This is a genomic window from Salegentibacter sp. UBA1130 (assembly GCF_002311535.1).
GTDB classification, from domain to species: domain Bacteria; phylum Bacteroidota; class Bacteroidia; order Flavobacteriales; family Flavobacteriaceae; genus Salegentibacter; species Salegentibacter agarivorans.
In genome coordinates this window covers 57672-102793 of record NZ_DCAP01000036.1, presented here as the reverse complement: position 1 = coordinate 102793, position 45122 = coordinate 57672, and the positions used below count along the sequence as shown (strand labels likewise).

The 45122-nt window shown below is 35.9% G+C and carries 43 protein-coding genes (1 of these 43 only partly in view); 13 read left to right on the top strand and 30 right to left on the bottom strand.

Annotated features, from left to right (window positions below):
* Positions 1–186: 186 nt before the first annotated feature.
* From B4F31_RS14890 to B4F31_RS14880, 3 genes are all read left to right on the top strand, one after another.
* The gene (locus B4F31_RS14890; RefSeq protein WP_075326785.1) at positions 187–927 is read left to right on the top strand and encodes an NYN domain-containing protein; all 741 of its coding nucleotides are present in this window, start codon (positions 187–189) and stop codon (positions 925–927) included.
* Between the two features lie 79 nt (positions 928–1006).
* Positions 1007–1405 (top strand): GlcG/HbpS family heme-binding protein, encoded by a 399-nt coding sequence (locus tag B4F31_RS14885; RefSeq protein WP_286761661.1) that lies wholly within the window; start codon positions 1007–1009, stop codon positions 1403–1405.
* Between the two features lie 155 nt (positions 1406–1560).
* A complete protein-coding gene (locus tag B4F31_RS14880) occupies positions 1561–2019 on the top strand; it encodes a VOC family protein (protein ID WP_286761660.1) in 459 nt (152 codons plus the stop codon).
* A gap of 55 nt (positions 2020–2074) precedes the next feature.
* On the opposite strand, the gene hisIE is transcribed toward B4F31_RS14880, so the two are convergent.
* From hisIE to B4F31_RS14780, 20 genes are all read right to left on the bottom strand, one after another.
* Positions 2075–2713 carry a bifunctional phosphoribosyl-AMP cyclohydrolase/phosphoribosyl-ATP diphosphatase HisIE gene (gene hisIE, locus B4F31_RS14875; RefSeq protein ID WP_286761659.1) on the bottom strand — a complete coding sequence of 213 codons (639 nt, stop codon included), beginning with the start codon at positions 2711–2713 and terminating at the stop codon, positions 2075–2077.
* A gap of 55 nt (positions 2714–2768) precedes the next feature.
* Positions 2769–3524, bottom strand: coding sequence for an imidazole glycerol phosphate synthase subunit HisF (gene hisF, locus B4F31_RS14870; RefSeq protein WP_286761658.1), 756 nt, complete (start codon positions 3522–3524; stop codon positions 2769–2771).
* 49 nt (positions 3525–3573) lie between these two features.
* Complete coding sequence (hisA, locus tag B4F31_RS14865) at positions 3574–4311, bottom strand: 1-(5-phosphoribosyl)-5-[(5-phosphoribosylamino)methylideneamino]imidazole-4-carboxamide isomerase (protein WP_286761657.1); 738 nt, start codon at positions 4309–4311, stop codon at positions 3574–3576.
* Between the two features lie 194 nt (positions 4312–4505).
* Positions 4506–5108 carry an imidazole glycerol phosphate synthase subunit HisH gene (gene hisH, locus B4F31_RS14860; protein WP_286761663.1) on the bottom strand — a complete coding sequence of 201 codons (603 nt, stop codon included), beginning with the start codon at positions 5106–5108 and terminating at the stop codon, positions 4506–4508.
* A 113-nt stretch (positions 5109–5221) separates the two neighbouring features.
* On the bottom strand, positions 5222–6364 hold the full coding sequence (hisB, locus tag B4F31_RS14855; protein WP_286761656.1) for a bifunctional histidinol-phosphatase/imidazoleglycerol-phosphate dehydratase HisB: 1143 nt from the start codon (positions 6362–6364) through the stop codon (positions 5222–5224).
* A 126-nt stretch (positions 6365–6490) separates the two neighbouring features.
* Positions 6491–7537: a histidinol-phosphate transaminase gene (hisC, locus tag B4F31_RS14850; protein WP_286761655.1), complete on the bottom strand. Its 1047-nt coding sequence runs from the start codon at positions 7535–7537 to the stop codon at positions 6491–6493.
* A gap of 142 nt (positions 7538–7679) precedes the next feature.
* Entirely contained in the window at positions 7680–8963 is a 1284-nt protein-coding gene (gene hisD / locus B4F31_RS14845; RefSeq protein ID WP_286761654.1) for a histidinol dehydrogenase, read from the bottom strand.
* A 1-nt stretch (position 8964) separates the two neighbouring features.
* Positions 8965–9828, bottom strand: a complete 864-nt coding sequence (gene hisG, locus B4F31_RS14840) for an ATP phosphoribosyltransferase (RefSeq protein ID WP_286761653.1) — start codon at positions 9826–9828, stop codon at positions 8965–8967.
* Between the two features lie 373 nt (positions 9829–10201).
* The gene (locus B4F31_RS14835) at positions 10202–11500 is read right to left on the bottom strand and encodes a serine hydrolase domain-containing protein (protein WP_286761652.1); all 1299 of its coding nucleotides are present in this window, start codon (positions 11498–11500) and stop codon (positions 10202–10204) included.
* Positions 11501–11510: 10 nt separating this feature from the next.
* Positions 11511–12329, bottom strand: coding sequence for a prohibitin family protein (locus B4F31_RS14830; RefSeq protein WP_286761651.1), 819 nt, complete (start codon positions 12327–12329; stop codon positions 11511–11513).
* Positions 12330–12343: 14 nt separating this feature from the next.
* On the bottom strand, positions 12344–14377 hold the full coding sequence (locus B4F31_RS14825) for a VWA domain-containing protein (RefSeq protein WP_286761650.1): 2034 nt from the start codon (positions 14375–14377) through the stop codon (positions 12344–12346).
* A gap of 66 nt (positions 14378–14443) precedes the next feature.
* Entirely contained in the window at positions 14444–15190 is a 747-nt protein-coding gene (gene fabG, locus B4F31_RS14820; RefSeq protein ID WP_286761649.1) for a 3-oxoacyl-[acyl-carrier-protein] reductase, read from the bottom strand.
* Between the two features lie 132 nt (positions 15191–15322).
* Positions 15323–16198, bottom strand: coding sequence for a succinate--CoA ligase subunit alpha (gene sucD, locus B4F31_RS14815; protein ID WP_286761648.1), 876 nt, complete (start codon positions 16196–16198; stop codon positions 15323–15325).
* Between the two features lie 141 nt (positions 16199–16339).
* Positions 16340–16735, bottom strand: coding sequence for a hypothetical protein (locus B4F31_RS14810; RefSeq protein ID WP_075326770.1), 396 nt, complete (start codon positions 16733–16735; stop codon positions 16340–16342).
* 6 nt (positions 16736–16741) lie between these two features.
* Complete coding sequence (locus B4F31_RS14805; protein WP_286761647.1) at positions 16742–17671, bottom strand: UDP-3-O-(3-hydroxymyristoyl)glucosamine N-acyltransferase; 930 nt, start codon at positions 17669–17671, stop codon at positions 16742–16744.
* Positions 17672–17839: 168 nt separating this feature from the next.
* A complete protein-coding gene (efp, locus tag B4F31_RS14800) occupies positions 17840–18406 on the bottom strand; it encodes an elongation factor P (RefSeq protein ID WP_075326768.1) in 567 nt (188 codons plus the stop codon).
* Between the two features lie 9 nt (positions 18407–18415).
* Complete coding sequence (lpxA, locus tag B4F31_RS14795) at positions 18416–19201, bottom strand: acyl-ACP--UDP-N-acetylglucosamine O-acyltransferase (protein WP_075326767.1); 786 nt, start codon at positions 19199–19201, stop codon at positions 18416–18418.
* Between the two features lie 5 nt (positions 19202–19206).
* On the bottom strand, positions 19207–20607 hold the full coding sequence (locus B4F31_RS14790; RefSeq protein ID WP_286761646.1) for a bifunctional UDP-3-O-[3-hydroxymyristoyl] N-acetylglucosamine deacetylase/3-hydroxyacyl-ACP dehydratase: 1401 nt from the start codon (positions 20605–20607) through the stop codon (positions 19207–19209).
* Positions 20597–21625 carry a UDP-3-O-(3-hydroxymyristoyl)glucosamine N-acyltransferase gene (lpxD, locus tag B4F31_RS14785; protein ID WP_286761645.1) on the bottom strand — a complete coding sequence of 343 codons (1029 nt, stop codon included), beginning with the start codon at positions 21623–21625 and terminating at the stop codon, positions 20597–20599. Before lpxD ends, B4F31_RS14790 begins: the two co-directional genes overlap by 11 nt.
* Before the next feature lie 24 nt (positions 21626–21649).
* Complete coding sequence (locus tag B4F31_RS14780) at positions 21650–22879, bottom strand: HD domain-containing protein (protein WP_286761644.1); 1230 nt, start codon at positions 22877–22879, stop codon at positions 21650–21652.
* 186 nt (positions 22880–23065) lie between these two features.
* On the opposite strand from B4F31_RS14780, the gene B4F31_RS14775 reads away from it, so the two are divergent.
* The 6 genes from B4F31_RS14775 to B4F31_RS14750 all read left to right on the top strand — a co-directional run bounded on the left by B4F31_RS14775 (position 23066) and on the right by B4F31_RS14750 (position 27742).
* Positions 23066–24616, top strand: coding sequence for a bifunctional response regulator/alkaline phosphatase family protein (locus tag B4F31_RS14775; protein WP_286761643.1), 1551 nt, complete (start codon positions 23066–23068; stop codon positions 24614–24616).
* 85 nt (positions 24617–24701) lie between these two features.
* Complete coding sequence (tsaE, locus tag B4F31_RS14770) at positions 24702–25106, top strand: tRNA (adenosine(37)-N6)-threonylcarbamoyltransferase complex ATPase subunit type 1 TsaE (RefSeq protein WP_286761642.1); 405 nt, start codon at positions 24702–24704, stop codon at positions 25104–25106.
* Positions 25107–25387: 281 nt separating this feature from the next.
* Positions 25388–25534, top strand: coding sequence for a hypothetical protein (locus B4F31_RS14765; RefSeq protein ID WP_286761641.1), 147 nt, complete (start codon positions 25388–25390; stop codon positions 25532–25534).
* Positions 25497–26066, top strand: coding sequence for a hypothetical protein (locus B4F31_RS14760; RefSeq protein WP_286761640.1), 570 nt, complete (start codon positions 25497–25499; stop codon positions 26064–26066). The genes B4F31_RS14765 and B4F31_RS14760 overlap by 38 nt, the downstream gene beginning before the upstream one ends.
* A gap of 59 nt (positions 26067–26125) precedes the next feature.
* Complete coding sequence (locus B4F31_RS14755; RefSeq protein WP_286761639.1) at positions 26126–27325, top strand: alanine dehydrogenase; 1200 nt, start codon at positions 26126–26128, stop codon at positions 27323–27325.
* A 42-nt stretch (positions 27326–27367) separates the two neighbouring features.
* Positions 27368–27742: a hypothetical protein gene (locus tag B4F31_RS14750; protein WP_286761638.1), complete on the top strand. Its 375-nt coding sequence runs from the start codon at positions 27368–27370 to the stop codon at positions 27740–27742.
* Positions 27743–27824: 82 nt separating this feature from the next.
* Here B4F31_RS14750 and bcp read toward each other — a convergent pair whose 3' ends face one another.
* Positions 27825–28280: a thioredoxin-dependent thiol peroxidase gene (gene bcp / locus B4F31_RS14745; RefSeq protein WP_286761637.1), complete on the bottom strand. Its 456-nt coding sequence runs from the start codon at positions 28278–28280 to the stop codon at positions 27825–27827.
* A 118-nt stretch (positions 28281–28398) separates the two neighbouring features.
* Between bcp and B4F31_RS14740 the strand changes: the two genes are divergently transcribed.
* Positions 28399–29055 carry an endonuclease III domain-containing protein gene (locus tag B4F31_RS14740; protein WP_286761636.1) on the top strand — a complete coding sequence of 219 codons (657 nt, stop codon included), beginning with the start codon at positions 28399–28401 and terminating at the stop codon, positions 29053–29055.
* Between the two features lie 166 nt (positions 29056–29221).
* Here the strand turns inward: B4F31_RS14740 and B4F31_RS14735 are convergent, their stop codons facing one another.
* Both B4F31_RS14735 and B4F31_RS14730 read right to left on the bottom strand, forming a co-directional pair.
* On the bottom strand, positions 29222–29374 hold the full coding sequence (locus B4F31_RS14735) for a hypothetical protein (protein ID WP_286761635.1): 153 nt from the start codon (positions 29372–29374) through the stop codon (positions 29222–29224).
* A gap of 59 nt (positions 29375–29433) precedes the next feature.
* Entirely contained in the window at positions 29434–30018 is a 585-nt protein-coding gene (locus B4F31_RS14730; protein WP_075326756.1) for an RNA polymerase sigma factor, read from the bottom strand.
* A gap of 238 nt (positions 30019–30256) precedes the next feature.
* On the opposite strand from B4F31_RS14730, the gene uvrA reads away from it, so the two are divergent.
* Positions 30257–33043: an excinuclease ABC subunit UvrA gene (gene uvrA / locus B4F31_RS14725; protein WP_286761634.1), complete on the top strand. Its 2787-nt coding sequence runs from the start codon at positions 30257–30259 to the stop codon at positions 33041–33043.
* A 191-nt stretch (positions 33044–33234) separates the two neighbouring features.
* The gene (locus B4F31_RS14720; RefSeq protein ID WP_286761633.1) at positions 33235–34440 is read left to right on the top strand and encodes a hypothetical protein; all 1206 of its coding nucleotides are present in this window, start codon (positions 33235–33237) and stop codon (positions 34438–34440) included.
* Between the two features lie 81 nt (positions 34441–34521).
* Here B4F31_RS14720 and B4F31_RS14715 read toward each other — a convergent pair whose 3' ends face one another.
* The 4 genes from B4F31_RS14715 to B4F31_RS14700 form a co-directional block, all read right to left on the bottom strand.
* A complete protein-coding gene (locus B4F31_RS14715) occupies positions 34522–35985 on the bottom strand; it encodes a polysaccharide biosynthesis C-terminal domain-containing protein (RefSeq protein WP_286761632.1) in 1464 nt (487 codons plus the stop codon).
* 4 nt (positions 35986–35989) lie between these two features.
* Entirely contained in the window at positions 35990–37279 is a 1290-nt protein-coding gene (locus tag B4F31_RS14710; RefSeq protein ID WP_286761631.1) for a glycosyltransferase family 4 protein, read from the bottom strand.
* An 8-nt stretch (positions 37280–37287) separates the two neighbouring features.
* A complete protein-coding gene (locus B4F31_RS14705) occupies positions 37288–39705 on the bottom strand; it encodes a YfhO family protein (protein WP_286761630.1) in 2418 nt (805 codons plus the stop codon).
* Positions 39706–39784: 79 nt separating this feature from the next.
* Positions 39785–40060: a DUF4834 domain-containing protein gene (locus tag B4F31_RS14700; protein WP_286761629.1), complete on the bottom strand. Its 276-nt coding sequence runs from the start codon at positions 40058–40060 to the stop codon at positions 39785–39787.
* A gap of 106 nt (positions 40061–40166) precedes the next feature.
* On the opposite strand from B4F31_RS14700, the gene B4F31_RS14695 reads away from it, so the two are divergent.
* Positions 40167–41141, top strand: coding sequence for a transporter (locus B4F31_RS14695; RefSeq protein ID WP_286761628.1), 975 nt, complete (start codon positions 40167–40169; stop codon positions 41139–41141).
* 184 nt (positions 41142–41325) lie between these two features.
* On the opposite strand, the gene B4F31_RS14690 is transcribed toward B4F31_RS14695, so the two are convergent.
* The 3 genes from B4F31_RS14690 to B4F31_RS14680 form a co-directional block, all read right to left on the bottom strand.
* A complete protein-coding gene (locus tag B4F31_RS14690; RefSeq protein ID WP_286761627.1) occupies positions 41326–42591 on the bottom strand; it encodes an aminotransferase class I/II-fold pyridoxal phosphate-dependent enzyme in 1266 nt (421 codons plus the stop codon).
* Positions 42592–42737: 146 nt separating this feature from the next.
* Positions 42738–43778: a PLP-dependent cysteine synthase family protein gene (locus B4F31_RS14685; protein ID WP_075326747.1), complete on the bottom strand. Its 1041-nt coding sequence runs from the start codon at positions 43776–43778 to the stop codon at positions 42738–42740.
* Positions 43779–43865: 87 nt separating this feature from the next.
* Positions 43866–45122 carry the 3' portion of a S9 family peptidase gene (locus B4F31_RS14680; protein ID WP_286761626.1) on the bottom strand. Its footprint extends 804 nt past the window's final position, so 1257 of the gene's 2061 nt are visible here — the last part of the coding sequence; the start codon falls outside the window, past its right edge; it ends in the stop codon at positions 43866–43868.

Here is a 45122-nt window from a genome sequence, read left to right as displayed (position 1 = left end):
TACGCCATGCACGGCACACAATAAGGAAAAGACGGCGTACAGCCGTCTTTTCTATGCAAAAAAAGTATCTTTACTCGATAATCGAGATTAAATGCTCCCAAGCTTAACTCGAAATCAAATTATATTTTCCAATAATAATGCTGCGTGAGCTTGCTCCGGAGTAGTTTACTTTAAATAACAGATTCTATGGAAACCAACCTTGCGGTACTAATTGATGGTGATAATATACCATCTGCATATATTAAAGAAATGATGGAAGAGATTGCCAAATACGGCAATCCCACTATTAAAAGGATTTATGGTGACTGGACAAAACCCCATTTGGTAAAATGGAAAAATGTTTTGTTGGAAAACGCAATAAATCCTATTCAGCAATATGGTTACACCCAGGGGAAAAACGCGACAGATTCTGCAATGATCATAGACGCCATGGATATTTTGTATTCAGATAAAGTAGATGGTTTTTGCCTGGTTTCCAGCGATAGTGATTTCACAAGATTAGCTACAAGACTGCGTGAAGCAGGAAAAAATGTAATTGGAATTGGAGAAAAGAAAACCCCGGAACCATTTATTGTAGCTTGCGACCGCTTTATTTATATCGAAATTTTAAAGAGTTCTGATAAAGATAATGAGCAAGAAAGCGAAAAAGGTGGAAAAACTAGCAAAAAGAAAAATGTAGATAAAATTACTCCAAAAGTAGTAAGGCTTATTTCCCAGACAATTTCAGATGTTGCCGATGAAGACGGTTGGGCATTTCTGGGCGATGTAGGAAGTTTACTTCAGAAAAAACAACCTAATTTTGATTCGCGTAACTATGGCTTTCAGAAACTTACCCCTATGATTCATTCTATAGATAAATTTGAAATTGAATCACGTACCAATCAAAGCAGTAAATTCAAATTAATTTACGTGAGAAACAAAGATTAAATATTCGTTATATTCCTCTTAAAATCCATATATTCCGTTTTTGATTATATAATTTAGGACAAATTAAAAACCTTAAATTATGAATATCACTTTAGCACAAGCACAAAAAGTAATTGCTGCCGCCGATAAGAAATCGAAAGAATTAGATGTGAAAATGAATATTGCGGTAGTAGACTCGGGCGCAAACCTGACCGCTTTTGCCAGGATGGACGGCGCCTGGCTAGGCTCGGTAGATATTGCCATTAAAAAGGCTAAAACTGCCAGGTTTTTTGATATGAATACTGGAGAAATTGGAAAATTGTCACAACCCGGCGAAGCACTTTTCAATATTGAGCATTCCAACAACGGACTTATCACGTTTCCTGGTGGCGTGCCTTTAAGAAATAAAAGCGGTGAAATTATTGGAGCTGTAGGAGTTTCTGGAAGTTCTGTAGAAAACGATCACGCAGTTGCAAATTTTGCTGCGGAAAGCATTTAGAGTATTAAAATGGAAACTATTAGGTAATGGAAGTCCTATTTTTGGTTTCCATTACATCTTACTTATATATTTGTTTAGAGAATTTAAAATTGAGCTGACGGGCTAAGATTAATATTATTACTACAGCTAATACTGGCCTTAAACACTAAAACTATATGAAAAAATCATTGATTTTAATTTCCATATTCTTCATATTTATCACGCTTTCTACAAAAGCTCAGGAACTTAATTCTAAAATTACTATAGATCATATCGCAGTCTATGTTGTTGATCTTGATAAAAGCACCAATTTCTATGAAAACATCATTGGGTTGGAAAAAATACCCGAACCTTTTAAGGATGGTAAACATACCTGGTTTACTTTGGGGTCAAATGTTCAACTGCATTTAATTAAAGGTGCATCTACTTTTATTGAACCCGATAAAAATAGCCATCTTTCGCTGTCTGTTCCATCTGTTCCCGATTTTATTAAGGTTTTGGAAAGAAATAAAATACCTTATGAAAACTGGCTGGGAGAAAAACAAACGGTTACCAATCGTGTTGACGGAGTAAAACAAATTTATATCACCGACCCTGATGGAAACTGGTTAGAAATAAATGATGCAAAGAAATAATGCTGCATTTAGCAAACTAACAACAGTTCATTCAAATATACCTGGTTAAGTTTCTTTAATGTCTCTTTTCCAGAACTTCAACGATATCTTTTAAAGAATATCCCTTTGCTTTTAACAGAATTAAGTAATGAAAAAGTAAATCGGCGCTTTCGTTTAAGAATAAATCGGCGTTATCATCTTTAGCTTCAATAACCGTTTCTACAGCCTCCTCTCCTACTTTCTGGGCAATTTTATTCATTCCCGCATCAAAAAGCGAAACTACATAAGAGTTCTTATCCTCTCGTAATTCAGGCTCCACCTCGCTCATCCTTTTTCGTTTGGCGATTATTCCTTCCAATTGAGAAAGAAAACCGAAATTAGGCTCATTATCCTCTGCCCAGCAGGTATCTGTTCCTTTATGGCAGGTTGGACCTTCAGGCGTAACCGAAATTAGCAAGGTATCATTATCGCAATCATTTTTAATGTTGACTAGATGAAGGTAATTGCCGCTTTCTTCGCCTTTGGTCCATAAACGATTTTTAGTTCTACTGAAAAAAGTAACTTTCTTGGTTTCATTGGTTTTCAAAAATGCTTCCTCGTTCATATACCCCAACATAAGTACGTTCTTAGTTGATGCATCCTGAATTATCGCAGGAACAAGTCCGTCGTTATTTTTATTAAAATCTATATTCATCTTTATTTTTTTATACGTCATCCTGAATTTATTTCAGGATAAAAGATCTCTCTCTTCTTTTTTTTCTTACTCCAATTTACAGCCTAACTTCCACTCCGTTTCTACGAAGTTCTTCTTTTAAATCTTTAATTTCAATTTCTTTGAAATGAAAAACACTGGCTGCAAGTGCCGCATCAGCTTTTCCTTCAATAAAAGTATCGCAAAAATGCTGCATATTTCCGGCACCACCTGAGGCGATTATTGGAATATTTAATTCCGAAGATAAAACTGCCAGGGCTTCATTAGCAAAGCCTTCTTTAGTTCCATCATTATTCATAGAAGTAAATAAGATCTCACCGGCACCACGCTCTTCAACTTCTTTCGCCCATTGAAATAAATTGATATCAGTAGGCACTTTTCCCCCTACCAGGTGCACCAGCCATTCGCTGTTTACCTGCTTGGCATCTATCGCCACCGTTATACACTGACTCCCAAATTTAGCAGCGAGCTCGTTGATTAGACCAGGATTTTTTACCGCCGAAGAGTTTATAGAAACTTTATCTGCGCCATTTTTAAGTAAAATATCCACATCTTCCACCGATGAAATTCCACCACCAACCGTAAACGGAATGTTTACTTTTTCGGCAACCCGTCTAACCAAATTGGCCAGGGTTTTTCGCTTCTCTTCAGTAGCCGAGATATCCAGAAAAACCAATTCATCTGCACCAGATTTTGCATAGATCTCAGCCAATTCTACAGGATCACCGGCATCACGTAAATCTATAAAATTTACGCCCTTAACGGTTCTTCCGTCTTTAATATCCAGGCAGGGTATAATTCGTTTTGTAAGCATGTTAAAGGTTTTGTATTAAATAAACACTTTTTAATTCCCCCTTTGAGGGCTAGGGGGCTATTATAAATCTCTCTAATTCTTTCATTTTAATACGACCTTCATAAATCGCTTTTCCTATTATAGTGCCTTCGCAGCCAAGTTCAGCCAGTTCCGGTAACTCGCTAAAGGTAGAGATTCCACCCGAAGCTATAAGTTTTAGTTTTTTATTTTCTGATGAAGTTTCCTCAAGAATTCTGCGATACAGTTCAAAGGATGGACCTTCCAGCATCCCATCTTTAGAGATATCGGTGCAAATTACATAGTTTATTCCCTCATCCTGGTATTCCTGAATAAAAGGAATCAGTTCCTTATTAGATTCTTCCTGCCAGCCGCTAACTGCAATTTTTTCATTGTTGGCATCAGCACCCAGGATTATTTTATCTGAACCAAATTTCTGAATCCAGGATTTAAAAATATTAGGATCTTTAACCGCGATACTTCCACCGGTAATTTGATGTGCTCCACATTCAAAGGCAATTTGCAAATCTTTGTCGGTTTTTAATCCCCCACCAAAATCTATTTTTAAGCTGGTTTTTGAAGCGATCTCTTCCAGGATTTTATGGTTTACAATATTTTTTGATTTTGCACCATCTAAATCTACCAAATGCAAATACTGAATTCCGTGCGCCTCAAAATTTTTAGCTACTTCTAGCGGGTTCTCATTATAAATTTTCTTGGTATTATAGTCACCTTTGGAAAGGCGTACACATTTACCTTCAATTATATCTATAGCGGGAATTATTCTCATCTTTTAAGTAAAAAATTAAAATGTTACTTCTATATTTTTTTGCCACGAATGCACTAATGTTTTGTTTTATTATCAATTTTGCTTCTCTATGTCATTACGAGCGACAAAGGAGCGTGGTAATCTTTTGATAGAAATTTTCTGGTTGAACAGATTGCTTCAGTCGTGTCTCCATCGCAATGACGTAGTCTTTAAATCTACTTTATCGTGTTGGGTTGGGTCACTTTCAAAAAATTCTCCAGAATTTTCTCCCCCGCATCACTACTTTTCTCTGGATGAAATTGTACACCATAGAAATTATCTTTTTGAATAGCCGAAGTGTATTCTACTCCATACTCGGTTGAAGCTATGGTTTCTGCGCATTCCTTTACATAAAAACTATGTACTAAATACACGAATTCTCCTTCTGAAATCCCAGTAAATAAGTCTGATCTTAAATCATAAATTTTATTCCACCCAATTTGCGGAACTTTTAATTGGTTATCGAATTTCACCACATCAGCATGAAAAATTCCAAGTCCGTCTGTATCTCCTTCCTCGCAATAAGTACACATTAACTGCATTCCCAGGCAAATTCCTAAAACCGGCTGTTTTAAAGTAGGAATCACTTTATCTAAACCCGTAGACTTTAGCATTTTCATTGCGCTGCTGGCCTCGCCCACTCCTGGGAAAATTACTTTATCTGCTGACTTTATTTCTTCGGCATCACTGCTTAAAATAGCCTTATATCCAAGTCGCTTTATGGCAAATTTGATACTTTGAATATTACCCGCTCCGTAATCTATAATTACAATCTTCAAGCCCCTTCCGGCTCCCCCTAGGGGGGAGGGCTTTTTATTCATTTCATTCTCAATTTTCAAAATCTAAACATTTTTTAGTTCACATTATTCCCCCTTCGAGGGCTAGGGGGCTTTTAAAGCATTCCTTTAGTTGATGGAAGTATCATTTTTTCAGCATCACGTTTTACCGCTACTTTAATCGCTTTGGCAAAAGCTTTAAATATCGCTTCAATTTTATGATGTTCATTTTGTCCTTCAGCTTTTACATTTAGGTTGGCCTTAGCGCCATCGGTAAAAGATTTAAAGAAATGATAAAACATTTCAGTAGGCATTTTTCCAACCATCTCTCGTTTAAATTCGGTTTCCCAAACTATCCAGTTTCTGCCACCAAAATCTATGGCCACCTGGGCCAGGCAATCGTCCATAGGTAGGCAAAAACCGTATCGTTCTATTCCAAGTTTATTGCCCAAAGCTTTGCTAAAAACTTCTCCAAGTGCAATTGCCGTATCTTCTATAGTATGATGCTCATCAACTTCCAGATCTCCTTTAACTTTCACGGTAAGGTCCATTTGTCCGTGACGTGCAATCTGATCTAGCATATGGTCAAAAAATGCAATTCCGGTACTAATTTCAGATTTTCCGGTACCATCTAAATTTAGTTGAATAAAGATATCGGTTTCATTAGTTTTCCTTGAAATTTCAGCTGTTCTATCATTCAACTTTAAAAATTCATAAATCTCTTTCCAACTATCGGTTTTTAAAGCAATAGTTTCCTTAACTTTTTCCTGATCGTTTTTCACTTCGTCAGTTGCAAGATCTTCGTGAGTATCTATAAAAATGCCTTTACCTCCAAAATTATAAGCAAATTCAATATCTGTAAGTCGGTCGCCGACCATAAAAGAATTCTTTAGATCGTAGTTTTCTTCGTTATTTAGATATTTCTCCTCTAAAAGTCCGGTATTAGGCTTTCGGGTGGGAGAATTATCTTTTGCGAAAGTACGGTCCATTAAAACCTCTTTAAATTCCACTCCTTCATTTTTAAAGGTTTGCAGAATAAAATTTTGAATAGGCCAAAAGTCTTTTTCAGGATAGGCTTCTGTTCCCAGGCCATCTTGATTAGTCACCATTACCAATTCAAAATCCAGTTCTGTGGCAATTTTCTTTAAATAATATAAAGCTTCCGGATAAAATTCCAGCTTTTCAATACGGTCTACCTGGAAATCTTCCGGCTCGTGAATTAAAGTTCCATCACGATCTATAAATAATACTTTTTTCATAATCTATTTTTTCTACGATGGTCTAACCACCACGTCAAGCTGAACTTGTTTCAATTTATAATATGTTTTTATGCTAACAACTTAGATCCTGAAACAAGTTCAGGATGACGAAAACTAAACTTTTTATTATTCTATAATTTTTAAAGCATCTATCAGCTTTTTGTTCTCCTCTCCAGTTCCAACCGTTAAACGCAAGGTATTTTCACAAAGCGGTTGTGTAGTTCGGTTTCTAATTACTATACCTCTTTCTAATAACTGGTCATAACGTGTATTGGCGTCATCTACTTTTACTAATATAAAATTAGCATCAGATGGATATATTTTTTCAATAAAATTCACTTCAACTAAAGCTTCACTTAAACGAGCTCTTTCTTTAAGTAAATCAGATATTTCCGAATCCACTTTTTCTTTATTCAGTACACGATCTAAAGCTCTTAACTGAGTTAATTCATTTACATTGTAAGGTGGTTTTATTTTATTTAAAATCTCAATAATTTCTATGGAAGCATAGCAAATTCCCAATCTAATTCCCGCCATTCCATATGCTTTTGAAAGTGTTTGGGTGATAACCAAGTTTGGATATTGCTTCAGTTTATTTAACCAGCTTTCCTCAGTTGAAAAATCAATATAAGCTTCATCGATAATTACTAATCCCTTAAAATTCTCAAGAATATGAATGATCTTTTCTGCTGAAAATGAGTTTCCAGTGGGATTATTCGGGGAACATAAAAAGATCATTTTGGTATTTTGATCTACCGAATTCAGAATTTCTTCAGCATTAGGCTCGAAATCCAAATTCAGTAAAATTTCCCTATTCTCAATATTATTAATATTAGCCAACACTTTATACATTCCGTAAGTTGGTGGTAGGCTAATTATATTATCTTTTCCAGGTTCGCAAAATGCTCTAAACAAAAGATCCAGCACTTCATCGCTCCCATTTCCCAGTAAAATATGTTCCGTTGAAACATTTTTGATTTTTGCCAATTCAGCCTTTAAGCTTCGTTGTTGCGGATCTGGATAACGGTTTACCTCGGTTTGAAACGGATTTTCATTAGCATCCAGAAAAACCATTTCTGAGCCCGTAGACTGGTATTCGTCCCTGGCGGAGGAATAAGGTTTTAAACCGGCCACGTTTGGCCTTACCAGGTTATTTATATTGAATTTTTTCATTCTATTTAGAGTGCACTTAAAATTATTCTCTTCGTCACCCTGAACTTGTTTCAGAGTCTAATTTTTCTATAATTTACAATCTTAGATTCTGAAATAAATTCAGAATGACGTCTTAATAGGGTTTTCAATTAACTACATTTATTTATTTTAGCTTCTTTAATCGTAATGTCACCGCATTTTTATGCGCTTCCAAACCTTCGGCTTCAGCCATAAATTCTATGGCAGGACCAATTTTCTTAATTCCTTCTTCTGTTATTTTTTGAAAAGTCATACTCTTCATAAAACTATCAAGGTTTACGCCGCTGTATTGCTTAGCGTAGCCATTTGTTGGTAAAGTATGGTTGGTTCCTGAAGCATAGTCTCCCGCGCTTTCCGGGGTATAATTTCCTATAAAAACCGAACCTGCATTCTGAATTCCTTCAGTAAAAAAGGCCTCATCATCAGCACAAATAATAAAGTGTTCCGGCCCATATTCGTCAATTAACTCCAGTGCATCTTCTTTCTTTTCAACATAAATTAGCCTCGAGTGAGCTATAGCTTTTTCAGCAATACTTTTTCTGGGTAAAACTTCTAACTGACTTTCTACTTCTTTCTCTACCGCTTCAATTAGGTTTTTGGAAGTAGAAACAAGAATTACCTGGCTATCTGCTCCGTGCTCTGCCTGGCTTAAAAGATCTGAAGCAACAAAAGCAGCATTGGAAGAATCGTCTGCAAAAACTAATAATTCTGATGGCCCGGCAGGCATATCTATCGCCACATTATGGCGGGTTGCCAGTTGTTTGGCAACGGTAACAAATTGATTTCCGGGACCAAATATCTTATAAACTTTAGGAATACTTTCTGTCCCAAAGGTCATAGCCGCAATTGCCTGGATTCCCCCAACTTTATATATTTTGGTAACGCCACACAGTTCGGCGGTGTATAAAATGGCAGGATGCACATTTCCGTTCTTATCTGGCGGAGTACAAAGCACAATTTCCTTACAACCAGCAATATTTGCGGGTGCGGCTAACATTAAAATGGTAGAAAATAAAGGAGCGCTGCCACCGGGAATATACAACCCAACTTTTTGAATCGCCCTCTTTTCCTGCCAACATTTTACGCCGTTGGTAGTTTCAATTTCAATCCTATCGGTTTTCTGGGCGGTGTGAAATTTTTCAATATTACTTTTTGCCAATTTTATGGCTTCTTTCAATTCCTTGGAAACCTCATTTGCAGCAGCACTTACTTCTTTATCTGTAACCTGAGTATTTGCGAGGTTTATGCCGTCAAAAAGTTCGGTATATTTTGAAACCGCGGCGTCCCCTTTTGTTTTAACTTCAGCAAAAACCTGGTTTACCGTTTCTTCAATATCTTCTACGGTTTGGGTGGGCCTTTTTAAAATTTCAGGCCACTCAGCTTTAGTAGGATTAAAAAACTTTTTCATCTTAAAGTACCATTTTTTCGATTGGCGCTACTAAAATACCTTCGGCACCATTTTGTTTTAATTCATCTATAACTTCCCAGAAGCGCTCTTCATTAATTACGGTATGTATAGAACTCCAACCTTCTTCAGCAAGTGGTAAAACAGTTGGGCTGCGCATTCCAGGCAGTAATTTGATAATGTTCTCTAAATTCTCATTTGGCGCATTTAAAAGTATATATTTAGAAGTCCGCGCATTTAAAACAGATTTCAACCTGAATTGTAATTTCTCTAAGATATGTTGACGAGCTTCAGAAATTTTTGGAGAGATAGCAAGAACAGCTTCACTCTTCAGCATTACTTCTACCTCTTTTAGCCCGTTTTTGAAAAGCGTGCTTCCGCTGGAAACAATATCACAAATACCATCTGCAAGCCCAATATTTGGAGCTATTTCTACTGAACCATTAATAATATGCAATTCGGCTGTAATTCCTTTTTTCTCCAGAAATTCGTTTACGGTATTAGGATAAGAAGTGGCTATTTTTTTACCATCAAGGTCTTCTATTCCGGCATATTTCATAGATTTTGGTACAGCGAGAGAAACACGACATTTTGAAAAGCCAAGTTTTTCGCCCTGGATAATATCTTTACCCTTTTCAATTAAAACATTCTCCCCAATAATTGCTGCATCTACAACACCATCTCTTAAATATTGAGGAATATCACCGTTTCTAAGATACATTACTTCCAAAGGAAAGTTACGAGACGAAGCTTTGAGTTGTTCTTTTCCATTATCTATAGAAATGCCTGCATCCTTTAAAATTTTAAGGGAATCTTCGTTTAATCTCCCTGATTTTTGAATAGCTATTCTTAATTTTTCCTGGCTCATTTTTTTAATTTTTCTTTTTAATTTTTGGTTGGTGTTTATAAAATAAAAAAACCCGTTTGAATAGCTCAAACGGGTTTTAAATATGCTGAAATCACAACACACCAAATTTACCTCGCCTGAGCGCAGTAGTAAATATGATGGTGATCTAATTGAAAATTCTTCATTGTGATTACAAATCTAAATATAAATTTTAAACTGCAAAACAGCTTTCTTGTTTTTTATGAATTGTTTTACTCGATAATCTATATTTAAATGCTCCGAGGCCTGTTAGATCTAAATTACTCATTTTACTATTTCGGAATAATACTTGAGATAATTTTCTGAAAATCTGTTGAAGTTTGCATTTGCAGTAAAATTCAATTGATTCTATATACTAATCATCTATGGCACTAAAAATCATTTGCCGGAATTTCCAGCCGGTTTCATCACCGGTATTTCCTTGAGTTTGCTTCAACAAAACACCAATTATTTGCTCTTCGGGATCGGCGAAATACTGGGTATTGAAATAACCACCCCAATCAAAAGTACCGGCACTACCCTGCCCTCCTGCAATTTCTCCTTTTTTGCTAACTACGCCAAAGGCAATACCATAGTACTGATTTGGAAAATTAAATTTTTCTCCTGTTTGATTTCCCATTATGATATCTACCGTTTTTCGACTTAATAAGCGAGTACCATTATATTCACCTCCATTTAGATACATTTGAAGGAATTTAGCATAATCTTCTGCGGTACCCGATAGCCCGGCTCCTCCTGAAAAAAATGTCCCATCTTCTGTTAGCGGATAATTGGTATTATAAAATGTATTCGGAAAGTTTTCCCATTTTCCATCTTTTTTATGCTGTACAGTCACTAACCGATCTTTTTTCGATGAAGGTTGATAGAACCTGGTGTCATCCATTTGCAGAGGATCGAAAATTCTTTCTTTCAGAAATTCATCAAAACCCTGTCCTGAAATTACTTCTATAAAATAACCCAGTACATCTAAACCTAAACTATAAGTGAATTTTTCACCGGGTTCGTGATGTAAAGGTAAAACAGCCAATTTTTTTACATTTTCTCCAATCCTTACTTCTTCTTCAGTGAACAATTCGGTAATTCCAGCCTTTGCATAAATCTTTTTAATACGCTCGTCACTGTCTATTGCTCCATAACCAAGTCCGGAAGTATGTGTTAGCAAATGCCGAATAGTTATTTCATTCTCAGCTGGCGTAGAAGTAAAACTACTATCAACTTCATTAAAATTCTTTAGAATTTTGGGATCTTTAAATTCAGGGATATACTTTGAAATAGGATCGTCTAAACGGAACTTCCCTTCTTCCCAAAGCATCATCACGGCAGTTGCAGTAATCGCTTTTGTTTGAGAAGCCAACCTAAAAATAGCGTCCTTTTCAAGCTCTTTACCTGAAGCATTTGCATCTCCAAATGCTTCGTGAAAAACAATTTTGCCGTCGCGAGCTATTAAAGCTACCGCTCCGGGAATTTGGTTATCTTCAATTGCCGATTTTAGCATTGCTTCAATCTTCTGTATCCTTTCTGAAGACATTCCAACTTCTTCGGGAGCAGCTGTTTCAAGTGTTCCCGAATTATTTAAAGAACTGGTTTGTGCAGAAAGAGCAAGGCTTCCTATAAAAATAGAAAGCCTTGCGATATTTAAGAAAATAGATCTCATCTTTAATAGTTTAATTTGAGCCACCTAAAATTAAAGGCAATCCGCCTTCACCTGAACCTATAACAACCGTTTTAGCGTTGCTGGATTTTGAAAGTTCTAATGTTGCCTGAATTCCTTTTTCCTTTAGGATATTAGGAGTTAAAGATGCATTCAAAATTTCGTTTGCACGAGCTTTACCTTCGGCATCAATACGCTGGCGTTCGGCTTCCTGAGTAGCTTTTGTCAACCTAAACTCATACTCCAAAGATTCCTGCTCCTGGCGTAATTTACGCTCAATTGCATCTTTAATGTTTGGAGGTAATGAAACATCTCTTACAAGAACCTCATTCACCTGAACGTATTGGTCTTTAAGTAAAATTTGAGTTTCTTCTAAAATTTCTTTTTGAATTGCTTCCCTTTTACTGGCATATAATTGTTCCGGGTTATATCTTCCAACAACCGATCTTGCGGCCGATCTTACTGCGGGTTGCAGCAAACGCCGAATATATTCTTCACCTTTTTCACGATGTAAGCTTCCCAGGTTCTCATAAGAAGGTTGGAACCAGGTAGAAGCATCAATATCAATTTGAAGTCCGTTAGAACTTAAAACCTGCATTTTCTCCTCCAGGGATTGTTGCCTCACTTCATAAACAAAAACTTTATTCCAGGGCGCTACAATATGAAAACCTTCATTTAAAGGAGGCTCATCGGTAACTACACCGTCATCAAAAGTTTTATAAAGAACGCCAGCCTGACCGGAACCAATGGTTACTGTAGACTTTGCAACAAAAATTATTAAAAGTACGATTCCTATAATAATAGGAATTCCGAGTTTGGGTAATCTTTCCATCTATATAATTGTATTTAAATTAATCCTTTGTATTTTCTGAAAAACCATTCTGCGGCGAGTATCAAAACAAGCAGAAATAGAAGGTAATACCAGTCTACCAAAGGTACAATTTTTTGACTGCTTTTCTGAACAGGTTTGTATTTATCGTTGCTTAAAAGTACATTGCTTATTTCCTGAAGTTCATCTTTGTAATAAACCCTGGTTCCAGAATTTTCTGCAAGGGCCTTCATCGCAATTTTATTAGCTGAAATAAACTGCTGCTCAATATTGTAGGCAATTACTTCAAAGCTACCTGAACGGGATATTTGCGATGTTGTTTCGGTAATTGTAAAATCATAATTTCCGGCCGGTAAATTGCCTAAATCTACCTCGTAACCGTTGTTTCTTAGAACTAATTGAGATTCTAGATTCTCTACAGCATTTTCTGCGGAAATCACCAGGTTCGCGTTAGGATCAAACTGATAATTTTGATCGAAGAAATTAGCGGTTATTGTTACAGCTTCATTTTCGTAATAAAATGAATTATAATCTATAGTCAATCGTTCTCGTTGCTGTGCTGAAGCAATATTCTGAACCAACTTACCAATAAAATTATCAAATTTCTCGAAAGATTTATTTTCTAAAAAGGTATTAGAACGCCATCTCCAGAGATTTTCTCCAAAAATAAAGGCATTTTTATTTTGGCCTTTTCCGGCAATAGCGATTAAAGGCTGTGAAGTTTCTACATTTTCAATTTTCTGAAAATAAATGCTTTCAAAACTATTATTTTGAATATTGATATTTCCAAACTTATCTTCCAGTGGAGGAAATTCTGAAAACCCGGTTTCTTCAAACTGAAATTGATTAAAATTGGAATTTTTTACAGCAAAAATTTCCTGTGACTGATTAGTAAAATCTTTTGTTACAAAATCCTGAATTCTATTAAGAAAATTCCAATCGGTTTGAGTTCCAGTAACCAGTAGGTAATTTTGATTATTCTCTCTTAAATCTTCAAAAATAGTGGCAAAACCTGAAGTTGGCTGGTACAATATAACTAGCTGATAATCTTCTAAATTTGATAAATTATCCTGAAGATATTTTATATCAAGTTGTCGTTGTTTATTTGTTTCAATAGACTTTTTAAAAGCTCCTAAATCGGGGTGTGGCGCGGCACTTATTAACAGAATTTTACTGCGTTCGTCAATAACTTCAACGGCAAACTTTTTAGAATTGTTTGCTTTGTTTTTTTCATTTTCTAACGGAATAATTTCGGCTTCATAAGAAAGAACACCAAGCCTTGAAGCCGGAAGCTCAACACGAATTACAGCCGAATTGTTAACTGAAGTAAGAGAAATTTCTTCTGAAAAAATTATGTTTTCCCCAGATTTAATTACGAATTCTGAATCTATCTGCTCTTCGCCTGAATAGGAAATAAAAGCTTCAACGGGAAAGCGATTATTTAAAAAAGCGTAGGTATTTACATTAAATTGAGTTAATTCTAAATCTGAATAATGTGTGGTATCACCTACTACTATGGGATAAATTTCCTGGTTATTTCCTGGTTTGAAATAACGAAAATCCTTTCCGGCACTTTGATTTCCATCGGAAATAAGCAATACTGCGGTAGGTTTTTTTCGGGATAATTCTTTTAGTGATTCCAGCGCAGCGTTAATATTGGTTTGAGGTGTTTTAAATTGTGGCTTGTTAGAATTTGATAAATCATCATTACCAAAATTATACTGAGTCAACTCAAATCGTTCCTGAAGTGCTTTATTCGACCTTAACTTTTCTAAAATTTTATGTACTGTATCTTCCTGCTCTAAATGCGCAATAGATCCAGAATCATCTACAGCCAGAATTAAATTCGGTTTTTCGAGTTCGTAAGTTATGGAGGAAATTTTAGGATTAATAAGTAGCAAAAGAAGTATAAAGACTGAGAAAAATCGTAGAGCAAACAGAATGTAAATTTCCCTTCTTTTATTTTTATTCTTAAAGAGATACTGAAAAAAAGCAAACCCCAGCGCAGTAATTATGGCCAGGGCTATGAGTATGATGTTGCTTATATTCATTTATGGGAAATAGAGTTAAAAGGTAATGGTAAAACTTTTAACTAATAACTATTCACTTTTATCTAATTAGGTGTGCATTCCGCCGTCAACGTGAAGTACCTGGCCAGTGATATAAGAACTAAGATCACTACCAAGGAAAACACAGGCATTTGCAATATCTTCGGGAGCACCACCACGTTTTAACGGGATAGCTTGTCTCCAGCCGTCAACAACTTTTTCGTCCAGTTTCTCAGTCATTTCGGTTTCTATAAAGCCGGGAGCGATCACGTTAGTTCTAATATTTCTGGAACCAAGTTCCTGCGCCATAGATTTAGAAAAACCTATAATTCCGGCTTTTGAAGCTGCGTAATTTGCCTGCCCAGCATTACCAGTTACTCCAACTACCGAACTCATATTAATAATGCTTCCCTTGCGTTGTTTCAGCATAGTGCGCTGTACAGCTTTGGTCATATTAAAGACAGATTTCAGGTTGACTTCAATCACCTTATCGAAATCTTCTTCGCTCATTCGCATTAACAAATTGTCTTTGGTGATTCCGGCATTATTAACCACAATATCTATATCTCCAAAATCGGCAGCTACATCCTTTACCAATTGCTCTGCTTCCTTAAAACTTGCAGCATTAGACTGGTAAGCTTTAGCTTTTACTCCAAGTTCACTTAACTCATCGGCTAGTGCATTTGCAGATTCGGCCGAAGAATTATAGGTAAAAGCTACATTTGCACCGTGTTGAGCAAATACTTCTGCAATACCTTTCCCTATTCCGCGACTACCACCGGTTATTATGGCATTTTTTCCTTCTAATAATTTCATATTTATAAAAAGATTGGTGTTTATTTAATAGTTTCAAATATAGCAAAAGCTGAAGGCAAGAAATAAAAAATCCTCCTGTATTTAGCCATTATACCAAATAAGGAGGATTTTAATATAGTTTTAAGCCAGATATTATCCTTTCATAACTTCGGCTACTTTTTTTCCAATTTCAGCTGGAGAATCAACAACGTGAATTCCATTTTCCTTTAGAATAGCTTTTTTGGCTTGAGCGGTATCTTCGCTGCCACCTACAATTGCTCCTGCGTGCCCCATTGTACGGCCTGCTGGTGCAGTTTCTCCGGCGATAAAGCCTACAACCGGTTTTCTGTTTCCATTTTCTTTAATCCACTTAGCCGCATCTGCTTCTAATTGACCTCCAATTTCACCAATCATTACGATGCATTCGGTTTCTTCGTCGTTCATCAATAATTCTACGGCTTCTTTAGTAGTGGTTCCAATAATTGGATCTCCACCAATACCAATTGCAGTGGTAATTCCAAGACCTTGTTTTACAACCTGATCTGCTGCTTCGTAAGTTAAAGTACCAGACTTAGATACAATTCCTACTTTTCCTTTTTTGAAAACAAAACCTGGCATAATCCCAACTTTTGCTTCTCCCGGAGTTATTACACCCGGACAGTTAGGACCTACCAAGCGGCAATCTTTATCCTGAATATAATCGTAAGCCTTTACCATGTCGGCAACTGGAATACCTTCTGTAATTGTAATAATTACTTTAATACCAGCATCTGCAGCTTCCATAATTGCATCTGCAGCGAAAGATGGTGGTACAAAGATTATTGAAACATCTGCCTCTGTTTTTTCAACAGCCTCAGAAACTGTATTAAAAACCGGTTTATTAAGGTGCTTTTGACCTCCTTTACCGGGAGTTACACCTCCAACAACATTGGTTCCGTATTCTATCATTTGTTCAGCGTGAAAAGTACCTTCGCTACCGGTAAATCCCTGAACTATTATTTTTGAATTTTTATTGACTAAAACGCTCATAAATTTTTTGATTTTTGCGATTACAAAAGTAGGTTTTTAAATATAAAACCTAAAGTTTTTTGGTGGTTTATTGGGCTTGTACTCTTAAAATTGAATTAAAGTTTTAACTCAAAATCTTTAATTAATGCGAATCTTTAAAATTTAAGACCAGGGACTTTCATCTATCTCTTCTCCAAGTTGCGAGATTTGTACCCCTTTAAAAAGTTTATTGTCTTTTAATTCCCAAATGGCCATAAAATGCGCAAGTGGCATTTCTTCATCGGGATTTTCTATGGTTTTTACGTGATAAGTAAACTGAATAGCGATTTGATGATCTTCTTCTACTGTTTTTTCAACTTCAGCTTTAAGCGATTCGTAGTTTTTAGACATATCATTTCTAATGGAAAGAATCTCATCAAAATTCAGCTTTTTAAGTCCGGTAGTACCATACCAAGTGAGATTTACATTGGGATGCAAATAATTGTCTAATGTTCCTTTTTCGTCTTTAAATAAGGAGGTATAAAAATTCTCAACAATCTCTTTACTTTTTAAGCCCATAGTCTTTTACTTTAATTTTTCCAGCAATTTAGGTAATTGCCTTAAGAGCGCCAACTCTTTTAATTTTGCCCGGGATTCCATTGCCGGGTTTCCTGTATAAATTTTATTAGCCTTTGTAGATTTCGTGATTCCGGCCTGGCCCATAAGAATTCCGCCTTTTTCTACGGTTATCCCGCTACGCATCCCAACCTGGCCCCAAACAGTAACTTCGTCTTCAATAGTTACAGCACCGGCTATGCCTACCTGGCTGGCAATAAGACATTTTCTTCCAATTACGGTATCGTGACCAACCTGGATTAAATTATCCAGTTTAGTTCCTTCTTTAATCGTAGTATCTCCCGTAACTCCTTTATCTATAGTGCAATTTGCGCCAATTTCTACATTATCTTCTATAACCACACGTCCGCCAGATCTTAATTTATCAAAACCTTCTGGCCGGGTTTTGTAATAGAAAGCATCACCACCCAAAACAGTACCGGAATGTATAATTACATTGTTCCCGATAACCGCATTATCATATATAGTTACGTTGGAATGAATTAAGCAATTACTGCCAATTTTCACATTATTTCCAATAAAAGTATTTGGTTGAATATGCGTGCCCTCCCCTATTTGAGCTGAATCTGAAATAGATTTTTTAGATTTCTGAAAGGGTTTAAAATATTGGGTAAGCTTATTAAAATCTGAAAAAGGATCTTCTGAAATAAGCAAAGCTTTACCTTCAGGACAATCGACTTTTTTATTGATTAAAATTACGGTCGCAGCCGAATTTAAAGCTTTATCGTAATATTTTGGATGATCTACAAAAACAATATCACCGGGTGTTACCACGTGAATTTCATTCATACCCAAAACCGGAAAATTGGCATCCCCAATGTATTGAGCATCAATAATAGTGGCAATTTGTTGCAGCGTATGTTCTTGTGGAAATTTCATATTGATTAATGTTAACTATAGAAAAAGATTAAAAATCCTGTAACGTCAAGCTGAACTTATTTCAGCTTCTAACATTAATATAATTTTTATTCTTAGATCCTGAAATATCCCGAAACTTCGGGACAGGATAACGATCTTGTAAATTTTCAATCCTTAATTCTGAAAGAACTACTCTTTAATTCTTTCTTTGTAAGTACCCTTTTCGGTTTCAATTTTAATTTTGTCGCCTTCATTAATAAACAAAGGAACGTTTACTTCAGCGCCGGTTTCAACAGTTGCCGGCTTTGTAGCGTTTGTAGCTGTATTACCTTTAACCCCAGGCTCAGTGTGTGATACTTCTAACACAACGCTGGCAGGCATTTCTACTGAAAGAGGAGCGTTATCTTCGGTATTGATTATAACTGTAACCACTTCACCTTCCTTTAAAAGTTTTGGCTGATCTAAAGCTTGCTCTACAAGACGAATTTGGGTGTAATCTTCAACATTCATAAAATGATAAAATTCACCATCATTATATAAATACTGAAACTTATGGGTCTCTACACGGACATCTTCAATTTTATGACCGGCAGAAAATGTGTTTTCTATAACTTTCCCTGTGGTTACGCTTTTAAGTTTAGTTCTTACAAAAGCAGGTCCTTTTCCAGGTTTTACGTGTAAAAATTCAGTTATCTTATAAATATCGTGGTTGTAACGAATACATAATCCGTTTCTAATATCGCTTGTACTAGCCATTCTTTTGTTTTAATTAGAGCTAAAGTATCCTTTCATGATACCTCGCTGTGAGTTTTTAATAAATTCTAAAATTTCGTCTCTTTCTGCAGTTGCTTGCATTTCAGCTTCAATTATAGCAACAGCCTGGGAGTTGTTATAGTTTTTCTGATATAAAATTCTATAAATATCCTGTATTTCACGAATTTTTTCGGTAGTATATCCTCTTCGGCGTAAGCCAATAGAATTAATTCCAACATAAGAAAGTGGTTCTCTTCCCGCTTTTACAAACGGTGGTACATCTTTTCTAACCAAAGACCCACCCGTTACAAAGGCATGCCTCCCAATACTACAAAACTGCTGAATTGCCGCCATTCCCGCAAGAATCACGTAATCTCCAACATTTATATGTCCGGCAAGGGTACTGTTATTAGAGAAAATACAATTATCCCCTACAATACAATCGTGTGCAATATGGCAATAAGCCATAATCCAGCAATTTTTCCCTATTACCGTTTTCATTCGGTCTGTAGTACCACGATTAATAGTTACACATTCCCTAATGGTTGTGTTATCTCCAATAACCGTAATGGTATCTTCGTCGTCAAACTTTTTATCCTGCGGAATAGCAGAAATAACGGCTCCCGGAAAAATACTGCAATTCTTTCCAATACGGGCACCTTCCATTATAGTTACGTTAGATCCTATCCAGGTTCCTTCACCAATTACCACATTATTATGAATAGTGGTAAAAGGTTCTATCACTACATTTTTAGCAATTTTGGCTCCCGGATGTACGTAAGCTAAAGGCTGGTTCATATTTTTTATTTTGATTTTACAATTTGCGCCATTAGTACAGCCTCGGTAGCTAATTTTCCATTCACATAAGCATAGCCCTGCATTTGGCAAATTCCGCGGCGTATAGGCGCAAGTAATTCTAATTTAAATATTAAAGTATCGCCAGGTACTACCTGTTGTTTAAATCTTACATTATCTATTTTCATAAAATAAGTAAGATAATTTTCTGGATCTGGCACCGATTTTAAAGCAAGAATACCTCCGGTTTGAGCCATAGCTTCTACCTGAAGTACGCCCGGCATCACCGGTTTTCCCGGAAAATGACCTACAAAAAAAGGCTCGTTCATGGTTACATTCTTTAAACCAATCACACAGCTATCTGTACAGCTATAAATTTTATCTACCAGGAGAAATGGAGAGCGATGTGGCAATATATCCATGATATCGGTAACATCCATTAATGGTTTTTGATCAAAATCTATTTTTGGAACATTATTGCGCTTTTCGGCTTTAATTATTTTAGCCAGTTTTTTAGCAAACTGGGTATTTACATAATGCCCAGGCTTGTTGGCAATAACTTTTCCGCGAATTCTGGTTCCTATTAAAGCAAGATCTCCCACCACATCTAAAAGTTTATGTCTTGCAGCTTCGTTAGGATAATGTAAGGTTAAATTATCCAGAATTCCATTTGGTTTAACCGAAATATTATCTCGATTAAAAGCAATGCGAAGTTTTTTAAAGGTTTCTTCGTTTATTTCTTTATCTACATAAACAATAGCATTGTTTAGATCGCCTCCTTTAATTAATCCGTGATCTAACAAAGCTTCAAGCTCGTGTAAAAAGCTAAAAGTTCGCGCATTTGCAATTTCATTCTTAAACTCAGAAAGGTGTGAAATAGTAGCATTTTGCGTACCCAAAACTTTTGTTTCAAAATCAACCATGGTGGTTACCTGGTATTCATCGGCGGGCATTACAATTATTTCGCTTCCACTTTCATCGTCGTGATAAGTTATTACTTCTTCCACTACAAATTCTTCACGCTCTGCTTCCTGTGCAACTACCCCGGCTTTTTCCAAAGCTTCAACAAAAAACTTTGAAGAACCATCCATTATTGGAGGTTCAGATGCATCTAATTCAATTACAATATTATCTATATCCATACCTACACAAGCGGCAAGCACGTGTTCTGATGTTTGGATTTTCACCCCTTTCTTTTCCAGGTTGGTACCTCTTTGGGTATTTACAACATAACTTACATCTGCTTCAATCTCGGGTTCTCCTTCAAGATCCATTCTTTTAAAAACATAACCGGTATTTTCTGCAGCAGGTTTAAAAGTCATTTTCACTTTCTGCCCGGTATGCAGCCCAACCCCTTCAAGAGAAATCTCTTTATCTATGGTGTGTTGTTTCGCCTGTTTATAAGCCATTTTTAATCTTTTTTTCTAATTGGTTAAGTGTATCTATGGTTTTAGGTAAGTTTTTAAAATGAACATAAGATTTGGCAAAATCTCCATAGCCAAAAGCGGGAGAACCCTGTAGCATTTCATCATCTTTCACATTTCGACCAATCCCGGATTGCGCCTGAATTTTCACCCTGTCTCCAATTTGTAAATGTCCTGCAATCCCGGCCTGTCCTCCAATTAGGCAATTTTTACCAATTTTAGTAGAACCTGCAATTCCCGCTTGTGCAGCGATAGCTGTGTTAGAGCCAATTTCAACATTATGTGCAATTTGAATTTGATTATCCAGTTTTACACCTTTTCTTATAATAGTAGAACCTAATGTGGCACGGTCTATTGTAGTACCAGCCCCAATATCTACATTATCTTCTATAATTACATTTCCAATTTGAGGAACTTTTGAATATATCCCATCTTCTCCAGGGCTAAATCCAAAACCATCTGCTCCCACTATCACGCCGCTGTGTAATACACAATTATTACCTATAATTGTTTCTGAATAAATTTTTACACCGGGAAAGATAATAACATCATCTGCTATCTTAACATTATCCCCAATATAAACATTAGGATAAATTTTTACGTTTTTACCAATTTTCACATTGTCACCAATATATGCGAAAGCACCCAAATAAAGATTTTCTCCAAACTCAGCTGAATCTGAAACAAAGCTGGGCTGTTCAATTCCTTGCTTGTTTAATTTTATCTGGTTGTAATATTCAAGTAATTTAGAGAATGCTTTGTAAGCATCTTTTACCTTTATTAAAGTGGTTGTAATTGGTTCTTCGGCTACAAAATCACTATTTACAATGGTTATAGACGCCTGGGTAGAATATATATAAGAAGTATATTTAGGATTACTTAAAAAGGTAAGGGAACCTTCCCCGCCTTCTTCAATTTTAGCTAATTCAGATACTTCGACCTCAGGATTGCCCTCAATTTTTCCGTCGAGAATCTCTGCTATTTGTGCTGCTGTAAATTTCATTCTGGCAAAAGTAAAAAAAAAGCGTTAATGTTTGGCCTTCGGGTAGCATATATAATACTTAACCACAGTTTTTGAAAGGGCTTTCAGGTTTAATTGGTCTGATGCTTTAGCTACATCGCTAATCTTCCCGTTTTTATGTAAAATATTAATATTATTATTTTCACTTTTATAAGCGGTGTTTGTCACTTCGCCACTAAACACAAAATAATCTGCTTCTTCTGCTGAAATATTCTCTTTTTCCTGCAGTGCTATGCGGCGTTTTTCGAGCTTTTCTACCGATGGTTTTTTCTTCTTGATCTTTACTTTCAGAAGATCCCTGTTTATAATCATATTACATAAATTACTCAGCACAAAATCGTGGTGATATTGCCATTCTTTCATTGCCGAAATAATATCGTAATCGTCTAAACGGGCAAAAACCGATAGTGTTTCAGAAGAAAAATTCTCTGGGCCTATCTTATTATAAAGAAAATACGAAAGTGCTTTACTGGCATTAAGCTTTTCACCTTTTTCCACTAATTCTTTAGCGCGCTTTAAGACTCTTATTAAAAGTTGCTCTGCTACCAAACTGGTTTTATGCAGATAAACCTGCCAGTACATTAGCCTTCTGGCAACAAGAAATTTTTCTACCGAATAAATTCCTTTTTCCTCAATCACCAAATCGTCATTTACCACATTTAACATGGTTATTAAACGTTCGCTATTTATGTTTCCTTCTGCGGCTCCGGTATAAAAACTATCTCGCTTTAAATAATCAAGCCTATCCATATCCAGCTGACTTGAAATTAACTGGTTTAAAAATCTTCGGTTATACGTTCCGCGGAAAATTTGAAGTGCCAGCGTTAAACTTTGGTTAAAGTCACGGTTCATTTCTTCCATAAAAAGCAAAGAAATACTTTCGTGATCTACGCCTTCTACAATGCTATGTTCCATTGCGTGAGAGAAAGGGCCGTGGCCAATATCGTGCAGTAAAATGGCAATTTGCAGAGCTTCTTCTTCGGCTTCAGAAATTATAACTCCTTTATGCCGAAGTATCTGCACTGCTTTTTGCATTAAATGCACACAGCCAATAGCATGATGAAAACGGGTATGATGCGCACCGGGATAAACCAAATAAGACATTCCCATTTGTGAAATTCTGCGTAAGCGCTGAAAGTAAGGATGCTCAATAATACTGAAGATTTGCTCACTCGGGATGGTAATAAATCCGTAAATTGGATCGTTTAATATTTTGAGTTTATTAGTTGAAGTCAAGCTTTGTAACGTATTAATTTAAAACAAAGATACATAGATAGACTTTGGAAGTTGAAAAACCAATTATTAAGTTATAAAAAACCTCAATTTTCAATAATCTAATAAGAATAATTAATTGAAAAACGACTTAAAGTCGAAAACACATAGAAGAAGAAAATCTCATTAAATGAGTAAAAAATATAAGATATGAATAAGATAAAAATACTTTGGGTAGATGATGAAATAGATTTACTGAAACCGCATATTTTGTTTCTGGAATCTAAGGATTATGAAGTGGTTACCAGCCAAAGTGGAACTGAAGCATTGGAGCAAATTGAAGAAGAAAGTTTTGATATAGTTTTTCTTGATGAAAATATGCCCGGACTTACCGGTCTGGAAACTCTTGCTGAGATAAAGGAGAAAAGAGAAAATCTTCCTATAGTAATGATCACTAAAAGTGAGGAAGAATATATTATGGAAGAAGCTATAGGCTCCAAAATAGCCGATTATCTTATAAAACCGGTAAATCCTAACCAGATATTACTTAGTATTAAAAAGAACCTGGATCACTCCCGACTTATTTCTGAAAAAACAACTTCAAATTACCAGCAGGAATTCAGGAAGATCGCAATGGATTTAAGCCAGGTAAATACTTTTGAAGAATGGGCAGAACTTTATCAAAAATTAATTTACTGGGAACTTCAACTCGAAGGTTTGGAAGACAGTGGAATGTTCGAAATTCTGGAATCACAGAAAAATGAAGCCAATACGCAGTTTTGTAAATTTATAGACAAGAATTATCCTTCCTGGTTTGAGAAAGGTGTAGAAGCGCCAATTATGTCACACACTATTTTTAAAGAAAAAGTAGTGCCCGAAATTAACGACAAGCAACCTACGCTACTTGTTGTGGTAGATAATTTAAGGTACGACCAGTGGAAAGCTTTAGAACCGGTTATTGCTAATTATTACAAGAAAGAAAAAGAAGAACCATATTACAGTATTTTACCCACAGCCACGCAATACGCACGTAATGCAATGTTTTCTGGTTTAATGCCAAGTGAAATGGAAAAGTTATTTCCGCAATACTGGAAAAACGATACCGAAGAAGGTGGGAAAAATAATCACGAAGCTGAGTTTTTAAACGAACAACTAAAAAGACTTGGCAAAAGCTTTAAAAGTGAATATCATAAAATCACCAGTTTAAAAGCAGGTAAGAAACTTGCAGAAAACTTTAAAACTCAAAAAGATAACGATCTTACTGTTGTAGTTTACAATTTTGTAGATATGCTTTCTCACTCAAAAACAGAGATGGAAGTGATTAAAGAATTGGCTTCTAACGATAAATCTTATAGATCTTTAACTTATAGCTGGTTTAAGAATTCCCCGTTATTAGATATTATTCAGCAAGCGCGACAACTTGGTTTTAAATTAATTCTTACCACAGACCACGGAACTATTAATGCTAAAAATCCTTCAAAAGTAATTGGAGATAAGAACACCAGTTTAAACCTTAGGTATAAAACGGGTAAAAGTCTAACTTATGAAGAAAAAGATGTATTGGCGGCTACAAACCCAAAGAGCATACATCTACCCAGTATTAATATGAGCAGTTCTTTTATTTTCGCAAAGGGAGATCTTTTCTTTGCTTATCCTAATAATTACAATCATTATGTAAGCTACTATAGAAACACCTATCAACATGGTGGTGTTTCCCTGGAGGAAATGATTATACCATTTGTAGTAATGGAGCCAAAATAGAGGATTAATCCCTGATTTCTAGCAGAATATAGGGTATATTAAATTATTCCCTATCTTTGTATTGCCCAAAATCTATATATTTAATATGCCGGTTACCTACAATTTAGCCCAAATTGATGAGGCTGTACATTACATAATAAAGAACGCTAAAAATAATGTTCTGTTATTTTATGGTGAAATGGGTGCCGGAAAAACAACCCTTATAAAAGCTTTAGTGAAAGCTTTAGGGAGTGAAGACAAAGTATCAAGCCCCACATTCTCATTAGTGAATGAGTACCATACTCCCCAAGAACCAATTTATCATTTTGATTTTTACAGACTTGAAGACCCCAATGAAGCCCTGGATATAGGTTTAGAAGAATATTTAAATTCACCTGGGTGGATTTTAATAGAATGGCCGCAAAAAATACAGGAATTCCTGGAGGAAAACTTTCAAAAAATTGAAATTTCCATACAGGGTGAAAACACAAGAATGTTAAACTTATGTTAATGAAAAGTTAAAGAAACTCTAACTGCATAAAATCTCCGGTGTTAGCACTTTAGAAGGTTTTGATAAACAGTATTAAACAGAAAACCAGAAAAATTAGAATATTTTCATATTTTTGGCTATTAAATTTTTAGCAGTGTAAAGTAAAAACTGCTAAAAAATAGCCATTTTTTTGCTTAAAAAAAGGCGCAAAAGTACGATTAATGTATTAATTTTTAGTGTTTTATAATTTTATAGGTTTGCTTCAGTAAACAAAACGAAACAACAATTTAAACTATAATATTATGAAACTTAAAGCAGTACTTTTCGCAGCAGCAATTTTTGGAGCAAGTTTTTTTGTAACTTCAACTACTGATAACGATACTAATAATGAACCAATCAAAGAACAAGCGATTGATCGATCAGCCATCAAAGTACCTACTCACGGGTAGTATTCTGGCTATAATTATAGCATTTTCACCTTATTTATTTTATCTATATGAAGTTTTCCCAGACGGGCCTGTTTGGGAAACTTCTTTTTTTACATATACGAGTTTGTATTATGAAAGTATGGTTGCAGCTGCCTGGACATATCTTGGCAAAGTTGTTCCACTCATGCTTCTTTTGATTTGGTTCTTTACCTGTAAACATTGGTGGTACCACGCAATCCTAGTTCCTATTGCAATGTATACCTTCCAATTAATAACGGTTTTTTACGAGGATGTTTATCTTCAAGTAAATCCTATGGATACTAATCAATTAATATATCTAGCTCCATTCTTCATTATAATTTTATCAGTAGTCTATCTTATTCGTCTTAAAATCTTTGATCGGGTATACGGAATAGACCTTAGTGAAATTGATGAAACCGATGTTTCTGTTTTTTCTCCAATTTCAGAATTAGACCGCAGGGAGGTCAAATCTTTCCAAGAAGAAGAAGAATATTGGGAACCAACTCAGGAAGAATACTATACCCGACTTTAATTCCCGCTATTTTTAAAAATAGTTGTAATTTCCCTTTTCTAAAGTTTTAGCATTTAACTATGGGCAAACAGGTTTCGCCTTTTACCAAAGAGCAATTAATTCCGCAGGAAGAAACCCTGGAAATCTACAAAAACAAGGGACAGTTATTTATTGGTGTTCCTAAAGAAACCTCTTATCAGGAAAAACGTATTTGTTTAAGTCCCGATGCTGTTGCTGCAATCACTGCTTACGGCCATAGGGTTATGATAGAATCTGGAGCGGGAAAATGGGCTCGATTTAGCGATAAAGATTATTCTAACGCCGGTGCCGAAATCACCAAAGACACCAGTAAAGTCTTCTCCTGCCCTACTATTCTTAAAATAGAACCACCTTCTTTAGAAGAGTTGGATTTAATTAATCCGCAAACTATTTTAATTTCTGCACTTCAGCTTAAAACCCAGTGCAAAGAATATTTTCAGAAATTAGCTTCTAAACGAATTACCGCTTTGGGCTTTGAATTTATTCGGGATGATGATGGTAGTTATCCCATTGTTAGGGCATTAAGTGAAATAGCAGGTACCGCTTCTGTATTAATTGCTTCAGAAATTATGAGCAATAATGTAAATGGTAACGGTCTAATGTTTGGGAATATAAGTGGTGTACCGCCTGTAGAAGTGGTAATTCTTGGCGCGGGTACAGTTGGTGAATTTGCCGCCCGTTCGGCCCTGGGATTGGGGGCAGGTATTAAAGTTTTTGACAGTTCGCTTACCCGGCTAAGAGATATTCAAACCAATCTTAATCAAACATTTTACACATCTACCATTCAACCTAAAAATTTGAGTAAAGCCATTAAGCGTTGTGATGTTCTAATTGGCGCAGTTCGTGGTAAAAATCGTTCTCCGGTGCTAATTACCGAAGATATGGTAACCAGTATGAAACGTGGCGCTGTGATTATAGATGTTAGCATAGATATGGGAGGTTGTATTGAAACCAGCGAAATTACCACGCACGATAAACCAATCTTTACTAAACACAATATTTTGCATTATTGTGTTCCAAATATTCCTTCCAGATACGCTAGAACTTCCTCACTTTCAATCAGTAATATATTTACGCCATATCTTTTACATATTGCTGAAGAAGGCGGACTCGAAAACACCTTGAGATTTAATAAAGGTTTGAGAAATGGTTTGTACTTTTACCACGGAATTTTAACCAACAAATCTATAGCCGATTGGTTTGATCTTTCTTACAGGGACATTAATTTGCTCATTTTTTAGATCAGTTTCTAATCAGGTTCACTTTCTCAAATTTATAAATAGATGAAACTTATTCATAGAATTGGATATTTCTCGGTGGGCTTGTTCTTCGGGATTGTAATTTTACTTTTCTTTTTAAGCGGAAAGAAAACTTCTTGCGATTATTCTCCCGATGCCCGTGTTTTAAAGAATATAAGGATTAAAGAGCGTATTTTTACTGAAGAGGCTTTTAGCTATTTTGAGAATAATAAATTAGATACCGCCCTGGTTTCTCAAAGTTTAGAATATGGCGATGTAGACTTTAGCCGAAGCAATACCGATACCGAACCTTGTAATATTTACCTAATTACCAACAAAGTCGATTCAGCAATCCTGGAACTTCAAATTGAAAATTGCGATAGCACGGCCACTATTCAAAAAGCAACTTTAAAAGATTAAAACTTAAAAGAATAATCACCCCGAGCGCAGTCGAAGAGTTTTTAAACATTTCAACTGCACCCGAGGTGACATTTACTTTAATTTATTCAGAAAGAATTTGAGCGGTATGCTCTTTGGTTTTTACCTTTTTAATTACCTCTTCAATTTTACCATCTTCATCAATAATAAAGGTGGTTCGGTGAATTCCCTCATATTCCTTTCCCATAAATTTCTTTGGTCCCCAAACACCGTAAGCCTGGATAACTTCCCTGTCTTCATCGGCTAACAATGGAAAAGGAAATTCGTATTTATTTTTAAAATTGCTTTGTCTTTTCTGTGTATCGGCACTCACGCCCAGAATCGCATAACCTTTTTCCTGAAAACGCTCCCAGTTATCTCTTAGGTTACAGGCCTCTGCGGTGCAACCTGGAGTACTCGCTTTGGGATAGAAAAACAATACTAACTTTTTACCTTTAAAATCTGATAATTTTACTGTATTTCCATCCTGATTCTTTACTGAAAATTCAGGGGCCTTGTCGCCCGCTTCTAATGTTGTCATAATTCTTATTTTTGCAATAATTTATCCTTCGGCGTAACCAAAGGATTAGATTTAATTTTTAAAATTTCGACATAAAGGTCGAAGTTATAATCTCACTTATCGAGTAAATTTAAACAATATGACCAAACAAGAAAAGGTACAGTTCGTAATTGATACCTTAAACGATATTTATCCTGAAATTCCAATTCCTTTAGATCATAAAGATCCTTATACTCTATTGATTGCGGTACTACTTTCAGCACAAAGTACCGATGTAAAAGTAAACCAGATCACGCCAAAACTATTTGAAATAGCCGATAATCCGAAGGCTATGGTAAAACTTTCAGTAGAAGAAATTCGGGAAATTATTAAACCGGTGGGTCTTTCGCCTATGAAATCTAAAGGAATTCACGGTTTATCTATAATTTTACTGGATAAATATAATGGCGAGGTCCCCGCAAGTTTTGAAGCGCTGGAAGCCTTACCGGCGGTGGGTCATAAAACCGCAAGTGTGGTTATGGCACAGGCTTTTAATGTACCTGCGTTTCCGGTAGACACCCATATTCATAGATTAATGTATCGCTGGAATTTAAGCAATGGTAAAAATGTAACTCAAACCGAAAAAGATGCGAAACGCCTATTTCCAAAAGATCTTTGGAACAAACTTCATTTACAAATTATTTGGTATGGTCGTCAATATTCACCGGCAAGAGGCTGGGATTTAGAGAAAGATTTAATCACCAAAGAAATAGGAAGAAAAACTGTGATTAGCGAATATTATATAAAGAAGAAATAGGTATAAAAGTAAAAGAGGCTGTCTGAAAAGATAGTTTTTTCGTCAAGCTGTCCCGAAGTTTCGAGATTCAGCTTCTAATATGTTTTTAATATCAACAACTTAGATCCTGAAACAAGTCCAGGATGACGTTCTTAATAAATTTTCAAACAGCCTCTCTTTTCTTATCCTAATTAAGAATGGTACCGAATTTAATTCCGTTACTTTCTACCACTCTTAATGCTTTTGAATAATTTAAAAGAAACTGCACGGTTTCTTTTTGGGGTTTCAAATCCTTAAACTGATCTTTTTTTGATAGTTTTTTAGTGTAAAGTTTCCTCATTAGATAATATTTTGCGTTGGTTTCTTATTCTAACGCAATCTTTTGAGGAATATTATAGGTTAATTTGTTAAAACCAAATTATGTTTTTCAATAATCTTCCTAAGATTGATTAATGCGTAACGCATTCTCCCCAAAGCCGTGTTTATACTCACTCCGGTGCGTTCAGAAATTTCTTTAAAACTCATATCCTTATAGATTCTCATAGTAAGAACCTCTAATTGATCTTCAGGTAATTCTTTAATGAGCTCTTTTACATCATTTTCAATCTGGTCTTTAATAATTTGAGTTTCAATATTCAATTCAGAATCACTTAAAACCGAAAAAATATTAAAGTCGCCACTATTATCAAATTTAGGCATACGCTTATTTCTTCTAAAATGGTCAATAACCAGATTATGCGCAATTCGCATTACCCAGGGAAGAAACTTACCTTCTTCATTATATTTTCCACGTTTAAGAGTGTTAATGACTTTGATGAAGGTGTCCTGAAAAATGTCTTCAGCAACATCCCTGTCAAAAACTTTAGAGAAAATAAAACTATAAATTCGGTGTTGGTGCCTGTTTATAAGTTTGCTTAGGGCAATTTCGTTTCCTTGCATGTATTCACGCACAAGAACAGCGTCAGTGATTTCAACGTTATTCATATCAGTTACTTTTGTTCAGGACGGTTGGGGCTCCTGAGGTTAGGTTATTTAGTTTCTAAAAGTAACTTTATGCTATAGGCAGGTGTAGTTTTATAATTTTTGAATGACCAAATATAGCAAGATATATTTAACAAAAGCAAACAAAAGTTTAAATTTTTAACATTACAATAGGATTTTTATGGCTTTTTACACTGCTTCTTATTAAGTACCTTTGCGTTCCTGAACTAGAAAAATAAGCATGAATATTGACGTTGCCGAGGTAAATCCTAAAGAAAATATCATCATAAAAGGTGCAAAACTGCACAATCTTAAGAATATAAATGTAGTTATCCCGAGGAATAAATTGGTGGTAATTACCGGGCTTTCGGGTTCGGGAAAATCCAGTTTAGCTTTTGATACGCTTTATGCTGAAGGCCAACGCCGCTATGTAGAAAGCCTTTCTTCTTATGCACGCCAGTTTTTAGGCCGATTGAATAAGCCGAAAGTTGATTATATTAAAGGAATTGCACCTGCTATAGCTATTGAGCAGAAAGTAAATTCTACCAATCCGCGTTCTACCGTGGGAACTTCTACTGAAATTTACGATTATCTGAAACTTCTTTATGCCCGAATAGGACGAACCTACTCCCCTGTTTCAGGCAATGAGGTTAAACGCGATCGCGTGGCCGATGTAATAGATCACGTAAAATCTTTTGAAGAACGAGAAAAATTATTATTGCTGGCGCCAATTCATATTGAAGAAGGTAGAACGCTCGCCGAAAAGATAAAAGTCCTGGCCCAGCAAGGTTACAGTCGTATTAAAGTAAAAGATGAAGTACTTAGAATAGACGAAGCCGATCTTGAAAAAATTAAAGCGAAAGATACTTTATTAGTTGTTGACCGAATTATTACCAAAGACGAGGAAGATTTTTATAATAGATTGGCCGACGCCACTGATGCAGCCTTTTTTGAAGGAAAAGGAGAACTTTATATTGAAAACTTAAAATCAGGAAAAAAGCGACATTTCAGCAACAAATTTGAATTAGATGGGATTAGTTTCCTTGAACCAAATGTTCATTTATTTAGCTTTAATAATCCTTATGGTGCCTGCCCTAAATGCGAAGGTTATGGCGATGTAATTGGAATTGATGAAGACCTGGTGATTCCAAATACAGGACTTTCAATTTACGAAAATGCAATTTTTCCATGGCGCGGCGACAGCATGAGCTGGTACCGCGATCAATTAGTAAATAATTCGCATAAATTCGATTTTCCAATTCATAAACCCTGGTTTCAGCTCACGCAGGAACAAAAAGATTTGGTTTGGAATGGAAATAAACATTTTGAAGGTCTAAACGATTTCTTCCAGTTTTTAGAAAGCAAAGCTTATAAAATTCAGAATAGGGTGATGCTTTCACGCTATCGCGGAAAAACCCGCTGTAGCACCTGTAAGGGAAAACGATTAAGGCCTGAAGCTGAATATGTAAAAATTGCCGATCACAGTATTACCGATTTAGTGGGAAAACCATTGGATAAAGTGCGGGAATTTTTCTCCAATTTAAAATTGAACGAATACGACCAGCAAATAGCGAAAAGACTTTTAACAGAAATCAATTACCGACTCAAATTTTTATCGGAAGTTGGTTTAGATTATCTCACTTTAAACAGAAAGTCAAACACGCTGTCCGGTGGAGAATCGCAACGAATTAACCTGGCAACTTCACTGGGAAGTAGTTTGGTGGGTTCTATGTATATCTTAGACGAACCTTCTATTGGTTTGCATCCGCGCGATACGGAACGTTTAATTGGAGTGCTGCAAAACTTGCGTGATCTTGGCAACACCGTAATTGTGGTAGAACACGATGAGGATATTATGAATGCGGCCGATGAAATTATTGATATTGGCCCCGAAGCAGGAACCCACGGTGGTGAGGTTGTAGCGACGGGAACGCTAAAGCAAATTTTGAAATCAAATTCGCTTACCGCTCAATATCTTAATGGAAAAGAGGAAATACCTGTTCCTAAAGAACGCAGAAAAGCTTCAGGGGAAATTAGGATTTTGGGAGCAAGAGAAAATAATCTTCAGAATATTGATGTAACGATTCCGCTAAAGACCTTTACCGCGATAACCGGAGTTTCAGGAAGTGGAAAAAGTACACTGGTAAAGAAAATTCTTTATCCTGCAGTTCAGAAAAAAATCGGGGGCTACGGAGAAAAAGCTGGCCAATATACCGATATTGAGGGTGATTTTAAAAACCTGGGGAGCGTAGAATATATAGACCAAAATCCAATTGGAAGATCTTCCCGCTCCAATCCCGTAACCTATATCAAGGCTTACGACGATATTAGAAACCTTTTTTCTGATCAAAAATTATCGAATATTCGAGGGTTTAAGCCTAAACATTTTTCTTTTAATGTTGAAGGTGGGCGTTGCGAAGTCTGTAAAGGTGAAGGCGAAGTAACCATAGAAATGCAGTTTATGGCCGATGTTCATCTAGAGTGTGAAGCTTGTAACGGGAAACGTTTTCAAAAAGATGTGCTGGAAGTTCAGTTTGAAGGAAAAAATATTGACGATGTACTGAATATGACCATCGATGACGCCACTAACTTTTTTGCCGAAAATAAACTCGATAAAATTGTTAGGAAATTAAAGCCTTTACAAGACGTTGGTTTAGGTTATGTGCAATTGGGGCAAAGCTCTTCTACCCTATCAGGTGGTGAAGCACAAAGAATAAAACTGGCTTCATTTTTAGTAAAAGGCGCTACCAAAGAAAAAGCATTGTTCATTTTTGATGAACCTACAACCGGACTTCACTTTCACGATATTAAAAAGCTACTGAAATCTTTTAATGCCCTTATAGAAAAAGGACATAGCGTGGTGGTGATAGAACACAATATGGACCTGGTAAAATGTGCCGATTATATTATTGATATTGGCCCTGGTGGCGGAGTAAACGGCGGAAATATCGTTGCAAACGGCACTCCGGAAGAAATTATTAAATCAAAAACATCTTTTACCGCCAAGTATCTCAAAGAAAAATTATAGCTATTATTATTTCTGAAAAAATATACGCTAAATTTCATTTCTATTGAATATTTTCTACTGAATTATTCGTTTTTCAATATAAAAACCTCTAAAAACAAGCTTTTTTAGAGGTTTTATTTTTTTGGCACGCGGTTTGTATTTTATGTATTGATTCTAAATGAGAATCACTTTAACAACATAAAACGCAAACCATGAAAAATATCGCCATTTTATTCAGCTTTTTATTTATTGGTATTTCGGCAAAGGCTACTTCAGAAGCTATGCCTCGTAATGCCTATAATAATGCCTTTATTTTCGTTGAAAACGGCGTTGAGTTTGCCGTTTATCCCAACGGGGAATTTGATTTCTATTTTAACCCTCAATTTAGAAGTACCAGCATTGTAAATATTTCTACTCCCAATATGAATATTAGTTATAACGCAGGGCATAATTATGATGCGTATGTGCAATATGACGATTATGGAGCTGTAATTCAAATTGAAAGTGTTCCGGTTTTTTATGATTACTACGGAAGAATAATAAGGGCCGGTGATGTTTTTATAGATTATAACCGTCGTGGCCGTATTGTAAGAGTTGGTGGTTTACACATCCATTACAACCGTTTTAACCGAATCACCAACTATACAGGATTTATAAATCATTATAATAACACTTATGTTTATAGACCGTGGCACCAGTATTATTCAAGACCTCGCAGTAGTGTGAGCATAGTATTTGGACAGCCTTACAGGGCTTACTATCAGCCAAACCGCGTTACTTACGTGCAACACGTAAATTATTATAATAATCATTATTCTAATAATGTGCATCAAAATTTTTACAGGCCAAATCAACAAGCGGTTTCTTATAATAAAGGAAGAAGAACTTCTGAAAGACGTGATATAAAAGATATTAGAGGTGACGAAAACCGTGTAGCTTCAAACACAAGGAATGTAAGAAGCAACGCTTATTCTGAAAGATCTAATAACACCGCTAACAGAAGCAGAACCATTAAATCAGAAAAAAATAGTAGCACCAATTCTCGAGGAAATGCTGTAAGATCATCTAGAAGTTCTAATACTGGCGATGTCGTGAAAAGCAGAAATAACCGTACAAGAGTTGATGCAAATTCAAGTGTGAATACAAGACGAGCTGCAGTAAATACCAGTAGATCTTCTAATACAAATGTAAACTCATCTGCAAGGAATAGTAGAACTGTAAAAAGCACTCCTACGTGGCAAACCCGTAGAGCTACAAGCGCTACAAGCCCAAGAAGAACGCAGGCTACCACCAGAAGTAGTAATAGAAGTAATAACACACAAGCGGTAAAAAGCAGTACAAATACAAGATCTTCGGCTAGAACTTCAAATTCTTCTTCTCGAGGAAGAAGTTCGGCACGAAATGTGAATAATAGATAATAAAGAATTCATAATTTAATTTTTTGGTTGGTTAGTTGGAAACCCCTTGAGACACAAAAGTGTTTCGGGGGTTTCCCGTTTTTAGGAGGTTTTTATGCCTAAAACATTATTGATTATATTATTTACTTCGGAAGAGAATTTCAGGAAGTAAGCTAAACCAATATAGCTTATTACTATTAAAATAGATTTAAGCGCAATGTTTAAAATAGGGTGAAAACTGAAATCCCAGAAAAAAAAACCAAACGATAGAATTACTCCTGTAAAAAGTACCAACCAGGTTTTTGAAGTAAACGGAAGGAAATTAAACTTTTTGTGCACCAACCATAATTTAGAAGAATTATATATAAAAAAAGCTATAAAACTGGCAATTGCCGCTCCTTCTATCCTAAAGCTGGGAATAAATATCAAATTTAAAACAAAGGCTACAAAAACAAGAAGAACACCTATAAACAGTACAATTCGGTAATAATCTGAATTAAAAAGAATACTGTTATTATTACCCAAAAGATTATCATAAAGCTTCACCAGGGAGATTAATAAAACCACAAGAATACTCAACTCATATTCATCGGGAATTAGTTCGTAAAGTTGTTTTACGTTAGTGATTATCAGGATAAAAATGAGTAAGCTTACAATCAATAAGTTTAAAGAACTCTTTTTATAAAGCTCTTCAAGGCTTTTTTTATTTTTAGTATTAAGGAATTCAGCCGTCATGGGGTTTGTAATTTGGTGCATAGCTTTTTGCGGCACCGAAATTACCGTAGCGATATAAATTGCAATTCCGTAGATAGCCACGTTTTCTATCGGCATAAAATATTCTATCATCACTTTATCTAAATCTAATAAAGCGGTCGCGACTGAACCCGCAATAAGAATTAGCGAGGTATATTTTAAAACCGGTGATAAGTTATTTGGAAACTTAAAATTTAAACGCGGCAAATAGAGCGAAAACGCATAGATCTTCATTGCAATAAGTCGCAGGATAAAAACCCCTGCAATACAGAAGATAAATTGATGCACCGTAATCCAGTTAAAATAAACTCCTAAAAGCAATAAACTGATGCAGAACCTATGAAAAACCTCCTTCATAAAGTTTCCGAATACACTTTTATAAAAAAGCTTAGACCAGGCGAAAAAGATTTCAAAATAGGCGGTGGCAAAAGCTATTAAAAAAATTAGCCAAATATACGGTCGAACCAATCCGTTACCCTGGGTAAAGTAATTGATTAAAAATGAATAACCAGAAGCCACTATTATTCCCAGCAAGAGTGAAACGATCAGCGGTAAAAACAGCACTAAATTTAGCAGCTTATCTTTTTCTTCTCTGGTTTTATAAAAAGTAAAGAATTTTATTAATGTACTGTGCACTCCAAAACCCATAAAAGGCCAAAGCAAACTTGCTGCTGAAAGTAAAAAGGTCACCAACCCATAATATTCAGGTTCCAGGAAGTAGGTGAATAGAAACAAAGTATTAATCGCACCAATCGCAAAACCAAAATAGGTGGTAATTAGGTTTTTAAAAGATTGCTTGATTATTATTCCCATAATTCTATAGGCTCTTTATTAAACTCGCTAGATTTTGCGTAAGATTTCTTCTGTGATATTGCTGAATATCCCCCTTTATAAAATTATCATTGCCCTTTTTATAAGCATCGTAATGTCTTAAAATTAGACTTTTAAGTCGGTCTTTTTCTGAATATTGACAATATTCTCCAGATCTGGTTTGCTGCAATATTTGCTGAACATCCCATTTTTCGGGTCCAATAGCTAATATGGGCCTTTTTGAACTTAAATATTCAAATAACTTCCCCGGAATAATTCCGCGGGTTTCTTCGCTGTCAATTTCAATTAATAACAATAATCTGCTTTTCTGCTGAAGCGCAACTGCTTGCGTATGACTTACATAACCTAATAACTGAAGTTTCTCCCCTAATCCTACAGATTTAATTGAAGTGATTATTTCCTCACTCACCGTACCTGCTAATTTCAATTCCAGGTCTTCTGAGAAATTTAAATTCTCATTTGTAAGTTCCGCTATGGCTTTCCAAAGATTCTCAGGATTTCTTTCTGAAAGCAAAGAACCAATATGAGAAATACTGAATTTTTTATCTAGATTTTCGTTAGTTTTCTCATTTTCTTCAGTGTCAAATCCGTTAGTGATTATACTTATTGGTTTACTGGTTTTTTCTGCAAATTCAGCTTTTGTAGTAAAACTGGTAGTCATAATTTGATCGGCTGAATTTAAAACTTCTCGTTCAAGACGTAAGTGTTTCTTTTTGCTGGATTCAGTAAGTTTCAGCTTTTTATGATACCCAATTTGAGTCCAGGGATCTCGAAAATCGGCTATCCATATTAAATCGAGTTCCTGCTTCAATTTTAAACCAATAAGGTGTAAACTATGCGGCGGACCGGTTGTAATTATTTTTTTAATACCTTCTTCTTTCAAATAGGTTTTCAAGAATTTCACCGATGGCTTTATCCAAAACGTCCGTGCATCAGGAATAAATAGATTACCTCGAATAAAAAGTAGACTTTTCTGTAAAAAAGACTGATTTTTCTCTGCAGCAATAATTCCTTTGCTAATGGTTTTGGTTTGGTTTTTCGCAAAAAAACCGGCTAACTGATAAGGTTCAAAAATAGGCTTCTTAAGAATAGTTATTCCCTTCGGAATTTCACTTTGTAGGGAATTATCCAACATAGGGTAATTAGGATTTTCAGGAATATAAACCACAGGTTCAATATTAAAATTCCTTAAATACTTCACAAACTTCAGCCAGCGCTGCACGCCGGGACCGCCGGCCGGAGGCCAATAATAAGTTATAATGAGCACTTTTTCCATTCCAGAGTTTATTCCCTCTTCCGGGATTTATAGTAAAATCCGCCTAAAATAATCAACACCAAAATTATGGAACTTGCCAGCGCAATGCTGCTTCCGGTATTTACAACTTCAGGTTCAAATCTAAAGGTCACGGTATGTTCCCCTGCCGGAATATTCATTGCACGCAAAACATAATTTGCTCTAACGTGGTCCACTTCCTCCCCGTCTAAATAAGCCTGCCAGCCCGGCTGGTAATACATTTCAGAAAAAACTGCAAACTGAGGCGATGAGGCATTAATTTCGTAGACCAATTCATTAGGCTGATAACTTTGCAATTGAATTTCTGCATCTGCGCTGGTTTTGAAATCTTCAGAAACTTCATTTTTAAATTCAGAATTAATGATTGCCGTATTTTGAAGATTAACTTCGTTTAAATTCAATATTTCCTCGTTCGCCGACTCTACCCACATAATATCCTTTACAAACCAGGCATTTCCAAAAGCATTCGGATTTTGTTGTGCTTGCGGCTGACCACCTTCAGAAGGAACAATAAAGTATTTAGCGTTCAGCATATTTAGAATTTCCATATTGTTTTGAGAAATATAGAAATCATATAAATCTTGCATTCTGCCCGGTTTGGCGGCATGATAACCCCCTATTGCATTGTGGAAATAAGAAGTTCTTCCCGTATTAAAAGGGCTTCCGGAAACATCAAAAACGCGGTAATGTGCATCATCCTGTAAAATTTGTTGATCGGCAGCATTAGGTTGAAATGGACGATCCATTTGTCTAGCGTTTACAAAATCATCATCATTAACATAGCGTTTATCTACAGGAATCAAATCGATTAAAATTAGAAGTGCTAAAGCCGGTACTAACCAATTTTGCGTGATTTTCTTTTCAATATATAACCAAAGGGCTGCTGCTGTTAATGCTGAAAAAATAAGCGACCTAATAAGATCTTCGGTATAAATTGCCTGCCTGTCTTCCTTTAGAGATCTTACAAAATCGGCGCCCATTTGCTGAATTAAAGCTGCATCTCCCGCACCGCTAAAATCAAATAATACAGAACGGAAAAGTAACAAAGCTACTCCAATTCCACCTACAATTATCCCAGACCATTTAAGCGCGTGAACTTTTACTTCTTTTTGAAGTTTAGGATCAAATAATTTATAAAGTCCGAAAACGGCTAAAACAGGCACGCATAATTCTATAATTACCTGTATGGAAGAAACCGCCCTAAATTTACTGTACAGCGGAACGTAATTTATAAAGAACTCGGTAAAAAATTCAAAGTTTTTACCCCAGGAAAGAATCAAGGCTAAAACACTCCCTCCAACAATCCACCATTTTAAACGGCCACGTACAAGGTATAAGGCAAAAATAAATAAGAATAAAACTGTGGCACCAATATACGCCGGAGCACCAACATAAGGCTGATCGCCCCAATAAGTAGGTACATTTTCGGTAAAGTTCGCCGCCTGAGCCGGGGATGCCCCAAGTTTGAGTAAAGAATCATAAATTTCTGAATCTTTTCCAATATCTTCTGCATTGGAGCCCCCCATAAACCGGGGAGCGAAAAGATTAAAAGATTCCATTATCCCGTAGCTATATTCAGTGATATAATCATAAGTTAAGCCGGCTGCGGGTTTATCTGAACCGTCGGGCGCAATGGTTAAACCGGTATCACCTCGGGTACTGTGAGCAGTATATTCCTGAGTAGCCAGTAAATTGGTAGCGTTGGCACCTATAGCAAGTATAACCGCCACAACCATTACTCCTAAAGCTTTAAAAAATTTTGGTAGTATATGTTTTCGGTAGGCATCAATTAAATATGCAATTCCCAGAACAATTACCAGAAGGAGCAAATAATAGGTCATCTGGAAATGGTTTGCGCCAATTTGCAGCGCCATTCCAATAGCCAACAACAAAAATCCCCATAAATACTTTTGCCTGAAAGTGAGAATAATTCCGCCTAAGACCATCGGCATATACGCTATCGCATGAGCCTTGGCGTTATGTCCCACTCCCAAAATAATAATAAGATAAGTAGAAAACCCGAAGGCTAACGCACCTAAAAATGCGAGTCTAAAATCAAGTTTTAAGCAGAGTAAGAGAATATAAAAACCGATAAAATAAAGAAATAGATAATCGGCAGGTCTGGGTAAAAATCTTAAAACTGAATCAAGTTCTTTAACGTAGTTATGGGGATAATAAGCTCCCAATTGAAAAGTTGGCATTCCCCCAAAAGCAGAATCGGTCCAGTAAGGCTCTTCACCGGTTTGATCGCGAAAATCGTTTTGCTCTTTGGCCATCCCGATATATTGAACTATATCGCTTTGAAAAATCTTTTTTCCTTCTAGAACCGGACTAAAATAAAATATAGAAACTATTACGAAGCCTACCAAAACGAGAAGATGCGGTAGAAACTTTTTAAGATTGGCCATCTGAAATTTTTTAGATCACTTTCTGTTAAATTGAACGGGCAGCTTCTTCCCTTTTCAATATAAAAAATTGATCCCGAAATTAATCAATTTCCTCGTAATCTATATATTCCCCAACGTTTTTATTAGAATTCCTTTTTCCTTTCGGCTTCTTGTCAATGCTAACTTTTCCTTCTTTTTTCTGTGAAGTAGGACCTTGTTGTTGCCTGAATTGTTCTTCAAAACGTTTTCCCATTTTCCGAAGGAAATATTTAAGAATAAGCGGTCCAAACCATTTAATTAGCATTTTAAAAGCAAAATATACTAATAGAATGATTAGAATCGTTTGTAATACATCGGAAAAAGAAGCTTCTAACATTTTCAGGAATTTATACAAAAATAAAAATAAGCCTTGAGAATAGAAGCTTTGAGCTCCTAAAAAAATAATAAATCTGCTATCTTTGAAAGTAACAAACCAATCTAATATGCACTATTTAAAAGTAGGTATCGCTTTTATTTTCCTCGGAATATTTAGCGCAAATGCGCAATATACTGAAACCATAAACTCCAATCGCCCTGGAGAATCGCAGGGCGCGTATGCCGTGGGCAAAAACGTTTTACAACTTGAAGCCGGTGGCTATTTCGGTAATGATAATCATACCTTATTTAATAGCAACACCGATATTTTAGGTGCCAGTTATGGTTTACGATATGGATTTTTAACCGAAATCCTGGAACTTAACTTCTTTGGTTCTTTTCAGGATCAGTTTACCTCTATTCCCGTGGGAAATAGCAGTGATGAGTTTAGATTTAGCAACTTTAAAACAAATACTCTTGGCGCTAAATTCCTGGTTTTTGATCCAGGAGTTAGTGTAAAAGAGAGAAAAGTAAATTTATATAGCTGGAAGGCAAATCAACGGTTAAATCTACGAAGTTTAATTCCCGCTTTCTCGGTGTATGCCGGCGCCAATTTTAGCTGGTGGGAAAATCCCTATATGTTTGAGGGGGAATCAATAATTAGCCCTAAAGCTGCTTTAATAACCCAACATAACTGGGGACGATGGGTTTTGGTTATGAATTTTATAGCCGATAAATTTACAGAAGAATATCCATCTTACGGAGGAATCTTTACTTTAACCCACGCTATTACTCCAAAATTTGCCGTTTTTGGGGAATTCCAAACTTATATAAGTGATCTATATGCCGATGATTTGGTAAGAGGTGGCGCAGCTTATTTATTTGGAAAAGATTTTCAGGTAGATATTTCTGGTCTTGTTAATTTTAAAGACACTCCTTCGAGATGGCAGGTAGCTGCCGGAGTTTCTTATAGATTCGATTTTCACGACGATGATGAATATATTGAAGACACTTATGAAGGCGACCGAAACCAACGTGGTGAAGAATTGGAAGAAACCGGATTTTATAAGGAAAATGAAGATGTTAATGGTTCAGGAGATTAATCCTGAACCTAATTTTTTCTAAAACTTAAACATAGAAAAGCCATTTAAATTTTCACTTTTCGTCACCCTGAACTTGTTTCAGGGTCTAGTTTAATACCAATTAGATTCTGAAACAAGTTCAGAATGACGTTAGCAAGAAAAAATTTTAAACGGCTTTTATTAATTTTCCAAAACTAAATATTTCCTACTCCTTGCTTGCCATAGCAGCAGAAACCGAAGCGGATAACCTTTTGTAAGTTCCATTTTCTAAACGCTCTCTAATTGCTGAAAAAGCAGTTAGGGTTTCTTCAATATCCTGAAGGGTATGCGTGGCGGTAGGAATCATTCTTAATAAAATAAATCCTTTAGGAATAACCGGGTAAACTACGATAGAACAGAAAACGCCGTGGTTTTCCCTAAGATCTTTCACCAAAGCCATTGCTTCCGGAATGCTTCCTTTTAGATATACCGGAGTCACACAACTTTGCGTGGTTCCAATATCAAATCCGTTTTCTTTAAGTCCGTTTTGAAGTGCATTAACATTTTCCCACAACTTTTCTTTAAGCTCTGGCATTGTTCTTAGCATTTCCAAACGTTTTAATGCTCCCACTACCAATTGCATTTGCAATGATTTAGCGAACATTTGCGAACGTAAATTATATTTTAAATAATCTATAATTTCTTTATCGGCTGCGATAAATGCACCGGTGCTGGCTAAAGATTTAGCGAAAGTAGCGAAGTACACATCAATCTCATCCTGAACGCCCTGCTCCTCACCTGCTCCGGATCCTGTTTTACCAAGAGTACCAAAACCGTGGGCATCGTCTACAAAAAGTCTGAAATTATATTTTTTCTTCAGCTCAACGATTTCCTTTAATTTTCCCTGTTCACCACGCATACCAAAAACGCCTTCAGAAATCAATAGAATTCCTCCTCCGGTTTGCTCTGCAATTTTAGTGGCACGTTGCAGGTTCTTTTCTATACTTTCAAGATCGTTATGTTTATAAGTAAAACGCTGACCTAAATGTAATCTTACACCGTCTATAATACAGGCGTGAGCATCTACATCATAAACTATTACATCTTGCTTAGAAACTAAAGCGTCTATGGTAGAAACCATTCCCTGGTAACCAAAATTAAGCAAGTAGGCCGATTGTTTGTGAACAAAAGAAGCTAATTCGTCCTGCAATTTTTCGTGAAGCTGAGTATGGCCGCTCATCATTCTAGCTCCCATTGGGTAAGCCGAACCGTATTCAGCAGCAGCTTCAGCGTCTACTTTTCTTACTTCGGGATGATTGGCAAGTCCCAGGTAGTCGTTAATGCTCCAGGTAATTACTTCTTTCCCTCTAAATTTCATTCGGTTAGAAATTGGCCCTTCCAGCTTAGGAAATACAAAATATCCTTCAGCCTGCTCTGCCCATTTTCCTAATGGTCCTTTATCTTTATATATTTTTTCAAATAAATCCCTCATCGATCTTTTTTTAGTCGAGCCGCAAAAATACTTAAAATTGGCTCAATTGCACAAAGTTATTTATTCAGCAAATTCAAATAAAAGAAAAGCATCCTACGCGGGATGCTTTTATAAACTTTATTTCTGAATAAATTTCAAAATACTTCTTATTTTATAAATTCTATAGGCTGTGCCTCAATTTCATTTTTAGTATCAAAAAAGCCCTGTTCTTCCATCCAATCGTCGCTAAAGACTTTCCCCATATAACGGGAGCCGTGATCGGGGAATATTACTACAACATTACTGTTTTCGTCAAATTCTCCTTCTTCAGCAAGTTGTTTTAATCCCTGGGTAGCTGCACCACTGGTGTAACCTACAAATAAACCTTCGGTTTTTGCAAGTTCCCTGGCGGTATGTGCACTATCTTCGTCACTAACCTTAACAAAACGATCTATAATTTCAAAATCTGTTGCAGATGGAATAAGGTTTTTTCCCAGTCCTTCTATTCTGTACGGATAAATCTCACCAGAATCAAATTCTTTTGTTTCATGATATTTCTTTAAAACTGAACCGTAAGCATCTATACCAATAACTTTCATTTCAGGATTTTGCTGCTTTAAATATCTGGCAGTTCCAGAAATTGTTCCACCGGTACCGCTACAAGCTACAAGGTGAGTTATTTTTCCTTCGGTTTGTTTCCAAATCTCGGGGCCTGTAGAATTAAAATGAGCATCAATATTCAGCTCATTAAAATACTGATTAATATAAACCGAGCCTTTAGTTTCTGAATGCAATCTTTTAGCAACCTGGTAATAAGATCTAGGGTCGTCTGCCGAAACGTGCGCCGGGCATACATACACCTTGGCACCCATTGTTTTTAGCATATCAATCTTATCGTTAGAAGCTTTGGAACTTACCGCAAGAATACATTCATAACCTTTTATAACACTTACCATAGCAATACTAAAACCGGTATTACCAGAAGTAGTTTCTATAATTGTGCTTCCCGGTTTAAGAATACCTTTTCTCTCGGCTTCTTCAATAATATAAAGTGCAATACGGTCTTTAGCGGAGTGTCCCGGATTAAAGGCTTCTACTTTAGCGAAGAATTCCCCTTTAAATTCCTGGGTTATTTTATTCAGTTGTATCAAGGGTGTATTGCCAATTAACTGCAATACATTATCATATACTTGCAAATCTTCTTTCATAAATCGAAGTTCTTTACAAAATTTGGGTTAACTATTTCACTCTTTTTAAGAGCGTAAAATCCCCCAAATTTAAGGCAAATTTTTTAATTAGTGGTCAATTCCTTCCAAATCCAGTAAAAACGCATACTCTTCGGCTACTTCTTTTAAAGCTTCAAAACGTCCTGAAGCCCCACCGTGACCGGCATCCATATTAGTATGGAACAATAATAAATTATTATTGGTCTTTAATTCTCTTAATTTCGCTACCCATTTTGCCGGTTCCCAATATTGAACCTGGGAATCGTGTAAACCTGTTGTTACCAGTAAATTTGGATAATCTTGCGCCACTACATTATCGTAAGGCGAATATTGCATCATATATTCGTAATAATCTCTATTATTCGGATTTCCCCATTCATCGTATTCACCAGTGGTTAACGGGATACTATCATCTAACATAGTAGTTACCACATCTACAAAAGGAACTGCAGAAATAACGCCGTTATAAAGCTGTGGCGCCATATTAATAACCGCCCCCATAAGCAAACCTCCTGCCGAACCGCCCATTGCGTAAAGATGTTCTGCAGAAGTATATTTTTCCTGAATTAAATATTCTGAAACATCTATATAATCGGTAAATGTGTTCATTTTATTGAAAAGCTTCCCGTCTTCATACCAGTTACGCCCCAGGTATTCCCCACCACGAATGTGTGCAATTGCATAAATGAATCCGCGATCTAGTAAACTTAGCCTTACCGTAGAAAAATAAGGATCTATGGTAGAACCGTAGGAACCATAAGCGTATTGTAATAGCGGACTATTTCCGTCTAATTTAGTTCCCTTTTTATAAACCAAACTCACCGGAATTTTAGTGCCGTCTTTGGCAGTAGCCCAAATTCTCTCAGAGAGGTAATTATTTTTATTAAAATTTTTATCTAAAACTTCCTGTTCTTTTAAAACAGTCTTTTCCCGGGTTTCCATATTAAAATCTACAACCGAAGTTGGCGTGGTCATAGAATTATAAGTGAACCTTAAAATATCAGTATCAAATGCAGGATTTATAGAGGTATAAGCGGTATAGGTTTCATTATCAAAAGGAATATAATATTCTTCTGAATTATCCCAGCGAATCACTTTTATTTTATTTAAGCCATTATTACGTTCGCTTACTACCAGATACTTTTTAAAGATATCAATATCTTCCAGCAAATAATCTTCGCGATGCGGAATAACGTCTACCCAGTTTTCTTTTGTGGTTTTATCAACCGGGGTTTTCATAAGTTTAAAGTTGGTGGCACCATCTTTATTGGTCATTACGTAAAAGTTATCTTCGTAATGCGCTATGCTATACTCTAAACCTCGTTC

Bases quoted from the DNA above. Each gene is read 5' to 3' on its own strand.
- hisIE (WP_286761659.1), bottom strand. From the start codon at position 2,713: ATGACGTATAAAAAAATAAAGATGAATATAGATTTTAATAAAAATAAC.
- sucD (WP_286761648.1), bottom strand. From the start codon at position 16,198: ATGAGCGTTTTAGTCAATAAAAATTCAAAAATAATAGTTCAGGGATTT.
- B4F31_RS14730 (WP_075326756.1), bottom strand. From the start codon at position 30,018: ATGAATAACGTTGAAATCACTGACGCTGTTCTTGTGCGTGAATACATG.
- B4F31_RS14885 (WP_286761661.1), top strand. From the start codon at position 1,007: ATGAATATCACTTTAGCACAAGCACAAAAAGTAATTGCTGCCGCCGAT.
- hisD (WP_286761654.1), bottom strand. From the start codon at position 8,963: ATGAAAAAGTTTTTTAATCCTACTAAAGCTGAGTGGCCTGAAATTTTA.
- bcp (WP_286761637.1), bottom strand. From the start codon at position 28,280: ATGACAACATTAGAAGCGGGCGACAAGGCCCCTGAATTTTCAGTAAAG.
- B4F31_RS14715 (WP_286761632.1), bottom strand. From the start codon at position 35,985: ATGGGAATAATAATCAAGCAATCTTTTAAAAACCTAATTACCACCTAT.
- B4F31_RS14710 (WP_286761631.1), bottom strand. From the start codon at position 37,279: ATGGAAAAAGTGCTCATTATAACTTATTATTGGCCTCCGGCCGGCGGT.
- B4F31_RS14720 (WP_286761633.1), top strand. From the start codon at position 33,235: ATGAAAAATATCGCCATTTTATTCAGCTTTTTATTTATTGGTATTTCG.
- B4F31_RS14755 (WP_286761639.1), top strand. From the start codon at position 26,126: ATGGGCAAACAGGTTTCGCCTTTTACCAAAGAGCAATTAATTCCGCAG.
- B4F31_RS14835 (WP_286761652.1), bottom strand. From the start codon at position 11,500: ATGAGATCTATTTTCTTAAATATCGCAAGGCTTTCTATTTTTATAGGA.
- fabG (WP_286761649.1), bottom strand. From the start codon at position 15,190: ATGAAATTATTAGAAGGAAAAAATGCCATAATAACCGGTGGTAGTCGC.
- B4F31_RS14890 (WP_075326785.1), top strand. From the start codon at position 187: ATGGAAACCAACCTTGCGGTACTAATTGATGGTGATAATATACCATCT.
- B4F31_RS14735 (WP_286761635.1), bottom strand. From the start codon at position 29,374: ATGAGGAAACTTTACACTAAAAAACTATCAAAAAAAGATCAGTTTAAG.
- B4F31_RS14750 (WP_286761638.1), top strand. From the start codon at position 27,368: ATGAAACTTATTCATAGAATTGGATATTTCTCGGTGGGCTTGTTCTTC.
- lpxD (WP_286761645.1), bottom strand. From the start codon at position 21,625: ATGAAATTTACAGCAGCACAAATAGCAGAGATTCTCGACGGAAAAATT.
- B4F31_RS14880 (WP_286761660.1), top strand. From the start codon at position 1,561: ATGAAAAAATCATTGATTTTAATTTCCATATTCTTCATATTTATCACG.
- B4F31_RS14825 (WP_286761650.1), bottom strand. From the start codon at position 14,377: ATGAATATAAGCAACATCATACTCATAGCCCTGGCCATAATTACTGCG.
- hisF (WP_286761658.1), bottom strand. From the start codon at position 3,524: ATGCTTACAAAACGAATTATACCCTGCCTGGATATTAAAGACGGAAGA.
- lpxA (WP_075326767.1), bottom strand. From the start codon at position 19,201: ATGAACCAGCCTTTAGCTTACGTACATCCGGGAGCCAAAATTGCTAAA.
- B4F31_RS14695 (WP_286761628.1), top strand. From the start codon at position 40,167: ATGCACTATTTAAAAGTAGGTATCGCTTTTATTTTCCTCGGAATATTT.
- efp (WP_075326768.1), bottom strand. From the start codon at position 18,406: ATGGCTAGTACAAGCGATATTAGAAACGGATTATGTATTCGTTACAAC.
- tsaE (WP_286761642.1), top strand. From the start codon at position 24,702: ATGCCGGTTACCTACAATTTAGCCCAAATTGATGAGGCTGTACATTAC.
- B4F31_RS14830 (WP_286761651.1), bottom strand. From the start codon at position 12,329: ATGGAAAGATTACCCAAACTCGGAATTCCTATTATTATAGGAATCGTA.
- hisG (WP_286761653.1), bottom strand. From the start codon at position 9,828: ATGAGCCAGGAAAAATTAAGAATAGCTATTCAAAAATCAGGGAGATTA.
- B4F31_RS14805 (WP_286761647.1), bottom strand. From the start codon at position 17,671: ATGAAATTTCCACAAGAACATACGCTGCAACAAATTGCCACTATTATT.
- B4F31_RS14765 (WP_286761641.1), top strand. From the start codon at position 25,388: ATGAAACTTAAAGCAGTACTTTTCGCAGCAGCAATTTTTGGAGCAAGT.
- B4F31_RS14705 (WP_286761630.1), bottom strand. From the start codon at position 39,705: ATGGCCAATCTTAAAAAGTTTCTACCGCATCTTCTCGTTTTGGTAGGC.
- B4F31_RS14740 (WP_286761636.1), top strand. From the start codon at position 28,399: ATGACCAAACAAGAAAAGGTACAGTTCGTAATTGATACCTTAAACGAT.
- hisC (WP_286761655.1), bottom strand. From the start codon at position 7,537: ATGAAAAAATTCAATATAAATAACCTGGTAAGGCCAAACGTGGCCGGT.
- B4F31_RS14790 (WP_286761646.1), bottom strand. From the start codon at position 20,607: ATGGCTTATAAACAGGCGAAACAACACACCATAGATAAAGAGATTTCT.
- B4F31_RS14700 (WP_286761629.1), bottom strand. From the start codon at position 40,060: ATGTTAGAAGCTTCTTTTTCCGATGTATTACAAACGATTCTAATCATT.
- hisB (WP_286761656.1), bottom strand. From the start codon at position 6,364: ATGAAAAAAGTATTATTTATAGATCGTGATGGAACTTTAATTCACGAG.
- B4F31_RS14685 (WP_075326747.1), bottom strand. From the start codon at position 43,778: ATGAAAGAAGATTTGCAAGTATATGATAATGTATTGCAGTTAATTGGC.
- B4F31_RS14690 (WP_286761627.1), bottom strand. From the start codon at position 42,591: ATGAGGGATTTATTTGAAAAAATATATAAAGATAAAGGACCATTAGGA.
- hisA (WP_286761657.1), bottom strand. From the start codon at position 4,311: ATGAGAATAATTCCCGCTATAGATATAATTGAAGGTAAATGTGTACGC.
- uvrA (WP_286761634.1), top strand. From the start codon at position 30,257: ATGAATATTGACGTTGCCGAGGTAAATCCTAAAGAAAATATCATCATA.
- B4F31_RS14775 (WP_286761643.1), top strand. From the start codon at position 23,066: ATGAATAAGATAAAAATACTTTGGGTAGATGATGAAATAGATTTACTG.
- B4F31_RS14810 (WP_075326770.1), bottom strand. From the start codon at position 16,735: ATGGGCTTAAAAAGTAAAGAGATTGTTGAGAATTTTTATACCTCCTTA.